Source organism: Pusillimonas minor (assembly GCF_014237865.1).
GTDB lineage: Bacteria > Pseudomonadota > Gammaproteobacteria > Burkholderiales > Burkholderiaceae_B > Neopusillimonas > Neopusillimonas minor.
Genome location: NZ_JACJUU010000001.1, coordinates 112,422 through 165,809, shown reverse-complemented (window position 1 = coordinate 165,809; position 53,388 = coordinate 112,422). Strand labels below are relative to the sequence as shown.

At 57.8% G+C, this 53,388-nt stretch carries 63 protein-coding genes and 1 other RNA gene (2 of these 64 running past the window's edge); 44 read left to right on the top strand and 20 right to left on the bottom strand.

The features are described 5' to 3' along the window. From GTU67_RS00875 to GTU67_RS00830, 10 genes are all read left to right on the top strand, one after another. Positions 1-131: the end of a type II and III secretion system protein family protein gene (locus GTU67_RS00875; protein WP_185778310.1), read on the top strand. The gene continues 1,282 nt to the left of window position 1, outside the view; only the last 131 of its 1,413 coding nucleotides appear in the window; its start codon lies beyond the left edge, outside the window; it ends in the stop codon at positions 129-131. A 76-nt stretch (positions 132-207) separates the two neighbouring features. Then, complete coding sequence (locus GTU67_RS00870; RefSeq protein ID WP_185778309.1) at positions 208-627, top strand: CpaD family pilus assembly lipoprotein; 420 nt, start codon at positions 208-210, stop codon at positions 625-627. 36 nt (positions 628-663) lie between these two features. Beyond that, entirely contained in the window at positions 664-1,881 is a 1,218-nt protein-coding gene (locus GTU67_RS00865) for a CpaE/TadZ family protein (RefSeq protein ID WP_185778308.1), read from the top strand. Next, entirely contained in the window at positions 1,881-3,413 is a 1,533-nt protein-coding gene (locus GTU67_RS00860) for a TadA family conjugal transfer-associated ATPase (protein ID WP_185778307.1), read from the top strand. The genes GTU67_RS00865 and GTU67_RS00860 overlap by 1 nt, the downstream gene beginning before the upstream one ends. Beyond that, complete coding sequence (locus tag GTU67_RS00855; protein WP_185778306.1) at positions 3,410-4,390, top strand: type II secretion system F family protein; 981 nt, start codon at positions 3,410-3,412, stop codon at positions 4,388-4,390. Before GTU67_RS00860 ends, GTU67_RS00855 begins: the two co-directional genes overlap by 4 nt. Positions 4,391-4,393: 3 nt before the next feature. Further along, a complete protein-coding gene (locus tag GTU67_RS00850) occupies positions 4,394-5,338 on the top strand; it encodes a type II secretion system F family protein (RefSeq protein ID WP_185778305.1) in 945 nt (314 codons plus the stop codon). Positions 5,339-5,348: 10 nt separating this feature from the next. After that, positions 5,349-6,119, top strand: a complete 771-nt coding sequence (locus GTU67_RS00845) for a tetratricopeptide repeat protein (RefSeq protein ID WP_185778304.1) — start codon at positions 5,349-5,351, stop codon at positions 6,117-6,119. After that, positions 6,116-6,604 carry a TadE/TadG family type IV pilus assembly protein gene (locus GTU67_RS00840; protein ID WP_185778303.1) on the top strand — a complete coding sequence of 163 codons (489 nt, stop codon included), beginning with the start codon at positions 6,116-6,118 and terminating at the stop codon, positions 6,602-6,604. The genes GTU67_RS00845 and GTU67_RS00840 overlap by 4 nt, the downstream gene beginning before the upstream one ends. Positions 6,605-6,606: 2 nt before the next feature. Next, positions 6,607-7,221, top strand: a complete 615-nt coding sequence (locus tag GTU67_RS00835; protein WP_185778302.1) for a TadE/TadG family type IV pilus assembly protein — start codon at positions 6,607-6,609, stop codon at positions 7,219-7,221. 44 nt (positions 7,222-7,265) lie between these two features. Beyond that, positions 7,266-9,164, top strand: a complete 1,899-nt coding sequence (locus GTU67_RS00830) for a TadE/TadG family type IV pilus assembly protein (RefSeq protein ID WP_185778301.1) — start codon at positions 7,266-7,268, stop codon at positions 9,162-9,164. A 189-nt stretch (positions 9,165-9,353) separates the two neighbouring features. Here GTU67_RS00830 and GTU67_RS00825 read toward each other — a convergent pair whose 3' ends face one another. Further along, complete coding sequence (locus GTU67_RS00825) at positions 9,354-9,500, bottom strand: DUF2256 domain-containing protein (RefSeq protein WP_185778627.1); 147 nt, start codon at positions 9,498-9,500, stop codon at positions 9,354-9,356. Between the two features lie 11 nt (positions 9,501-9,511). After that, positions 9,512-9,814 carry a hypothetical protein gene (locus tag GTU67_RS15655; RefSeq protein ID WP_185778300.1) on the bottom strand — a complete coding sequence of 101 codons (303 nt, stop codon included), beginning with the start codon at positions 9,812-9,814 and terminating at the stop codon, positions 9,512-9,514. A gap of 328 nt (positions 9,815-10,142) precedes the next feature. On the opposite strand from GTU67_RS15655, the gene chrA reads away from it, so the two are divergent. Then, on the top strand, positions 10,143-11,354 hold the full coding sequence (gene chrA, locus GTU67_RS00815) for a chromate efflux transporter (RefSeq protein WP_185778299.1): 1,212 nt from the start codon (positions 10,143-10,145) through the stop codon (positions 11,352-11,354). On the opposite strand, the gene GTU67_RS00810 is transcribed toward chrA, so the two are convergent. Continuing rightward, positions 11,351-12,550, bottom strand: coding sequence for a hypothetical protein (locus tag GTU67_RS00810; protein WP_185778298.1), 1,200 nt, complete (start codon positions 12,548-12,550; stop codon positions 11,351-11,353). The genes chrA and GTU67_RS00810 overlap by 4 nt on opposite strands. A gap of 142 nt (positions 12,551-12,692) precedes the next feature. Here GTU67_RS00810 and GTU67_RS00805 point away from each other — a divergent pair, with 142 nt between their 5' ends. Further along, a complete protein-coding gene (locus GTU67_RS00805; protein WP_185778297.1) occupies positions 12,693-12,968 on the top strand; it encodes a hypothetical protein in 276 nt (91 codons plus the stop codon). A gap of 161 nt (positions 12,969-13,129) precedes the next feature. Here the strand turns inward: GTU67_RS00805 and GTU67_RS00800 are convergent, their stop codons facing one another. The 5 genes from GTU67_RS00800 to GTU67_RS00780 form a co-directional block, all read right to left on the bottom strand. After that, a complete protein-coding gene (locus tag GTU67_RS00800; protein ID WP_185778296.1) occupies positions 13,130-14,536 on the bottom strand; it encodes a GntP family permease in 1,407 nt (468 codons plus the stop codon). Between the two features lie 195 nt (positions 14,537-14,731). Further along, positions 14,732-15,442, bottom strand: coding sequence for a UPF0149 family protein (locus GTU67_RS00795; RefSeq protein ID WP_185778626.1), 711 nt, complete (start codon positions 15,440-15,442; stop codon positions 14,732-14,734). 99 nt (positions 15,443-15,541) lie between these two features. Beyond that, entirely contained in the window at positions 15,542-15,793 is a 252-nt protein-coding gene (locus GTU67_RS00790) for a HipA domain-containing protein (protein WP_185778295.1), read from the bottom strand. Positions 15,794-15,857: 64 nt separating this feature from the next. Then, entirely contained in the window at positions 15,858-16,199 is a 342-nt protein-coding gene (locus tag GTU67_RS00785) for a type II toxin-antitoxin system RelE/ParE family toxin (protein WP_185778294.1), read from the bottom strand. Continuing rightward, positions 16,199-16,474, bottom strand: a complete 276-nt coding sequence (locus GTU67_RS00780) for a type II toxin-antitoxin system Phd/YefM family antitoxin (RefSeq protein WP_185778293.1) — start codon at positions 16,472-16,474, stop codon at positions 16,199-16,201. The genes GTU67_RS00785 and GTU67_RS00780 overlap by 1 nt, the downstream gene beginning before the upstream one ends. Before the next feature lie 189 nt (positions 16,475-16,663). Here GTU67_RS00780 and GTU67_RS15240 point away from each other — a divergent pair, with 189 nt between their 5' ends. Together GTU67_RS15240 and GTU67_RS00770 are read left to right on the top strand one after the other, a co-directional pair. After that, positions 16,664-17,002, top strand: coding sequence for a hypothetical protein (locus GTU67_RS15240; protein ID WP_249417472.1), 339 nt, complete (start codon positions 16,664-16,666; stop codon positions 17,000-17,002). After that, complete coding sequence (locus GTU67_RS00770) at positions 16,999-17,433, top strand: hypothetical protein (protein ID WP_185778292.1); 435 nt, start codon at positions 16,999-17,001, stop codon at positions 17,431-17,433. The genes GTU67_RS15240 and GTU67_RS00770 overlap by 4 nt, the downstream gene beginning before the upstream one ends. A gap of 62 nt (positions 17,434-17,495) precedes the next feature. Here GTU67_RS00770 and GTU67_RS00765 read toward each other — a convergent pair whose 3' ends face one another. Continuing rightward, positions 17,496-17,729 (bottom strand): hypothetical protein, encoded by a 234-nt coding sequence (locus GTU67_RS00765; RefSeq protein WP_185778291.1) that lies wholly within the window; start codon positions 17,727-17,729, stop codon positions 17,496-17,498. A gap of 667 nt (positions 17,730-18,396) precedes the next feature. Here GTU67_RS00765 and GTU67_RS00760 point away from each other — a divergent pair. Further along, a complete protein-coding gene (locus tag GTU67_RS00760; protein WP_185778290.1) occupies positions 18,397-18,726 on the top strand; it encodes a type II toxin-antitoxin system PrlF family antitoxin in 330 nt (109 codons plus the stop codon). Beyond that, on the top strand, positions 18,723-19,235 hold the full coding sequence (locus tag GTU67_RS00755; RefSeq protein WP_185778289.1) for a type II toxin-antitoxin system YhaV family toxin: 513 nt from the start codon (positions 18,723-18,725) through the stop codon (positions 19,233-19,235). Before GTU67_RS00760 ends, GTU67_RS00755 begins: the two co-directional genes overlap by 4 nt. A gap of 16 nt (positions 19,236-19,251) precedes the next feature. Here the strand turns inward: GTU67_RS00755 and GTU67_RS00750 are convergent, their stop codons facing one another. Both GTU67_RS00750 and GTU67_RS00745 read right to left on the bottom strand, forming a co-directional pair. Then, complete coding sequence (locus GTU67_RS00750) at positions 19,252-19,596, bottom strand: type II toxin-antitoxin system Y4mF family antitoxin (RefSeq protein WP_185778288.1); 345 nt, start codon at positions 19,594-19,596, stop codon at positions 19,252-19,254. A gap of 44 nt (positions 19,597-19,640) precedes the next feature. After that, positions 19,641-19,790, bottom strand: a complete 150-nt coding sequence (locus GTU67_RS00745; RefSeq protein WP_185778287.1) for a hypothetical protein — start codon at positions 19,788-19,790, stop codon at positions 19,641-19,643. 34 nt (positions 19,791-19,824) lie between these two features. Between GTU67_RS00745 and GTU67_RS00740 the strand changes: the two genes are divergently transcribed. The 3 genes from GTU67_RS00740 to GTU67_RS00730 all read left to right on the top strand — a co-directional run bounded on the left by GTU67_RS00740 (position 19,825) and on the right by GTU67_RS00730 (position 20,682). Beyond that, positions 19,825-20,022 (top strand): helix-turn-helix transcriptional regulator, encoded by a 198-nt coding sequence (locus GTU67_RS00740; RefSeq protein WP_185778286.1) that lies wholly within the window; start codon positions 19,825-19,827, stop codon positions 20,020-20,022. 121 nt (positions 20,023-20,143) lie between these two features. Further along, positions 20,144-20,335 carry a hypothetical protein gene (locus tag GTU67_RS00735; RefSeq protein ID WP_185778285.1) on the top strand — a complete coding sequence of 64 codons (192 nt, stop codon included), beginning with the start codon at positions 20,144-20,146 and terminating at the stop codon, positions 20,333-20,335. Next, on the top strand, positions 20,332-20,682 hold the full coding sequence (locus GTU67_RS00730; protein ID WP_221893214.1) for a LacI family transcriptional regulator: 351 nt from the start codon (positions 20,332-20,334) through the stop codon (positions 20,680-20,682). Before GTU67_RS00735 ends, GTU67_RS00730 begins: the two co-directional genes overlap by 4 nt. A gap of 83 nt (positions 20,683-20,765) precedes the next feature. Here GTU67_RS00730 and GTU67_RS00725 read toward each other — a convergent pair whose 3' ends face one another. From GTU67_RS00725 to ompA, 6 genes are all read right to left on the bottom strand, one after another. Beyond that, positions 20,766-21,779 (bottom strand): nucleotidyl transferase AbiEii/AbiGii toxin family protein, encoded by a 1,014-nt coding sequence (locus GTU67_RS00725; RefSeq protein ID WP_185778284.1) that lies wholly within the window; start codon positions 21,777-21,779, stop codon positions 20,766-20,768. Next, a complete protein-coding gene (locus tag GTU67_RS00720) occupies positions 21,772-22,392 on the bottom strand; it encodes a DUF6088 family protein (RefSeq protein WP_185778283.1) in 621 nt (206 codons plus the stop codon). The genes GTU67_RS00725 and GTU67_RS00720 overlap by 8 nt, the downstream gene beginning before the upstream one ends. 348 nt (positions 22,393-22,740) lie before the next feature. Next, positions 22,741-23,106: a transfer-messenger RNA gene (gene ssrA, locus GTU67_RS00715) on the bottom strand. Between the two features lie 187 nt (positions 23,107-23,293). Beyond that, entirely contained in the window at positions 23,294-23,950 is a 657-nt protein-coding gene (gene gph / locus GTU67_RS00710) for a phosphoglycolate phosphatase (protein WP_185778282.1), read from the bottom strand. Positions 23,951-23,953: 3 nt separating this feature from the next. Then, a complete protein-coding gene (gene ubiG, locus GTU67_RS00705; protein WP_185778281.1) occupies positions 23,954-24,685 on the bottom strand; it encodes a bifunctional 2-polyprenyl-6-hydroxyphenol methylase/3-demethylubiquinol 3-O-methyltransferase UbiG in 732 nt (243 codons plus the stop codon). 68 nt (positions 24,686-24,753) lie between these two features. Next, positions 24,754-25,335 carry an outer membrane protein OmpA gene (gene ompA, locus GTU67_RS00700; RefSeq protein WP_185778280.1) on the bottom strand — a complete coding sequence of 194 codons (582 nt, stop codon included), beginning with the start codon at positions 25,333-25,335 and terminating at the stop codon, positions 24,754-24,756. A gap of 329 nt (positions 25,336-25,664) precedes the next feature. Here ompA and gyrA point away from each other — a divergent pair, with 329 nt between their 5' ends. The 14 genes from gyrA to cysM all read left to right on the top strand — a co-directional run bounded on the left by gyrA (position 25,665) and on the right by cysM (position 40,931). After that, positions 25,665-28,382, top strand: a complete 2,718-nt coding sequence (gene gyrA, locus GTU67_RS00695; RefSeq protein ID WP_185778279.1) for a DNA gyrase subunit A — start codon at positions 25,665-25,667, stop codon at positions 28,380-28,382. Next, positions 28,379-29,509, top strand: coding sequence for a 3-phosphoserine/phosphohydroxythreonine transaminase (gene serC, locus GTU67_RS00690; protein WP_185778278.1), 1,131 nt, complete (start codon positions 28,379-28,381; stop codon positions 29,507-29,509). The genes gyrA and serC overlap by 4 nt, the downstream gene beginning before the upstream one ends. After that, entirely contained in the window at positions 29,502-30,590 is a 1,089-nt protein-coding gene (gene pheA / locus GTU67_RS00685; RefSeq protein ID WP_185778277.1) for a prephenate dehydratase, read from the top strand. Before serC ends, pheA begins: the two co-directional genes overlap by 8 nt. A gap of 12 nt (positions 30,591-30,602) precedes the next feature. Beyond that, complete coding sequence (locus GTU67_RS00680; protein WP_185778276.1) at positions 30,603-31,502, top strand: prephenate dehydrogenase; 900 nt, start codon at positions 30,603-30,605, stop codon at positions 31,500-31,502. Beyond that, on the top strand, positions 31,499-32,824 hold the full coding sequence (gene aroA, locus GTU67_RS00675; RefSeq protein ID WP_185778275.1) for a 3-phosphoshikimate 1-carboxyvinyltransferase: 1,326 nt from the start codon (positions 31,499-31,501) through the stop codon (positions 32,822-32,824). Before GTU67_RS00680 ends, aroA begins: the two co-directional genes overlap by 4 nt. Then, positions 32,821-33,510, top strand: coding sequence for a (d)CMP kinase (gene cmk, locus GTU67_RS00670; RefSeq protein ID WP_185778274.1), 690 nt, complete (start codon positions 32,821-32,823; stop codon positions 33,508-33,510). Before aroA ends, cmk begins: the two co-directional genes overlap by 4 nt. Positions 33,511-33,612: 102 nt before the next feature. Then, entirely contained in the window at positions 33,613-35,331 is a 1,719-nt protein-coding gene (gene rpsA, locus GTU67_RS00665) for a 30S ribosomal protein S1 (RefSeq protein ID WP_185778273.1), read from the top strand. 5 nt (positions 35,332-35,336) lie between these two features. Next, positions 35,337-35,696: an integration host factor subunit beta gene (locus tag GTU67_RS00660; RefSeq protein ID WP_185778272.1), complete on the top strand. Its 360-nt coding sequence runs from the start codon at positions 35,337-35,339 to the stop codon at positions 35,694-35,696. Between the two features lie 114 nt (positions 35,697-35,810). After that, on the top strand, positions 35,811-36,131 hold the full coding sequence (locus GTU67_RS00655) for a LapA family protein (RefSeq protein ID WP_185778271.1): 321 nt from the start codon (positions 35,811-35,813) through the stop codon (positions 36,129-36,131). A gap of 38 nt (positions 36,132-36,169) precedes the next feature. Continuing rightward, positions 36,170-37,393, top strand: coding sequence for a lipopolysaccharide assembly protein LapB (gene lapB / locus GTU67_RS00650; RefSeq protein ID WP_185778270.1), 1,224 nt, complete (start codon positions 36,170-36,172; stop codon positions 37,391-37,393). Next, on the top strand, positions 37,390-38,319 hold the full coding sequence (gene rfaE1 / locus GTU67_RS00645; protein ID WP_185778269.1) for a D-glycero-beta-D-manno-heptose-7-phosphate kinase: 930 nt from the start codon (positions 37,390-37,392) through the stop codon (positions 38,317-38,319). Before lapB ends, rfaE1 begins: the two co-directional genes overlap by 4 nt. After that, positions 38,316-39,311 carry an ADP-glyceromanno-heptose 6-epimerase gene (rfaD, locus tag GTU67_RS00640; RefSeq protein WP_185778268.1) on the top strand — a complete coding sequence of 332 codons (996 nt, stop codon included), beginning with the start codon at positions 38,316-38,318 and terminating at the stop codon, positions 39,309-39,311. Before rfaE1 ends, rfaD begins: the two co-directional genes overlap by 4 nt. A 173-nt stretch (positions 39,312-39,484) precedes the next feature. Next, positions 39,485-39,973, top strand: coding sequence for a ComEA family DNA-binding protein (locus GTU67_RS00635; RefSeq protein ID WP_185778267.1), 489 nt, complete (start codon positions 39,485-39,487; stop codon positions 39,971-39,973). Positions 39,974-40,016: 43 nt separating this feature from the next. Then, positions 40,017-40,931, top strand: coding sequence for a cysteine synthase CysM (cysM, locus tag GTU67_RS00630; protein ID WP_185778266.1), 915 nt, complete (start codon positions 40,017-40,019; stop codon positions 40,929-40,931). Positions 40,932-40,976: 45 nt separating this feature from the next. Here cysM and mltB read toward each other — a convergent pair whose 3' ends face one another. Beyond that, positions 40,977-42,179: a lytic murein transglycosylase B gene (gene mltB, locus GTU67_RS00625; RefSeq protein ID WP_185778265.1), complete on the bottom strand. Its 1,203-nt coding sequence runs from the start codon at positions 42,177-42,179 to the stop codon at positions 40,977-40,979. A gap of 10 nt (positions 42,180-42,189) precedes the next feature. Here mltB and GTU67_RS00620 point away from each other — a divergent pair, with 10 nt between their 5' ends. The 6 genes from GTU67_RS00620 (at position 42,190) to GTU67_RS00595 (ending at position 46,787) form a co-directional block, all read left to right on the top strand. Further along, entirely contained in the window at positions 42,190-43,113 is a 924-nt protein-coding gene (locus GTU67_RS00620) for a histone deacetylase family protein (RefSeq protein WP_185778264.1), read from the top strand. A 103-nt stretch (positions 43,114-43,216) separates the two neighbouring features. Continuing rightward, positions 43,217-43,966, top strand: a complete 750-nt coding sequence (locus GTU67_RS00615; protein ID WP_185778263.1) for an electron transfer flavoprotein subunit beta/FixA family protein — start codon at positions 43,217-43,219, stop codon at positions 43,964-43,966. A gap of 2 nt (positions 43,967-43,968) precedes the next feature. After that, a complete protein-coding gene (locus GTU67_RS00610; protein WP_185778262.1) occupies positions 43,969-44,898 on the top strand; it encodes an electron transfer flavoprotein subunit alpha/FixB family protein in 930 nt (309 codons plus the stop codon). Between the two features lie 317 nt (positions 44,899-45,215). Further along, positions 45,216-45,389: a hypothetical protein gene (locus GTU67_RS00605; protein WP_185778656.1), complete on the top strand. Its 174-nt coding sequence runs from the start codon at positions 45,216-45,218 to the stop codon at positions 45,387-45,389. A 198-nt stretch (positions 45,390-45,587) separates the two neighbouring features. After that, positions 45,588-45,971, top strand: a complete 384-nt coding sequence (rplS, locus tag GTU67_RS00600) for a 50S ribosomal protein L19 (protein WP_185778261.1) — start codon at positions 45,588-45,590, stop codon at positions 45,969-45,971. A 69-nt stretch (positions 45,972-46,040) separates the two neighbouring features. After that, on the top strand, positions 46,041-46,787 hold the full coding sequence (locus tag GTU67_RS00595) for a CoA pyrophosphatase (RefSeq protein WP_185778260.1): 747 nt from the start codon (positions 46,041-46,043) through the stop codon (positions 46,785-46,787). Between the two features lie 105 nt (positions 46,788-46,892). On the opposite strand, the gene rsgA is transcribed toward GTU67_RS00595, so the two are convergent. After that, positions 46,893-47,795, bottom strand: coding sequence for a ribosome small subunit-dependent GTPase A (gene rsgA / locus GTU67_RS00590; protein ID WP_185778259.1), 903 nt, complete (start codon positions 47,793-47,795; stop codon positions 46,893-46,895). After that, positions 47,785-49,032 (bottom strand): M48 family metallopeptidase, encoded by a 1,248-nt coding sequence (locus GTU67_RS00585; protein ID WP_185778258.1) that lies wholly within the window; start codon positions 49,030-49,032, stop codon positions 47,785-47,787. Before GTU67_RS00585 ends, rsgA begins: the two co-directional genes overlap by 11 nt. 47 nt (positions 49,033-49,079) lie before the next feature. Here GTU67_RS00585 and orn point away from each other — a divergent pair, with 47 nt between their 5' ends. The 5 genes in view from orn to uvrC are tightly spaced (at most 12 nt apart) and all read left to right on the top strand, a layout consistent with a single transcriptional unit that may run on beyond the window. Beyond that, complete coding sequence (gene orn, locus GTU67_RS00580; protein ID WP_185778257.1) at positions 49,080-49,628, top strand: oligoribonuclease; 549 nt, start codon at positions 49,080-49,082, stop codon at positions 49,626-49,628. A 12-nt stretch (positions 49,629-49,640) separates the two neighbouring features. After that, entirely contained in the window at positions 49,641-50,429 is a 789-nt protein-coding gene (paaG, locus tag GTU67_RS00575; protein ID WP_185778256.1) for a 2-(1,2-epoxy-1,2-dihydrophenyl)acetyl-CoA isomerase PaaG, read from the top strand. Between the two features lie 8 nt (positions 50,430-50,437). Beyond that, complete coding sequence (gene acpS, locus GTU67_RS00570; protein ID WP_346726941.1) at positions 50,438-50,881, top strand: holo-ACP synthase; 444 nt, start codon at positions 50,438-50,440, stop codon at positions 50,879-50,881. Continuing rightward, positions 50,881-51,924 (top strand): beta-N-acetylhexosaminidase, encoded by a 1,044-nt coding sequence (nagZ, locus tag GTU67_RS00565; protein WP_185778255.1) that lies wholly within the window; start codon positions 50,881-50,883, stop codon positions 51,922-51,924. The genes acpS and nagZ overlap by 1 nt, the downstream gene beginning before the upstream one ends. Further along, positions 51,887-53,388, top strand: partial view of an excinuclease ABC subunit UvrC gene (uvrC, locus tag GTU67_RS00560; protein ID WP_185778254.1) — the 5' portion only. Its footprint extends 322 nt past the window's final position; 1,502 of the gene's 1,824 nt are visible here — the first part of the coding sequence; the start codon lies at positions 51,887-51,889; the stop codon falls past the right edge of the window. The genes nagZ and uvrC overlap by 38 nt, the downstream gene beginning before the upstream one ends.

The following is a 53,388-nucleotide window of genomic DNA, read 5'->3' as shown; positions in this document are numbered from 1 at the left end:
AAATGGCCAGTCCGCTTGAAAGCATGCGGCCCAGTACCGACATTGAATATATTTTGTACGACAAAATTGGTCTGGACCCGATCGATGGCAAGGTGCCTCGTCTGACGGGCTCGGCCGGCTTTGTGTATTAAGACCATGAGTAGCAAGCCCGACCAACGCAATGGGGCGCTACCGGGTGTTGTTTTGCGCCACTCACCAGGTGAAATCATGAAATCCGCGTGTAACAAACAAGTCGTTTCTGCTACCCAGTTGGTGGCTTTACTGGGCGTGCTGCTGCTGGCGGGCTGCGCGTTCCCGCGCAAAGACTTTTCGGGCGTGCCCGGGCCAGACGTCATCAAGGTTGTTAACGAGGGTAACGGTTATCGTGCCCAGGGGCCTGATTGCAACAATCTGCTTCAGCCTTCGCAGCATAACAAGGCAGATAATCTGCGTATGTCGATTGCCTTTGGTTGTGCCACCTATAACAACCTGGCCAACCAACTGGCCCGCCCGGAAGATCTGGTGGCGCCCAAGCGATACCCTGGGCAATCGGCCGATACGGCGGGGGCGGCCGTCGAACGGTATCGCACTAACGAGGTCACCCCTTTGAGGGGTACCGATACCACCGATGCGGGCGTAAACAACTGATTTCTCGGTACGGTCGAGGCGACACAAGGAGTTTTGATGGGCGTACTGGACGCTTTCGATAAAGAACAAAAAGAGGCGGCGCTGAATGCGACGCTGGTGGTGTTTATGGCCGACGAGGCCGGGCGCCAGCAGGTTATCCAGGCGCTGCGACAACTGAATATCAGCGACGCGTATGTTGCTGTCGGCACCATCAATGACCTGATAGATCACCTGGGCAAAATGGAGCGTTCGCCCGAGCGCCTGATTGTCGACATTTCGGGGCTCGACAAGCCGCTCGATGCTCTTGATCAGTTGGCCGATGCGTGTGACCCTTCAGTCACCGTGTATACCGTGGGCGAGAAGAACGACGTTACCTTGTATCGGCTGTTGCTGCAGGCGGGTATTACCGATTACCGATACAAGCCGTTAACCGTCGACGCATTGCGCCTTTGGCTCGACGATCGCGACGGCTACAGCGTTCGTCAGGCCCGCAGCGGCAAAATTATTGCCGTGGCGGGCGCCCGCGGCGGCGTCGGTGCCACGTCGGTTGCCGGCCAGTTGGCACGCGAGCTGTCGGCGGGCGGTGCGTTGCGCAAGGTTGTGTTTATTGACATGGATGTTTTCGGTGGCGCCGGGACAACGCTTATGGGCATGCAAAGCAACCATGCCATGCCCGAGGTGCTCGACAGCGTAGCCAACCTCGATGCCCAGTTTTTGGCGCGCGTGCTCACAACGACCGACGATCGTATGTACACATTGGGCTTCAACAACGCGTTCGACCAACCCTTCCAACCCGAGCCGGGTGCAGTGGCGGCCATGCTGACAGCGTTATCGCAGCAATTTCACTATCTGGTTGTCGACTTGCCCCATGCCGGCGGTATGGTGGCCAACGAGGTTTATTCGCGAGCCAATTTTGCTTGTCTCGTGTCCGATACCTCTGTGCATGCTGGCCGGGTTTTAGCGTCGCTTATTGGACATGTCCGCGGCTATGGCCACGACACGGTGGTGCACGTTGTGCTTAATGCGGTTCGGCCGCCGGTCAAGGCGCAAGTCGATCCGCGCGAGTTCACGAAGGCGGTTGGGCATCCTGTCACGGTTGCTATTCCCTACGATGGCAAGTTTCCGGCGTTGGCAGAAGACCTGGGCGAGGGCATGGCTAAAGAAAGTCAGATGGCCAAGGCTGTGGCCCGACTGGCCCGCACGCTTACCGGTGAGGTGGTTGATGATGATGCGGGTAAGGGTTGGATTCGCCGCCTGTTCAAGAGGGCGGCCTGATGTTCGGACGCAAGCGTAACGAACCGGTGGCGTCGCCTGAGCGCGGCGTTCCAGCGCGGCAGGTTCCTGACGCGTCACCTGTACCTGGAGCATTAACGCCGCGCCAAAGTACCCATTCGTCTGCGCATTCGCAGGCGGCGCGAGCGGCGACCCCGCCTGTCGCGCCGCCGCCCCCGCCTGTCGCGCCGCCGCCCGACACCTACGATACGTCGCCTCGTCGGTCGGCCGCGCCGGGTAATTCGGGTTTAAGGGGGGTCGATGCTGCGCGCACTATTGTGCGTTCAGAGCACTATGCCACCGCCCGCCAATACGTGTTTTCGACGCTAAACGTGTCGGCTGCGCTGACCATGTCGCGCGACCGGGTACGCGAAGAAATCGAAAACCTCATTTCCGAACTGGCGCTGCGCGACCGCTTGCCCATTACGCAGCAAGAGCAATCGCAGATGACCGACGAGATACTGAACGACATGTTCGGTATTGGGCCGATTGAGCCGCTGCTTTCTGACGAAAGCGTTAACGACATTATGGTGAATGGCCCGGACCAGGTGTATGTAGAGCGCAAGGGCAAGCTGGAACTGACCAGTCTGAAGTTTCGTGACCACGCCCACCTGGTTAACGTCGCCCAGCGCATTGCTGCGGCGGTAGGGCGTCGCGTCGATGAAAGCAGCCCGATGGTCGATGCGCGCCTGGCGGATGGCAGCCGCGTTAACGTGGTGATGCCACCCCTGGCGCTCGACGGCGTTTCTATTTCTATCCGCAAGTTTTCGCGCAATAAGTTGTCGTTGCAGAAAATGGCGGCGGGCGGGAGTATGTCGGCCGCGATGGCCAAGCTGTTGCAGATTGCCTCGGCCTGTCGGTTGAACCTGATTATTTCGGGCGGGACGGGGTCAGGTAAAACAACATTGCTTAATGCCGTGTCGCAGTTTATTGACGCCACTGAACGTATTGTCACCATTGAAGACGCGGCTGAATTGCAATTGCAGCAGCCGCACGTGGTTCGCCTCGAGACCCGGCCGGCGAACCTTGAGGGCGGCAATGCGGTTAATCAGGGTGATCTGGTGCGAAACGCGCTGCGCATGCGGCCCGACCGCATTATTCTGGGCGAGACGCGGGGCGCTGAGGCGTTCGACGTTTTGCAGGCCATGAATACCGGGCATGACGGGTCGATGACGACCCTGCACGCCAACACGCCGCGTGACGCTCTGGTGCGTCTTGAAAGCATGGTCATGATGGCCAACGGCAACTTGCCGCTTTACGCCATTCGGCGCCAAATCGCCAGTGCTGTGCATATGGTGGTGCAGGTCGAACGTATGCGTGACGGGGCCCGGCGTATTACCAGCATTACCGAACTGATGGGTATGGAAGGCGATGTGATCGTGACCCAGGAGCTGTTCAAGTTCAATTTCGAGGCAGCCTCTTACGCGGGCGAGATACAAGGGTCGTACGACAGTGCCGGCGTTCGCCCGGCCTTTAGCGACCGGGCTCGTTATTACGGGCTCGAGTCGCAGTTATCGGAGGCCATGAAATCATGACGCAGGCCGACCGCGTCGCGATACTGGTGTTCTTTGTGCTGCTTTTTGGTGGCATGCTGATCTTGTTCGCCTTGCGTTTGTTGCGCAAGTCCGAAAAAGAAAACATCTACGACCGGCTCATGCATTTAACCCAAGGTACACCGCTCGAGGCAGAAACACGTTCTGCAGCCGAAATGGCGCGCTCGCAACGCGAGGCGCGCCGTCGTCGTTTGCGGGCATCCATGGGGGTTTTTGGGGTTTATGTCGCCCGCATGGAGGCCTTAGGCGGGCGTAAAGGGGTATACACCACCTTGGTGGCCGTGCCTGCGTTGTTTGTGTTTGCGCTGCTGGTCAACTGGCTGTTGTTGCCGTTCCCGTGGTGGTTCGAAACGATTCTGGCGGTTGCCATACCCGTCATTACTGCCTATCTCATTCATAGCATGCTTGTCGAGCGTTTCCGTGGTGCGTTCCTGACGCAAATGCCCGATATTCTTGACACCATCACACGGGCCAGCCAGGCCGGGGTGCCCGTTACCCAGGCAATTCGTAATGTAGGCGATATCTACGGCTGGCCGGCGGGGCCCGAGTTCAGGCGTATTGGCCAAAACTTGCAGTTGGGTAACGATATGGCGACCGTGCTGGAAGAGGCCGAGCTGCGCATTCGTATTGCCGACTTTTCTTTCTTGTGTGTGTGCTTGTTGTTGCAACGTGAGACGGGCGGTGGCTTAAGCGCTACGCTAAGCAACCTGGCCAATGTCATTCGCGAGCGCCGCGATTTGCGCCTGAAGGCCAGAGCCCTTACCGCTGAGGCCCGCATCATGTCCAAGGTGATCGCCGCCATCCCGTTTTGCATCCTGCTCATGCTGTGGTTTGTCAGCCCCGATTATCTCAGTATTCTTTTTACCACCACCCAGGGCAATTATGTGCTGGGCATGGCGGCCGTCATGCTTAGCCTGGGCTTGTTGCTGGTTAACCGCTTGGCCAAACTAAGGATATAAGCCATGCTGACACCCCAGGTATTGCTAAGCTTGATGGTGCTGTTTGTTGGGGCGCTGTTCCTGATGTGGTTCGCCATTGAGCAATTCGGAACGCGGGCGCGGGTATTGCGGCGGCTTGACCGCGCTGTTCGGGGTCGCGACGAGGACATGATCAGCGAACGGCGCATGTCGGTAAAAGAGCAACTGATTCGCTGGATGTCGGTATTGGGGCGTCGCGCGCCTATTTTCAATTCGGCGCAGCGCCGGGAAATGCGTTCACAATTAATGGCGGCCGGTTATAGGCAGGCCGGTGCCTTATCGGTACTTATGGGCAGTTCGGCGTTTTGCGGTCTGGCGCTAGTCTTGTTTGTTGCTGTTTTTTTATGGCCCCTTATGGGCCCGGGGCAAACCCTGCTAAAAGGCTTAAGCGTAATTGTGGCCATGTACCTGGGGTCTATGCTGCCCCGTATCGTGCTCGATAAACTGGTTAAAAGTCGTCAGTTGGCTATTTCCGACAGCTTCCCCGATGCCTTGGACTTGATGGTGATTTGCGCCAATGCTGGTCTGGGGCTTAATGCAACAATTTTACGGGTGGCGCAAGAAATTGAATTTTTGGCGCCCGAGCTAAGCGACGAGTTTTCGCTGACCGCCGCGCAGTTGCAGATTAGCGGGGATACCACCGCAGTATTGACCGAAATGGCTGATCGCATCGGGCTCGATTCGATGCGCAGCCTGGTGTCTACCTTAAGCCAGTCGCGCCAGTATGGCACGCCGATTAGCGAGGCACTGCGTATTCTGGCGGCCAGCGAACGCACTGCGCGCCGCATGCGGACCGAAGAGGCCGCAGCCAAACTTTCAACCAAAATGACATTACCCATGATGCTGTTTATTTTGCCGACCGTGATGCTGATTGTGGGCGGGCCGGCATTTATCAGTCTGATGAACTCCTTAAAATCGATGAGTAACTAAGGGGAAAGATATGAAACGACTGGCTCTAGCGGGGATTTGTCTGTTGCTCACGGCCTGTTCGCCGATGCGTACGGTCCAGGTCCAACCTGCTGAAACCGCGATTGATGAAACGGCCGTTCGGGCCGGCGACTTGCGTATTGCTGCCAGCGCTTTGGCCAGCGGCGACCTCGATGTCGCCATTTCGTTGTACGAGCGCATTACCGTCTCGCAACCAACCATGATCGACGGCTGGCTTGGTTTGGCGGCGGCGCGGTATTTGTCGGGCGATATCTCGCTGGCGCGCCAGGCCTACCAAAAAGCCATCGATATCGACCCCACCCAACTGGATGCGCACTTGGGGCTGGCCCGCATGGATATCCGTCAGCGTCGTCTGCCCGAAGCGATTGCACGATATCAGCGTATGCGCGAGCAATGGCCCGACAGCCCCATCGTTATGGCGGGTTTGGGCGCAGCATACGATTTGTCGGGCAAACACCAGGAAGCCCAGGCCGTGTACCGGCAAGGCCTGAAGACGCACCCCGACGACCCGGCGTTGCGTAGTAATTTTGGGTTGTCGTTGTCGCTTAGCGGCAAGCCCCGGGATGCAGTCAATGTGCTGCTGGACGTTATGGGTGTGCCTTCGTCGTTGCCGCAGGGGCGGCAAAATCTGGCGCTGGCCTATGGCCTAATGGGCCGGGACGATGCGGCCGAGAGTATTTTGCTGGGCGATTTGCCCCGCGAAACGGTGCAAGACAACCTGACGTTTTATCGTGAAGTGCGCCAGCGCATGGAGATGCAATGAGTGTGCTACGTGCGCGGCGCGCCCGCCACGGCCAACGCGGCGTTAGTGCGCTGGAGTTCGCTGTCATTGCGCCCACCGTCATTCTGGTGTTGTTTACCGCGATAGAAGCCGGTATTTTGATGATGGCCGACGCCACCCTGGGGCGCGTGGCCAACGACATTGCGCGTCAGGGGCAAATGTCGCAACTGACCAGCAGCGATTGTGCCGGCAGCATTCGCAGCAAGCTGGCTGCGGGCATGGGCGGCTGGGTATTTGACGAGGGCGATATAAACGTCGAGCTGGTCAACGTTTACAACCCGGGCGACTACGGCACACCGTTTCCTGAAGACGAGTCAAGCGCACCGCGTTGCAATGCCGGCGAGCCCGGTGCCCTGATGGTTTACAAAATGGGGTTTACCAGCCCGGGGTTTTCGGGGGTGCTGAACTGGTTGGGTATTAATGTGATGCGCTTTGAACGCAGCGTGGTTGTGCAAAATGGGCCCTGATCATGGCTAAGCGAAACCGTCATTCTTTGCTCAGGTCAGCACGCGGTGCGGCCGCGCTTGAGGCCGCGGTTATTTTGCCGTTTTTTATTTTTTTCATTATCGGTACGTTCGAGCTCTATCAGCAATACCGGGCGCAATCCCAGGTTGATCTGGTGGCGACCAATATCGCCCAAAGCGTGGCGTTGCAGCCCGCGCTATTCCAGGGTAACGATTGCCAGGCCGGTAATGTCGTATGTGTATACGAGTCAGTCGCAGCCGATTTGTATCGCCCGTTTGGCTTCGATGCCAATGGTCGAGTTGTCATATCGGTTTGGTACGCTGCTCCTGGTGGTGCCGGCGGGGCAGGTTGGGTGCGCGACAACGTTGCCGATGGCTGGTCGGTCAGTTATCCGTCATCGTCGTCGGTAAACCACACGAATCTAGGGTCAACGGCCGGATTCCCCCCCGCGCGTGCCGGGGACAGTATTATCGTAGTAGAGACTTTGTATCGCCATACGCCGTTTGTATTAAGTGGCGGCTTCTGGAAGCTGGTGACTGGCGAAAGTACGCTGTACAGCCGTGCTGTGGCGCGGCCGCTAAACGGCGATTTACGGGCTTTGCAGCCCACCGATGAGTAATAATCATGATGCGTTTCGCGATGCTTTCCGAATTAGGATCCAGAATGGCCGGTTTTGGCCGGCGTTTGCGTAAAAATCAGCGCGGCGCGGTAACGCCCATGTTTCTGGTCAGTGCGGGGCTGGTGTTTGGCGTGAGTTTGGGCGCTATCGATTTAATCCGCTACACCACGGCCAAGTCGCGTTTGCAGGCGGCACTCGACAACTCAGCCCTGGCAGCAGGGCAGCTGGCTTCGGTGCAAGGTACGGGCGACATGGCGGCATTAACCGCCGAAGCGCAAGCGTATTTCGATGCCAACTTTCCCGAAGGCTACCTCGGCAGCGGTTTACGGGGGGGCACCGTTTCGCTGCAGCTAGGCGAGGGCGGGGGGACCCTGGCGGCCACGGTAGACGCTGCCTTGCCCTTGATCAGCACCGGTTTCCTTGACGTATCCTCACTTAACATGGCCTCGGCGGCCGTGGTTGAGCTGCCGGGCGTCAGTGCCATTGAAGTCGTTTTCGCCATCGACAAAGGCGCGAATCCGACAGGGTCAAAGGGCAATAAAGGTAATGGCAACGGAAACAAGAAGTTTGATTCCTTGGCTGCCGTATCGACGGCCCAGTCATTGGCCGAGTTGCTTATGCAAGACGAAGATCTGGCCGTCCCCGGTGCCAGCATTGGGCTGGTGCCATTTTCAGAAGTGGTAAACGTCGGCGAGGTCGGCCGGCCGTGGGTAGCCAGATGGCTTGATTACGATTGGGACAACGCCGATCGATGGCGCGTAAGGGATACCAACCGGGATTACACCGAACAGGTGTGGCGTGGGTGCATTGCCGAGCCCGAGCCCTGGAATAAGCCTGATAGCTTCGGCGTGTTGTCGCCAAATGCCCGGTTTCAGCCGGTGTTTATGCGGGTGGTGACCGAGCTCTATGAGTCCAATAAGCCCAACAAATACGACTGGCCAAAGAAAAACGAGAGCGACGAAAAAGAGGATAGACAGTTGATTAGCTCTGGAGGTGCTCAGGTGGCATCGGATTACACAGCTGGCGCAATAATCGATCTGTTGCCCAACGGGTCGGGGCAGTACGATAGACGTTTATGGGCCGAATTTGGAGGGTATGGAGATCATCCGAATAAATCTGGTGCCAGCATTTTTATTTTCGGTGCATTCGAACCCGAAACATGTGTTGTGTCCAATCGGGTGCGCTTTCTGACGAACGACGCCGACAGTGTTGAGGCCTCGTTGTCGGATATTGCGTCGGAGCCGGCTCAGGGTGATACCTTGCATTCGGCCGGCTTGCTGTGGTCATGGCGAATGTTACACCCGAACTGGCGCGGTGGAAATGGCTGGGATGATAGCGCGCTTGAGGTGGTGGGTGACGGTACGCAAGCCAAAACAATAGTGTTGTTTGCCAATGGTCTAGATGCAAATTGGAATGATATAAATGTCGTTCCATCCCCCCCTATTCATAAAAGTGACAACCTCTGGGATTTGCATGACAATGACTTTTCGTTCGTGCTGAGCTACTTGGGCCAGGTTTGTGACGGCAAAAACAAGAAAGTCGAATGTGGTGATGCAGTAAATGTATCGCACGTACAACCGCCCTATGTACCTGGGGTCAAACCCGGCAACATACCTAAAAAAGATTGGTATTACTGGCAGTACCCGGCCACGTCTTTACTTATGCCCAACCCCTACAAGTACGACCAGAACCGGGCTGAAGACGACTTGAACCCCAACACGTCGGGTTGGCCCGCCATGTCTACGTATACCGCCGAGGTCTGTAATGCCATCAAGCAAGACGGCATCAAGATTTTGGTGGTCGATTTGAACGGTGCCGGCGACCCGGCCCTTAAAGCCTGTTCCAGCGACAATCGTTTGTACTCGCCAGACGAACTCGAGGCGGTGCGCAATGCCATCGCGCAAAACATTTCGTCGGGCGGGAAATTACGTTTGATTCGTTAACCAAATTTGGCGCTCGGCCCGCAAGCCGGTACGCTTTACTTTTTGGCGATCTTGCCGCCAATGATGATTTTTGGGCGTATTAATCTAGCTTGACTGGCTTGGCTTGGCGTGGCGTGGCGTGGCGTGGCGTGGCGTGGCGTGGCGTGGCTTGGCTTGGCGTGGCTTGGCTTGGCGTGGCTGGTCGTGTCGCTACTTCGGCGGTTTGGCACCGGCCCGTCGACACCGCTCCGAACAATACTTGACCTGTGCCCAATCGCGTTCCCATTTCTTTCGCCATGTAAACGGCAGGCCGCAACACAGGCATTGCCTGGTGGGCAGCGCCGACTTTTTTCGCATCTTCATGGCCGTTAAAAGTCCAGGCTCAGTTGATTGCGCATTGACGCAGAGGCCGTGTTCTTGGCCGTCGCCTTTCGTGCCATGGTGTCGTTACGTTTGCGCGAGGCATGTTTCTCGACGACTTGGCTTTTAGCCGCCTGCACAGCGGGCAGGGCATTAATACGGGCCCGCGTGGCCTGTACCACTTCCCGCAAACTTAACGTACCGTACGCCAGGTGTGCAGAAAGACGCGAACACGCAGTAGGCGCCGACAATGGCGATGATATGCCGCCCCGGTACTGCGCACTGCGTGTGCTCAGGAACTGATCAAGCATGGCCAGCCCACGCTCACGTCCGCCGTGTTGGCGGCGTGCCGGCGGCGGCTCGATCAGACCCAGCGTCTTTGAGCCGCTTCAACCAGGGGCGCATGGTCATGAAGGCGCAAGTCGCGCTTGAACCAAACGACGTGATAAGACATGGCAGGCTCGGAAAACTCAACAGTGAAAATTAAGACGCGGTGTGATCTGGTCAGGCATCGTATCGGCGTGCAGCAGAGGTCACAAGCCTGTGCACCGGTATTTCTTGCTGGTGCACGTGTAGGGGGCAAGTGTCCTCAATGTAGGGTTATCTTTTCAATATCCGGTTATTTTTATTAAATAAACCATGACGCCTGAAACTGCCCGTAGTTCCGATCAAAGCCCTTGGGCCGTATTTTTGATCTTTTTGCGTTTGGGGCTGACCTCGTTTGGCGGGCCAATCGCCCACCTCGGTTATTTCCGGGATGAATTTGTGACGAGACGGCAATGGATGACCGAACGTACCTATGCTGATCTGGTCGCGTTGTGTCAGTTCTTGCCCGGTCCGGCCAGCAGCCAGGTTGGTATTGCCTTGGGGTTGTCGCGCGCGGGATACCGGGGCGCCTTCGCCGCCTGGCTTGGCTTTACCCTGCCGTCTGCCATCGCCTTGATTCTGTTCGCAAACGGCCTTGTTGCTTATGGTGAATCTGTTCCGGCGGGCTTGCTTGCCGGGCTGAAAATTGCTGCGGTGGCCGTGGTTGCCCAAGCCGTCTGGGGCATGGCGCGCAACCTTTGCCCAGATGCCACGCGCGTAACCATGATGGTGACGTCGGCCTGCGTTGCCTTGCTGGCCGCTTATGTATGGACGCAAATGGTCATTATTGTGATCGCGGCGCTGTTGGGCTTATGGCTGGCCAAACTACCGCCACAGGCCCCCCACGACGTCTTGCCGATGACGGTTAGCCGACGTGCCGGCGTTGTCATGCTTGGCCTGTTCTTTGTATTGCTTTTTGCCTTGCCCGCGCTGGCGAGCGCAATGCCAAGTCAGATGTTGGCTTTGTTTGATGCCTTTTATCGAGCCGGCGCGCTTGTTTTCGGCGGTGGCCATGTTGTGCTGCCCTTGTTGCAAGCCGAAGTCGTGCCCGCGGGATGGGTAGACGAAAATATGTTTTTGGCTGGGTACGGGGCCGCTCAGGCTGTGCCTGGCCCTTTATTTACCTTTGCCGCGTTTTTGGGCGCCGCCATGACCCAGGCACCTGCCGGCTGGGCCGGCGGCCTGATTTGCCTGGTCGCCATCTTCGTACCCTCGTTTTTGTTGGTCATGGGGGCGCTGCCGTTTTGGGAGCAACTGCGACGTAATTTGCGCATGCAGGCGGCGCTGGCCGGGGTAAATGCCGCCGTTGTCGGGCTGTTGCTTGCCGCGTTGTATCAACCCGTCTGGACAAGCGCCATCCACGCGCCCAAGGACATTGCGTTGGCATTGGTTGCCTGGGTGGCATTAATGTTTTGGAAGCTGCCGCCCTGGCTGGTTGTGATGGGGTGCGGTGCAGTCGGCGGGTTGACTCACGTGGTGTTTTAGTTCGACCTCGTGTTTTTCTTTTGCGGTTTTACCGTGGCTGCGTCTGCGACTGGCAAAGTGTCAATCGCGTATGTTGTTAAAGGCATGCCTGTCATATCGGTTACAAACATTTTGTCTACCCGGGCAAACAACACGCCGTTGCTCGCGCTTAGCGCGAGCCCGTTCTGGTTCTTCAGGCGTTCGGCCCCGATGACGGTCATGACCACATTGACGACCAATAAATTTGTTTTATTTAGCAGTTTTTCGGCCTGCTCTTGCGGCACACGGATGGCACGTGCCAGCAATGTCCGGTCGGTCACCAAGCCCGGATGACGCCCGGCGGCAACAATGCTTCGAAACCCGACAATTGTAAGCGGCGTGTCGTCGGTGTGCTTCGATATGCCGTCATTTGGGCCGTTGACGGCATAAACGGGCTTGCCGTTGAATTTTATATTCATGGGGGGCTTGAAGACGATGAGGCTGTCGGCAGTTTTACCATTGCCAAAAAGAAGCACGCCGCTGGCCAGGTCGTACTTGACGTTGCCAACCACACTGCGCATGACAAAGGTTGCCCGAGCCTCTTTGGCTCGTGCCAAAGCTTCCGCTTTGAAGCGCGGCAGCAGTTCTTGAGCAGCAATGTCTGGGTTTCGGTCTCGCAGGCTTTCAGGTGGAAACACCCAGTTGGCGACTATTTTTTTCCCCACGGTCGCGCCGTAAGTGTTGGCATATTGAGCCCGGGTAATTTCTTCTCTTGTCGTGGCCAGCCATGCCTGCTCATTGAAAGGGTCGGGGGCGTATTTCAGCAAATTCATCAGCATGGCATCGGTGCTGAAGTTGGGGATGCCCCCATCCATTGCCGACCTCGCAGCTTTGGCGCTGGCGATTTCGTCGGCATTAAATGCTTCAATAGCTGCAGCGATATGGGCTTTGGACGCAACAATATTTTCTTGATTGCAGTTGATAATCCGGTGTGCACCTGACAAAGCAACAATGCGCACGGCATGGCTTGGTGTGGCAGGCTTGTCATTGCCAGACCCAGATACGCACGCTCCGCGTTGGTCTGTAGGCGTCCACGCCGCATCCGCCGTTGCTTGATTCTGGTAAGAAAAATAGAGCGAAGGTGCATGGAAGTCACCGGTCTGGGCAACCACAGGAAGAGTGAAGGCGACAACCAGCGTCGATACTACGCGGACCAGGGCTGCGATTTTGGGTTGCATAGGCATAACTTACCTCGCGCATGGCAACTGAAGTTCTTTCAGCTTGCGTGTCTAACAGTGGGTGCGCAATCCGTTAGATGGCGAGTACCCCCTACGGCGATGGCCTGCTATAGAATAGGCAGGTTAACTTCGGGGGCAGGGCATGTTGATTCGTAAATTTAGTCGTTGTGGTGCGCTGGTACTTTTGGGGCTCGCCCTTGCCGGCTGTTCGTCCAGCGGGCCAGGCCTGTTCAGCCCACGGGCGTCCGGCATCGGTGCTTCTGGTCCGGTTGCCGGCTCTGACCAATGCCGCGTTAACCCCCGCAGTTGCATTCACAAAGGCCAATACGAATCGGGCGAACGCGCCTATGCAGAATACGAAGCAGCCCGGCTAAACCAGGCCGAACTAGAAAGACTGCGCCGCAACGCGGTGCGCTGAATGCGGCCTTGATCGCGTTATGCCGCCTTGCAGGCGGGGCTTTCGATGTTCAGAGGCCGCCGGTGCCTGGCGTCACTGACGACACTACAGGATTGGTGCCGGTCTTTGTCGTCAGGATCGGGATCAATCTGTCAGACTAGTTTTTATTTGTAGGGTTTGTCTTAAAAGCTGCCAAACACGGTGCCCAATGCAATAACGGCAATCAGCGCAATCATGGGCGCGCCCATGGTCACGGCGGCAATATTCAAATACGACTGGCGGTGTGTCAGTTTGCAGATAGCCAGCAGGGTGATAATGGCGCCGCAATGGGGCAGGGTGTCGAACCCGCCGGCCGCCAGTACGGCCACCCGGTGCATCAGTTCGGGGCTAATGCCCGCTTCTTGTGCCATGCGCAAATAGTCTGGCCCCAGGGTTTGCAGCGCAATGCTCAAGCCACCCGACGACGAGCCGGTGATCCCCGACAGCACGTTCATGGCAATGGCTTCCGAAATCAGCGGGTTTCCGGGGGTGACATTAAGCACCGCATCGCGGATCACCACGAAGCCGGCCAGGCCGGCAATGACCGCACCGTAGCCCACTTCTGACGCCGTATTGAACAATGGCAGCATGAACCCAAACACGCCTTTATTGATCGTGTCGCGCAGGTTGCGCCAGTGACCCAGGCGTGAAACGACCAGCGTAGCGCAGGCCGTGGCCAGTGCAATAATCAGGGCCCAAAGACCCGTCACCTTGGCAGGCGTAATGTGCGGAAAGCGTTCGGTAACGAAGCTCATGTCGGCGCGCGGAAAAACGACATAGGTGAAGAGGGCGTTGACCGAAATAACCAGGACCAGCGGCAAAAGCGCCAGGAAGAGCGGCATATGCGATAACGCACCGCTATCCACCCCCTGAAGCGCATCTTTTTCGGTGTCGTCTTCGTGGTGGCCATAGCCCTCGCCGGCGCGCTGCGCGCTGGCCGCCCGGCCACGCAGCCACCACATGCCCCCAATAAACATGATGGCCGCCGCAATAATGCCCAGCCCCGGCGCGGCAAACACATTGGTGCCGTAGTAGGGGATGGGGATGGCATTCTGGATGGCCGGTGTCCCCGGTAGCGCCGTCATGGTGAACGTGAACGAGCCCAATGCGATTGTTGCGGGTATCAGCCGCTTGGGAATGTTAGCCGCGCGGAACAGGTCTTTGGCAATGGGGTAAATGGCAAACGCCACCACAAACAGCGACACACCGCCATACGTCAGTACCGCACAAGCCAGCACCACCGTGACAATGGCGTGCTTGTCGCCAAGTTTGTCGACGATCCAGCGGGAAATCGTATGCGCCGCACCCGAGTCAGCCATCAGTTGGCCAAACAAAGCGCCCAGCAAAAAGATAGGCAAAAACTGAATGACATAGTTGCCCAGCGCTTTCATGAAGGTGTCGGTATAGATGGGCAGGTAAACGCCAATTTCGCCCGACAGCAGCACCGCCAGCGCTGCCATGAGCGGCGCCAGAAGCAGCACAGTAATGCCCCGGTAGGCCAGGTACATCAGAAGTAAAAGCGAAACAACAATGGCTAGGGTGCTGGTCATGCCGGGAATGCTTTCTTTAAAGTGGAAGGGGATCTTGACTGCCGGCGCAGTGTAGCAGCTGTCGTAGTACCCGGATATGACAGCCCGTTTGGAGCAGGCCAAGTGCGAAAGGCTGTGCTGCAGTGTTCTACGCGGCAAACCGCGGCCGGGGCCCTTTATGGGTGTTTAAATCACGCCTGAAGGGCATTACTGGCTTTAATGCAAGGCATCACCTGCACCGCAGCATTTTTTGAATTTTTTTCCACTGCCGCACGGGCAGGGTTCGTTTCGGCCAACTTTGGGCTTTGACGCCTTGGCTATTTCCCGCTCATAAATAGCCTCGCGATAGGGAAGCCAATACAAGTACATGTTGAGTACGGCAGGCGGGATCTGCTGCGTGATTTTCGCCCGCTGCGCAGGGGTTTTCGTCAGATCGTCCTGATCGGGTGAAAAGTCGTCTGCGCCCAGCAGCCCAATAGGGCGAAACCAGGCCGCGCCTTTTTCTGTATCCAGCATGGGCTGCCAGTCGTCCTGACACATGTTCATGCCCTCGACAAACCCATAAGCCCAGCCTTCCGCCGTGTCGTACATTTTCCCTCGATATTCTTGCGCAGCCCAAGTGGGCGTCATTTCAGGATGTGGGGATTGCAGGCCGCTAATAATGCCGTTGTAGTGCCGCATCACTAAATCCATGACACGGTTAAGTTCTGCCATTGACGCCTTTGGTGGCATAGGGCCGCCCAACCCCAGTGCAAAGGGTAGCCATTTGGCCGGATGAATAGTCGTGGGGCCGATGGCAATAGCGTGCAAAAAACCATCCAGCATATCCAGCGTCATCGCATCATCGGTGTCAATGTCGTACAGCAGCAGCTTGTCGAGCTCGGCAAGTTCAGCTTCGGACAGAGGCTCTAGCGTATTTGTCTTCATAAGGGTATTTTTTAAAAATTTAATGTTGAGATACGAGGGCACCCGCCTAATCGCGGCTTGATTCTATATTAACGATCAAAGGCCGTTTGGCACACAGGGTTAGTCGGTGAGCCTGCGAATCGTCAGGGCGCAGCGTTGTTCAATCAAGGTATTGATTTGCTCAACCAAGGCATTGTCAGCAAAACTGTGTCTGGGGTCAGACTGGAGCTTGCGCGCCGTCGTTGGTAGTAACTTTGCCAATTCCAGAATTCGTCGTTTGGCCTGAGCCTTGGTAAAGTCTGCGCCTGCGGCGAACTGCGCCCAGTGTCGTGCTTGAACTTCGCTGAACTTGTACGTGCTGCCGATTTTCATCGCCATCCTCTGCGTCAGCGTTCGATACATCGCTGTCGAGAGCGCTGATGAGCATTGGCGCGGGTCACGCGCCTAACAGGCGACGAGCGAGTAAGGATTGCATGTCACGGCGTCCGTCTGCAATCAGGTAAATAAGAACTTGGCTGCCTGTGACACGGTAGATCACGCGGTAGGGTTTAAAGAATGTCTGGCGGTATTCTTTGATCCCAAGGCCGACCAGTTCCGTCGGATAGCTGCCGCGTTCCGGGAATTTCGACAGACGCTCTACAACGGACATCAATTCATCCAACACATAGTTGGCGTTGGTCACGCAGTCGAATTCGCCGATGTAGTCGTGGATAGCCTCGAGGTCTTGCTCGGCACCTTCGGTGAGCAGGACCTCGAACTTGGCAGATGGGTCTGCCATCAGACTGAGGCTCGCTTGCCCCGCAAGCGGGCAACGACGTCAGCGACAGGCTTGACCTTTCCAGCGGCGACATCCTGATTGCCCAACGCGAGGATCTTCAGCAAGGCCAGTGTTTCTTGCGTCTCTTCGTACGATGCGACGTCCTGCAGGACGGCCTTCGCTTCGCCGTTTTGGGTGATGACCATCGGTTCACGCTGCTCCGCGAGCTGCGTCAGAACCTCGGCTGCGTTGGCTTTGAGATAGCTGATCGGCTTGACTTGTGATGAGTAGCGCATGGCTGTGCTCCAATTTAACAAGACTTAATATAGTTCTTTTTTGGTCTTCCGGCAAGGCGAATGAATGATGTTGGCGGAGCCTCACGCATTGACTCATCATATTTGCTACCCATGATGATCTGTTGCCCCATGTAATGTGTTACCCGTCGGATGGGCCGACGGGAGCCCATCATGACGAGGCAATTGAGCATGGCTACGCGTAAAGAATTGATCAACGCCGCCGGGGGCCACGATGCCCTGGGCATGCCACGCCCGGTGGAGAACAAGAATGGCATCGGTCAATTCGAAGCTAATCTCGACCAGATCATCGCCAACGCAAAAGGCGCGCCAGTCGCCATGACGCGCATCGATACGATCTGGGATCAACTGTTCCCCGCTGAGCAAACCCGGATCTTCAAATTGCTGATCGAGAAGGTGATCGTCTCGCCCACCGATCTCGAGGTCCGGCTGCGACCGAACGGCATCGAGCGGCTGGTGCTCGAGTTGCGGCCCGAGCCGGCCAAGGAAGCAGCGGAGGTGACAACATGAATGAGGTGCGTATTGAAAAGACTGGCCAGCCGGATGTGGTCAGTACCAGCGATGGTCGGCTGACCCTGTCCGTGCCGATCCTAGTCAAGCGGCGCGGTGGTCGCAAGGTGGTGAGGCTTCCCGACGGCAATACCTTGAAGCCCAGGCCCATCAACGACAAACCGACGCCCATTCAAATGGCGCTGGCGCGTGGTCACCGCTGGTTGGCGATGCTGGAATCCGGGGAGGCAGAAAGCCTGACGGAGGTTGCCGAGCGCGAGGGTATGGATCGGGCTTACGTGAGCCGGATGGTTAACCTCACCACGCTTGCGCCGGACATCGTGGCCGCCATTCTCGATGAAACGCTGCCGTCAGAAGTGACGTTGTTTGATCTGGCATCGGGGACGCCGCTGTTATGGAGTGAGCAGCGGGCAATCTTGAACACCAAGTAATCCTGAGTCGCCACCCGCATTGTTACGGTTACCGGGCCAAAGCAGCTTTCAAAATTTCCTCGTCAGCTGATGGCAACCTGGGCCTTGGACTGGCAACTCTTACAAGTCGCGATGGACAGCTTGGGCTCAACAGGCCCGCCTTCGCCATCCCAGGTTGTTTGGAAGTGCGTGAAGCTCGCACCGCTTTGCCACCATGAACCGCTCCAGTTGGAGCCTTTGTCGAGGACTTTCTGAGATTCACTGGCACCACATTTGGGGCAAGTGAGCGTGTAGGTCGTTTGATCGATGATTCCCATGACCTCTCCTGATGGATTCATAAGTGCTCATCCTACCAATTCCAAAAAACAACCGCTTGATCAATCAACGCGCAAGGCATTGATTTACATAGGTCGCAGGCCTGACGGCTGCGGACTTCGGGCAATTTTGAACCGGGCAGAAAGGAGAGAGGAATGGCCCGGAGAGAGCACCATGTGGCCAGGGGTAAGCAGGCAGCCGGACTGTCGAAGTCCGCAAACCTACTCAGCGTTCCGCGCGTGTTCGCGGGGTCTGGCGGGAGCACATAAGAAAAAACCCCAACCGAGAGAGGTTGGGGTTTAAATATTGGTGGTGGGGTGGTACCCCGCACCAAACGACTATTGAAAGTACGGAATCGAAGCGCTGCGGGCTGCTGCGAACCCGTGCGAACTCGATCGAAAAGCCTGCCTGTACGCATCTCTGCCGTGGACGATCAAACAGGCTTTTCGCTCTGATTGGTGCCCGGAAAGGCCGCTCAACCTCGTCTGCTTTCCGGCGCCAGTTCAATTCCCTGTTTGGGAATCGAACCCGCGTCCGACGCCCCGACCAAATGCATACCCATTTACACCCATTCGAGCCGGGTGTCCTTGGAGGCAATGCAACTGCATTGACAAGACAATGCGACTGCATTACCATTCAAGCATCAACCCAGATCCGCAGGAGACCGCCATGGTCGCGACCCTCGAAGTCGAATCCACACTCACCGATCGCTACCAGACCACGGTGCCAGAAACCGTGCGTCGTGCCCTCAAGCTGGGCAAGCGCGACAAGATCCATTACACCATTCGCCCCAGCGGAGAGGTGGTGCTGACGCGCGTCGAAGCATCCGAAGGTGATGACCCGGTGCTTAGTCAGTTCCTCGGCTTCCTGGCCGCCGACATCACTCGCCATCCCGAGCGGCTGCAAGCTGTGGATGCCGGTCTCGTCCAACGCCTCCAGGCGCTGGTCGGCGGCGTCGATGTCGATCTCGATGCCGCCCTGTCGGAAGACGATGAATGAGCGCAGGGAAGCCTGAGCCCTTGGTCATTCATGGCTGGACTGTCTTCGCCCATCCACTGTTCCTGGCGCAGATCGAAGCACTGGCGCGGCAGGTCGAGACCCTGAAGCAGAAGGACCCGGCCGGGTACGTAAAAAAGAACGCCAGCAAACGGCTGGCCGCGATCACCAAACTGGCGTTCGATGTCATTCCGCAAGATCCGACGCGACCGGAGTACCGCCAAGGTGGGACGCTCGGTGACGATCACAAGCACTGGTTTCGGGCGAAGTTCTTCCAGCAATACCGACTATTCTTCCGCTACCACGCCCAAAGCAAGGTGATCGTCTACGCCTGGGTGAACGACGAAGACACCAAACGCGCCTACGAGAGCAGCGACGACGCCTACCGGGTATTCCGCAAGATGCTCGAAAGCGGGCATCCGCCTGATGACTGGGATCAGCTCCTGGCTGAGGCGCGGAAAGAATCGCAGCGGATGCAGGAATCATTGGCCAGGGCGGCAGCAACCCAGTGATTGGCGCCGCGTGTGTCTACTCGTACCCCATCTTGAGCGCTTGGGCCTGGGCAACCAGTTCGTCCAAGGCCTGATGCCGTTCAAAGTGGCTGGCCGGTTGGTCAGCGACCGACAATGGCCTTGAGGCAACGGGATCACTCGGGGCCGAGGGCAGTCCGCCAAGGCTGAGTTCGCCACCCAGCGTGTTGATGACGCGCAGCACGTGTTCGAGCCGGAGAGTTGGTTTGCCGGCCTCCAGCTCGACGATGAAACGCAGGCCGACATCGGCTGCCAAAGACAGTTGGGCCTGCGTCAGGCCGAGTTGCCTGCGTGCCGCACGCAGAGATCGTCCGAGAGTGTGAATGCTGTCGATCTGAATCATCGGTGCCGCCTGCTCATTGAAAATTCCCGTTCGGGAATGTTTGCTCAATCCAACGAGACAGACAACAGAATAATCCCGATCGGGAATTTGCAAACCGTGTTGCGGCGAATGGGCCGGCCAATCTCCGCAGAAAATGCGGTGAATAGATCGGCGCAGCGATACCGCTTGGCTCGTCGGCCGAACAGCGCCTTCATGGACTCCTGCCAACTCATTCGGAAGGAGACCAAGATGGAAGTCGTTCACCTCAATCAAAAACAACTGGCTGCCCGCTGGAGCATCAGCGAGGCTACCCTGGAACGCTGGCGCAGCGAGGGACTCGGGCCCAAGTTCCTGAAGCTCTGCGGCCGGGTGCTCTACCGGCAGATGGACATCGAGGCCTACGAGGAGTCGTGCCTGGCAACCCGAGTTCGACAGTTAAAAGCGTAAGTCGTTGATTTATATAGTGCCCGCTTAAAAACGCTCCACTACAAATTGAGGTATTGGATGTCGGCTGCCGCGCGCAGCGAAGCTGGACCCGTCACTGGACGAGGCCAAGGTGACGGTCGCCATGACGCGCATCGATAACATCTGGGATCAACTGTTCCCCGCTGAGCAAACCCGGATCTTCAAATTGTTGATCGAGAAGGTGATCGTCTCGCCGACCGATCTCGAGGTCCGTCTGCGACCGAACGGCATCGAGCGGCTGGTGCTCGAGTTGCGGCCTGAGCCGGCCAAGGAAGCAGCGGAGGTGACAGCATGAACGAGGTGCGCATCGAAAAGACTGGCCAGCAGGATGTGGTCAGCACCAGCGATGGTCGGCTGACCCTGTCCGTGCCGATCCAGATCAAGCGGCGTGGCGGTCGCAAGGTGGTGAGACTTCCCGACGGCAATACCTTGAAGCCCAGGCCCATCAACGACAAACCGACGCCCATTCAAATGGCGCTGGCGCGTGGCCACCGCTGGTTGGCGATGCTGGAGTCCGGGGAAGCAGAAAACCTGACGGAGGTTGCCGAGCGTGAGGGTATGGATCGGGCGTACGTGAGCCGGATGGTCAACCTCACGACGCTGGCACCGGACATCGTGGCCGCCATCCTGTCTGAATATTAGTCTCCAACAAGGCCAGAAAACCTTGAATAGCAGGGTCGTCGACCTGCAAACCGCCGACATCGACACCTGTGGGATTGATCAAATCAGCGCTCATTAATGGCTGCTTCCAAGGCGCGAAGACGATCGACGATGGCATCAAAAGTTGGCGGCTCACCGATGAACATGCCGGCGCTAATCATGCGCTGAAAGTCATCACGCAGGGCGGCAAGCACAGCATCTTCCGGGATAAGCCTAAGCTGACCGGTCAAGCAGGCATCGTAGTTGGCGTAGCTCGCGTTGTAGAAGACCTTCTTGTGTTTCACCACGTCTGCCAGCAGGGCGCGATCCTCTATGGCGACCTGGCCATGATCATGTTCGACCAACATGGCCAAGTCATACCAGTGGCGTGACAGGCGCTCGGCACTGGCGCGGAACTCGTTGCGCTGACATTCGACGTGCATCAACGTCGCTTTTTCCCAGAATGTGCGGGCCGGGGACAAGACGCTCACTGTTGAGCGCGGAAATGCCAGGCTGGTTACGTGCGGCGTGATATCCGGTTCGACGATGTGTTCGACATTCGGCTCGGTGATGTTGCGGCCACCAAACTCGATCAAGACGCTGTTGCCCACATAGTCCCCCGGCGTTTCCAGCACACTGGGGTAATGCAGGCGCATCTGCTCGCCGTTCTCGCTGAGTTCGAGCCGGAACGCAGCGGCGTTGCTATCAAACTCAGCGGCGAGAATCTTCTGGATGTGCGGCGTCACAACATTGAAGGCATGGTCGCGCACGAAAGACTTGAGGTCCTCGCTGAATTTCTTCAGCCTCGTCTTTGACACACCCTCAGCAAATGGGTCGAAAGAGCCGTCAAGACCCCGATAGTCGAGCGTGATATCGACATCCTCGGAAAAACGGGCAATGGCGCCGAATACCTTGGACAGGGAGGTGCCGCCTTTGAATGCCATGGGCAGCCGACCGGGCATGGTGAACAGGGCCTGCAGCACCCAGCAGACCCACACATCCTTTTCCAGCACGACTGGCGAGCGCGCAAGTTGCGGTGCGAGCGCCCGATAGATCTGGGACTGCTCTTGAGCGTCGAGGTGCAGGAAGGGTTCAGGCATGAGCTGCCATCCGTTCGTTTCGGAAAATGGCATCGCTCATCCACGCCGGCATTGAGGAAGTCGCCGACTTCAGAACCTCGAATTCGCTCGAGCCCAGCTTGCGCCGAATCTTTTCGATAAGGGCAGGTGTCACTTCCGTTTTGCCGAGGTACCACATGGCTGAAAGGGCAAGGCCTGCCGGCCGGCCAGCCAGGGCTAGCTTGCGTTGGCAAACGTGCTGCAGACGAATCTCCATATTACCCACGCGGATTCGCTTCGACGGACCAGAGGTCACGAAGACTGACTGCGTTGGAACTTGTGTGGTCAGTTCAAGCCGACGGGCGGCTTCAGCGCCGTGAACCTGAACGACCGCGCCAGTTGTTCTAGCAACGGTCTCGGCCACCTTCAGTGGTTCGGGCATCACCTTGCCGACAAAACGACTGACCTCGGGGCGCACGAAGACACCGCGCGTCACACGTTCGATCACCCCTGCTTTTACTAGGCGAGACAGGTTCTGATCAACGGACGCACGGGTACCGCACTCCAGAAGTACCGTCGGGGTAAAAGGCTCCCCGACCGGCATCTCCTCGATGCGCTGGCGAATCAGCTCGGCAGTCTTGCGGGTCGTTTTCATGTATGAAAATATAGTCGAGTTTCTGACAAACCGCAAGTGCCGATACTGGCCAAGGATGATTGATATAGCCTTTGCTTACCAATGCCGACAAACAACCGTTTGATCAATCAACGCGCAAGCTGTTGATTTACATAGGTTGCTGGCGTGTCGCCTGCGGACTTCGGGCAGTTTTGAGCCGGACAGAAAGGAGAGAGGAATGGCCCGGAGAGAGCGCCAGGTGGCCAGAGGTTGGCAGCAGGCCTGACTGTCGAAGTCCGCAAACCTACTCAGCGTTACGCGCATGTTCGCGGGGTCTGGCGGGAGCACATAAGAAAAAACCCCAACCGAGAGAGGTTGGGGTTTGAATATTGGTGGAGTCGGGGGGAATTGAACCCCCGTCCGCAAGCCCTCTGCAGGCAGTTCTACATGCTTAGTCAACCAACTTTAAGGTTTTAACCTCGGGCCATGCCGGTTAACAGGCCATCCCTTGGCGATTCACATTAATTTAAGCGTTGACTGAGTGACCCAGCCAAAACCGATTCTTTGTAAATGACGCTGCTGTAGGTTTTACCCTACCTGACCCAAAGACAAATCAGTGCAGCGGCTTACCGCTTAAGCGGCTAAAGCGAAACGCTCGTCGTTGGCGTTTGTAGTTTTCCAGTGGATTAACGAGCTTACTGGTGCTCGGCATGCCCTACTCTGTTTCGCGACCCACGTCGAAGCCAAGTCGACCCCAGAACGTAGATTGTAACGTACTACACAGGGTTAGAGGGAAGGGCTGGCAGAAAGTTCCGCCGAAACGAGGCTATTTATGCAAAAAGGCCAACCCAATACAACGCGCTAGCCCTTACACCGCTTTATTGACGGCACTGGCAATTTAGTTGAGGGCAGAGCCGGATACAGTTCATCAAATCAGCCCCCGTTACAGCAACCGGTTGATATGCCCCAGCAAGTCGGTAACCTGATGCGCAACGGCATCGGCCTGCCAGTTGGCGACCTGTGCCGGGTTGCAATACCCGTACGCGGCTGCAATGGTGGGCATACCCGCGGCCTTGCCCGCCACAATATCGCGTTCGTCGTCACCAATGTATACACACTGCTGCGGGGCAAACCCCGCACGCTCGGCGGCCAGCAGCAACGGCGCCGGGTGCGGCTTGGCGTGCCCGGCAGTGTCGCCGCCAATAGTGACTGCACATTCGGTATGAAGTTCAAGGTGCCTGACGATAGGCAACGCCAGGTATTCCACCTTATTGGTGACGATGCCCCAGCGGTAGCCTTGCATCTTCAGGGACTGAAGTAATTCGGGTACACCCGGAAACAATCGGGTCAGCACCGTCATGTGCTGCTCGTAGTCTGACAAGAACTGTTGCCGATGCGACTCGTAGTCGGGGTGATCCGGGTCGATATCGAGGCTGACTTTAAGCAAGCCGCGTGCACCGGCCGACGCCATGGGCCGCAGAACGTCGTAGGGCAGGGGGGGGAGCCCCTGACGTTCGCGCTGGCGGTTGGCTGCCGCCGCCAGATCGGGGGCTGTATCGGCCAGGGTGCCGTCAAAATCAAATAAAACCAGCTTGCTCATGCCTTACAGTACCTTTTTTTGCGTGGCCATCAGGTAATTGACGGAGGTATCGTTGGACAACGAGTACAGGTCGGTGATGGGGTTGTATTCCATGCCCGCCATTTGCATAACGGTAAGGCCCGACTGACGCACCGCCCGCGATAGTTCGCTGGGCTTGATGAATTTTTCGTAGCTGTGCGTGCCCTTGGGAAGCAAACGCAGCACGTACTCGGCGCCGACAATGGCAAACAAGAACGATTTTGTGTTGCGGTTGAGCGTTGAGAAAAACACCCAGCCCCCGGGTTTGACCATTTGGCTGCAGGCCTGCACGATAGACGCCGGGTCGGGCACGTGTTCGAGCATTTCCATGCAGGTGACCACATCGAACTGGCCGGCATGCTGTGCGGCGAAGTCTTCGGCGCTAACAGACTGGTAGTCAACTTTTACGCCCGATTCGAGGCTGTGCAGCCGGGCTACCGTTAACGATTTTTCGGCCAGGTCGATACCGGTAACCTGCGCGCCGGCCACCGCCATGCTTTCGGCCAAGATGCCGCCGCCGCAGCCAACATCGACTATTTTCTTGCCGTTCAGCGAACCAGCAATGTCTTGTACCCAACCCAAACGCAGTGGGTTGATGGCGTGCAGTGGCTTGAATTCGCTTTCGGGGTCCCACCATCGCGAGGCCAGTGCGCTGAATTTGTCGATTTCGGCCTGGCTGACGTTTTGGGTGGTAGAAGAAGACGTGTTCTGTTGCATGGACGTTTCCCGAATAAAAAAAGGGTGCCCGAAGGCACCCCTTATTGTAGCGTTTATTGCTGCAAGAATTACTTGCGAACGCCTACGATCTCGATCTCTACGCGACGGTTTTGTGCGCGGCCTTCACGAGTTTTGTTGCTGGCAACAGGCTGGGACTCGCCCTTGCCTTCGGCGTAGATGCGGTTGGCATCGATGCCTTTGCTGACCAGGTAGTTTTTAACAGTGTTGGCGCGACGCTGCGACAGACCCATGTTGTACTGTTCAGTACCGATGGAGTCAGTGTGGCCAACAGCAATAACGGTTTCGAGGTTCAGCGACTGAGCCTGAGCAGCAACCTGGTCGAGGACCTGGCGGCCGGCGGGCTTGAGTGTTGCCTTGTCGAAGTCGAAGAACGTGTCAGCGTTCAGGACAACTTTGGAAGCGGTAGGAGCAACAACAGGCGTTTGCTGAGCAACAGGTACACCGTCACAGCCGGGCAGGCCTGTAGCAGGTGTCCAGAAGTTGTTGCGCCAGCACAGTTCGTTCGTGCCGTTCATTACGGCGCCGCCGTAAGGTGTTTGCCAGTTGTCTACAGTTTGCGCAGATGCTGCACCGGAAGCCGAAAAGGCGGCAATAGCAAGGGCTAATGCGAATTTAGAGGGTTTATTCATGTTTCTCCTCGTTGAGCTTAATGCTGGTAAGTGACCGCAGCGAACCTCCGCCGCATTATTGAAAAACGTAACCAGTATAGCAATGCAATGGTTTCAAACAAAGAATTGCTCTGGAAATCATGCGTGTTAGGCCGAATCTTACGGTATTTTTGTGAGCTTCGTGACGCCTGATTCGCATGCGGTGTCCAGATATGAGTAATTCTACCGTAAGTTTTGCAATATTGTTGGTTTTGGGCAACGTCTTCAGGGCTAAGGTGGAAGTGCTAGAATTTCCTATTCGCCCGTAGTCGGCCACTTCACGATCATACCTTTCAAGAATATAGAACCCTATGGATTCCTTCGCCAAGGAGACTCTTCCCATATCGCTGGAAGAGGAGATGCGCCGCAGTTATCTTGACTACGCCATGAGCGTTATTGTGGGCCGGGCGCTGCCCGATGTCCGCGATGGTCTGAAACCCGTGCATCGGCGTGTGCTGTTTGCCATGCACGAACTGAATAACGACTGGAATCGTGCCTACAAGAAGTCGGCACGTATTGTGGGTGACGTTATCGGTAAGTATCACCCGCACGGTGATTCGGCGGTGTACGACACTATTGTTCGTATGGCGCAAGATTTTTCGCTGCGTTACACGCTGGTCGACGGGCAGGGTAACTTTGGCTCGGTCGATGGCGACAGCGCGGCGGCTATGCGTTATACCGAAATCCGCCTGTCGAAAATTGCACACGAATTGCTGGCCGACATCGACCAGGAAACGGTCGACTTCGGGCCCAACTACGACGGCTCCGAACAAGAGCCCCTGCTGTTGCCGTCGCGCCTGCCCAACCTGCTGGTCAACGGCAGTTCGGGTATTGCCGTGGGCATGGCTACCAATATCCCGCCGCATAATTTGTCGGAAGTGGTCGAGGGCTGCCTGTACTGTTTGCGCAACCCCGAGTGCACGGTCGATGAACTCATCGAGATCATCCCGGCGCCCGACTTCCCCACCGGCGGCATTATTTACGGGCTGTCGGGTGTGCGCGAAGGCTACCGCACCGGGCGCGGTCGCGTGGTCATGCGTGCCAAAACCCACTTCGAAGACCTCGAGCGTGGCAACCGGCAAGCCATCATCGTCGACGCCATTCCTTACCAGGTCAATAAAAAAACGCTCCAAGAGCGTATTGCCGAGCTGGTCAACGAAAAGAAAATCGAAGGCATTTCCGATATTCGCGACGAGTCCGACAAAGACGGCATGCGTCTGGTTATCGAGCTTAAACGCGGCGAAGTGCCCGAGGTCGTGCTTAATAACTTGTACAAGCATACGCAACTGCAAGACACCTTTGGCATGAACTTTGTGGCGCTGGTCGATGGCCAGCCCCGTTTGCTGAACCTGAAGCAGCTGGTCGAGTACTTCCTGTTCCACCGCCGCGAAGTGGTCACACGACGAACTGTGTTTCAGCTGCGCAAAGCGCGCGAACGCGGTCACGTCCTCGAGGGCCTGGCCGTTGCCCTGGCAAACATCGACGATTTCATCGCCATTATCAAGGCCGCGCCTACACCGCCCGTGGCGCGCCAAGAGCTCATGTCCCGCTCGTGGGATTCCTCTTTAGTACGCGAAATGCTTGCCCGTGCCGACCAGGGCGACACACCCGGCGGCCGCGCCGCCTATCGTCCCGATGGCCTGTCTGAAGTCTTTGGCCTTCAAGACGACGGCATGTATCGTTTAAGCGAAACGCAGGCGCAAGAAATTTTGAACATGCGTCTGCAACGCCTGACCGGGCTTGAACAAGACAAGATCGTCAACGAGTACAAAGACGTGATGGACACCATCGCCGATCTGCTCGACATTCTGGCGCGCCCCGAACGTATCACCAGCATCATTTCCGACGAACTGATCGCCATCCGTAACGAATTCGGCATTGGCGCAAAAGACACCCGTCTGTCCGAAATCGAACACAATGCAACCGAGCTCGACACCGAAGACCTGATCACGCCCATGGACATGGTCGTGACGTTGTCCCAGACGGGCTACATCAAGAGCCAGCCCTTGTCCGAATACCGCTCGCAAAAGCGTGGCGGGCGCGGCAAGCAGGCAACGGCCATGAAAGAAAACGACTGGGTCGACCAGCTCTTCATTGCCAACACGCACGATTACCTGTTGTGTTTCTCCGACCATGGCCGTGTTTACTGGCTCAAGGTCTGGGAAGTCCCGCAAGGGTCGCGCAATTCGCGTGGCCGCCCCATTGTCAACATGTTCCCGTTGGTTGACGGCGAAAAAATCACGGTGGTGCTCGCGGTTAAAGAGTTCAGCGAAGATCACTACGTGTTCATGGCAACGTCGCGCGGTACCGTCAAGAAGACACCGCTGTCAGACTTCTCCAACCCGCGCAAGGCCGGCATTATTGCGGTTGCCCTCGACGAAGGCGACTTTCTCATCGGCGCCGACCTTACCGATGGCAAGCACGACATCATGCTGTTCTCCGATGCCGGCAAAGCCGTTCGTTTCGACGAAAACGACGTTCGCCCCATGGGCCGCACGGCCCGTGGCGTGCGCGGCATGATGCTCGAAGATGGGCAATCGGTTATTTCGCTGCTGGTCGCCGGCGACGAATCGCAAAGCGTGCTGACGGCCACCGAAAACGGCTACGGCAAGCGTACGTCGATTGTCGAATACACCCGCCACGGTCGGGGTACCAAAGGCATGATCGCCATCCAGACCAGTGCCCGAAACGGCAAGGTCGTCGGTGCCGTGCTGGTCAACCCCGCCGACGAAATCATGCTCATTACCTCTGCGGGCGTTCTGGTGCGTACCCGGGTCGCCGAAATCCGGGAAATGGGTCGTGCCACACAGGGCGTAACGCTCATCAATATCGACGAAGACAGCTACCTGTCTGGTGTTCGCCGCGTTGTCGAGAGCGATGCCGACGACGATGCTGGCCTTGACGAAGGCGACATTGACGGCCAAGGGGCCGACGATGCGGCCAACTTGTCGGCCAATGAAGGGCAGCAGGGCGACGATACCGGCAACGGCGAAGACCCTTCCGGTAACGACGGTGGTGAGCAGGCATGACACGCCCCTGGAACTTTTCGGCCGGGCCCTCGGTAATGCCGCTTCAGGTGCTGCAGCAAGCGGCTGCCGAAATGACCGATTGGCAAGGCAGTGGCATGTCGGTCATGGAAATGAGCCACCGCGGCAAGCAGTTCATGCATATTCGCGACCAGGCCGAGGCCGATCTGCGCACCTTGCTGGGTGTGCCCGACGACTACGCCGTTTTGTTTTTGCAGGGCGGCGCGACCGGTGAAAACGCCATATTGCCCTTGAACCTTATCGGCCGTAACGGCGCCAACAAAGCCGACTACATCGTGTCGGGTGCCTGGTCCGAGAAATCTGCCAAAGAAGCTCGCAAGTACGGTGATGCGGCTGTCGTGGCCACCAGCGCGAGCGAAGCCGTCATCGACGGACGTCACCAGGCGCCGTATACCTGGTTTCCTGACGCTGGCCAGTGGCAAGTCAGGCCCGACACGGCGTATGTACATTTTTGCAGCAACGAAACCATTGGCGGTGTCGAGTTCACGCAATGGCCCGACCTGGCCGCAGTAGGTGCACCCGGGGTGCCGCTGGTTGTCGATGCCTCGTCGCACATATTGTCCCGTCCCATCGATTTTTCCAAGGCTGCCGTCGTGTACGCCGGCGCCCAGAAAAACGCAGGGCCGGCCGGCGTTACGCTACTTATTATTCGTCGCGACCTGATCGGTCATGCGCTGCCGACGTGTCCTTCGGCATTCGATTATGCCAACGTCGAAAAGAACGACTCCATGTACAACACGCCGCCCACCTATGCCATTTATATGGCGGGGCTGGTGTTTAAGTGGCTGTTGGCTCAGGGTGGCGTTGAGGCTATCGAACAAGAAAACATTCGCAAAGCGCAGGCGCTGTACCAATACATTGATGGCTCCGGCTTTTATCAAAACCGCGTCCACCCCGACGTCCGGTCGCGCATGAACGTACCGTTCTTTTTGGTCGACGAGTCGCTTAACGCCGAGTTTTTGGCGCAGGCCGATGCTGCCGGGTTATTGCAGTTAAAAGGGCATAAAAGCGTGGGCGGCATGCGGGCTTCTATCTATAACGCGATGCCTTTCGAAGGCGTCCAGGCCCTGATTACATTTATGAAGGAATTCGAACGCCGTCATGGATAACACTTTGCAAAGCCAGCTTCAGCCTTTGCGCGAAGACATTGACCGTATCGATCAAGACATTTTGGACTTGTTGAACCGGCGGGCTCAAACCGCTCAGGCGGTGGGGCAGGTCAAGGCGGCGTTTGATACCGACGGCCCTGTACTCAAGCCCGAGCGCGAGGCCAGCCTTATTCGCCACTTGCAACAGCTTAATGCCGGCCCCTTTACCGAGGCTGGCATTGAATCGGTCTGGCGAGAGATCATTTCTGTCTGCCGGGGGCTCGAAAGCCCCCTGACGGTGGCTTATCTGGGTCCTCAGGGTTCGTTTTCAGAACAGGCAGCGCTGGAACAGTTTGGCCATGCCATTACCAAATTGCCCTGTGCCTCGTTCGACGAAGTTTTCCGTGCTGTCGAGGCAGGGCAGGCCAATGTGGGCATGGTGCCAGTCGAGAACTCTACCGAAGGTGCAGTCAACCGCACGCTCGATCTTTTGCTGAACTCGCCGCTCAAGTTGTTGGGCGAGCGCTCGCTGAGTATCCACCATTGCATCATGACGCGTTCGGGTACGCTCGATGGCGTGACGCGCGTCATGGCGCATCCGCAGGCGCTAGCCCAGTGTCAGGGCTGGCTGACGCAGCATTATCCCGCCTTGTCGCGCGACGCGGCCTCCAGTAACGCCGAGGCGGCACGCCTTGCCTCAGAAGACCCTACCGTTGCCGCTATTGCCGGTGCGGTTGCAGCCGAGGCATGGGGGCTTAAGGTAGTGGCTGCCGGCATTCAAGACGACCCGCAAAACCGCACGCGCTTCCTGGCAGTGGGCGCACAAGATACACTTCCTTCGGGTCAAGACAAAACCAGTCTTATCCTTGCGGTGCCCAATCGGGCCGGTGCTGTCTACGAGATGCTGGGGCCTATTGCCGAGAATGGCGTGTCTATGTCTCGCCTCGAATCTCGACCGGCGCGTACAGGCCAATGGGAATACTATTTTTATCTTGATCTGCTTGGCCACCATACCGAGCCGGCGGTTCAGGCAACGTTGGCAGCGCTCAAGAAACGAGCCGCGTTCTTCAAGGTGCTGGGTTCCTACCCGGTACATATTTAAGGGCGCAGCTTGATGACTGACCCAGAGGTGCAGCGCACGCCCAGGGTGGGTGTGCTGGCGATTGTTGGCGTCGGCCTCATTGGGGGGTCTTTTGCGGCGGCCTTACGCCAGGCAGGCGTGGTCGACAAAGTGTTGGGGGTAGGGCGTAGTCCCGGCCCGCTGGCTTTGGCCAAACGCCTGGGGCTCATTGACGAGGTCGCCACGTTGGCACAGGCTGCAGCGCAGGCCGATCTTGTTTTTTTGGCGGCGCCGGTGGGCGCGTTTCCAGCCTTGTTGGCGGGGTTGTTACCCACGTTAAGGCCGCAGGCCATTATTACCGATGCAGGCAGTACCAAGGCCGATGTGGTTCAGGCGGCCTATCAGGCACTGGGCGATCGCGTCTCGCAGTTTATTCCGGGTCACCCTATCGCCGGCGCCGAGCGCACAGGCCCGGAGGCGGCCGATGCGCAATTGTATCGGGGGCGAAATGTCATTCTTACACCGCTACCCGAAAACACGCCGCAAGATCGTCAGTGGCTGACCCAGCTTTGGGAGCATTGCGGTGCGCGTGTTTTAAGCATGGGGGCGGCCGAGCATGACACCGTGCTGGCCTCGGTCAGTCATGTGCCGCATTTTCTGGCGTCGGTATTTATGGCACAGGTGGCTGCTGCCGACGATGCCGATTTGCGGCTGAACCTGGCAGGCACCGGTTTCCGCGATTTCACCCGTATTGCAGCGGGTTCGCCTGAAATGTGGCGCGATATTTTCCTTGCGAACCGGCAAGCGGTGTTGGCCGAGGTCGCTCAAGTGCGCGATGTCCTGGCCCAGGCCGAAGAGGCGCTGGCAGCAGGCGATGGCGTGAAACTTTTTGATTTGCTCGAGCGTGCTGCTTTGGCGCGTCGTTTTTGGGGTAGCAGGAGCGGTTTGTCATGACGGCCAGTCCCGATTTGTTGTTGTCTCCGGTTAACCACGCCTCTGGCGATGTGGTTTTGCCGGGGTCCAAAAGTATTTCGAACCGTGTATTGCTGCTTGCCGCCCTGGCGCGCGGCACGACACTTATTCGCGGTGTGCTCGACTCGGATGACACCCGGGTCATGCTGGCCGGCCTGATGAAGCTGGGCGTGTCGCTCGACAGGGTGGCCACGACAGAAGTTGAGATTACCGGCGGCATACCCTTCGAGCGTGACGACATTGATATTTTTCTGGGCAATGCAGGTACGGCTTTTCGTCCCTTAACGGCGGCGCTGGCCCTGATGGGCGGGCAGTATCGCCTGTCGGGTGTGGCCCGTATGCACGAACGCCCCATTGGCGACCTGGTCGAGGCGCTGCGGCAGCTGGGCGCCGCCATCGACTATCTGGGGAACCCGGGCTACCCGCCGCTGGCCATTTCCAGCGCCAAGATCAATGCGGCGCAGCCCGTGCGAATCAAAGGCAATGTCTCCAGCCAGTTTCTGACGGCCTTGCTGCTGGCGGCGCCTATTTATACCAGCCGGGCAGGTCAGCCGCTAGTCATCGAAGTCGAGGGCGAGCTCATTTCCAAGCCCTATATTCTGATTACGCTGAATCTGATGGCGCGTTTTGGCGTTGTCGTTGAGCGCGATGGCTGGCAGCGGTTCACGATTCCGGCGGGCGCGGCCTATATTGCGCCTGGCCTCATCGACGTCGAAGGCGATGCCTCTTCGGCGTCGTATTTTCTGGCTATGGGCGCTATTGGTGCTGGCCCGGTTCGGGTGCATGGCGTGGGTGTCAACAGCATCCAGGGCGACGTCGCTTTTGCCGATACGCTCGAGGCCATGGGGGCGACTATCGTGCGCCACGACAATTTCATCGAGGCCCGAGGCATTAATGTTGCCGGCGGCCAGAAACTGCGCGCCTTCGATTTCGATTTCAACCTGATCCCGGATGCGGCGATGACGGCGGCTGCGTTGGCGCTGTTTGCTGACGGCACGTGTACCTTGCGCAATATCGGCAGCTGGCGCGTTAAAGAAACCGACCGCATACATGCCATGCACACCGAGCTTGAAAAGCTTGGCGCCAGTGTCGAGTCGGGCGCCGACTGGCTGCGTATTACGCCGCCGGCATCGTTGGCTCAGTGGCATTCGGCCAGTATTGCCACCTACGACGACCACCGTATGGCCATGTGTTTTTCCTTGGCGTCGTTTGGTCCAGTGCCGGTCACGATACAAGACCCGGACTGTGTCAGCAAAACCTTTCCAGACTACTTCAAAGTGTTCAGTCAATTGGTGCAGAAATGAGTGAAGTGTGTGCGGTTCCGGTCATTGCTATCGACGGGCCGACGGCGTCGGGTAAAGGTACTGTCGCCCAGCGCGTGGCCAATGCGTTGGGCTGGGCAGTGCTCGACAGCGGCGCGTTGTATCGGTTGACGGCTTTGGCGTGTATTGACCAGGGCGTTGCGCCCGACGACGAGTCAGGCGCTGCGAAAATTGCTGCCGGACTCGACGTGCGCTTTGTCGACGGTTGTATTTTTATGGCCGGTCAAGACGTCACCGAGGCCATCCGCGCCGAGAACGTCGGGCTCTTTGCCTCGCAAATTGCTGCTTTGGGGCGTGTGCGCGAGGCGCTTTTAGGGCGTCAGCGTGCTTTTCGTCAGTTGCCGGGGTTGGTCGCCGATGGTCGCGATATGGGTACTGTGGTCTTCCCCGATGCCCCGTTAAAGGTATTTTTGGTGGCCGATGTGCACGCCAGGGCACAAAGACGGTGTAAGCAGTTGATCGAAAAGGGGTTTCCTGCTAACCTAGCGGACTTAACAAGGGATCTTGAAGCACGCGATGCCCGAGACCAGTCGAGGGCCAATGCGCCGCTTGCGGCCGCACCCGATGCGGTTACCCTCGACTCATCGCAATTAAGTATTGAAGAAACCGTTAATGCAGTACTCGACCTTTGGTCGAACAGAGGTGCTTCCGGCACGCATACCGGGTAGTTTTCCGGTAGGTTCCGGGGGTGTTTTTTGTCAACTCCGCTGGGGTAAATGGTTTGCCCCGGTGTGTATTTACCGGCCATTTTGGCCTATGGATTTAATTTAATGTCCTCAACGCTAACCCCTGCTGCCGCTCTTGGCGGTGAAAGCTTTGCCGATCTGTTTGCTGAAAGCGTAAAAAGCCAAGACATGAAGTCTGGCGAAGTTATTTCGGCAGAAGTCGTTCGTATCGACCACAACTTTGTCGTTGTCAACGCCGGTCTTAAATCCGAAGCGCTGATCCCCCTTGAAGAGTTCCTGAATGATCAGGGCGAGCTCGAAGTCCAGGCAGGCGATTTCGTCTCCGTGGCCATTGACTCCCTCGAAAACGGGTATGGCGACACAATCCTGTCGCGCGATCGCGCCAAGCGTCTTTCGGCATGGCTCTCCCTCGAGCAGGCGCTCGAGTCCGGCGAGCTGGTTAACGGTACGATTACAGGCAAGGTCAAAGGCGGTCTTACAGTCATGACCAACGGTATCCGTGCCTTCTTGCCCGGTTCTTTGGTCGACCTGCGCCCGGTCAAAGACACCACGCCCTACGAGGGCAAGACCATGGAATTCAAGGTCATCAAGCTCGATCGCAAGCGCAACAACGTTGTGCTGTCGCGCCGCGCTGTCCTCGAAGCCAGCATGGGTGAAGAGCGTCAAAAACTGCTCGAAACACTCAGCGAAGGTGCTATTGTCAAGGGTGTTGTCAAGAACATCACCGACTACGGCGCATTCGTCGATCTGGGCGGCATCGATGGTCTGTTGCACATCACCGACATGGCATGGCGCCGTGTCCGTCACCCCTCCGAAGTCCTGACCGTCGGCCAGGAAGTCGAAGCCAAAGTGCTCAAGTTCGATCAAGAAAAGAGCCGTGTTTCGCTGGGCGTCAAACAGTTGGGCGAAGATCCCTGGATCGGTCTGGCACGTCGCTACCCGCAAAATACCCGCCTGTTCGGTAAAGTCACCAACCTGACCGACTACGGTGCATTCGTCGAAGTCGAAGCCGGCATCGAAGGTCTGGTGCACGTCTCCGAAATGGACTGGACCAACAAAAACGTCGATCCTCGCAAAGTGGTTACGCTGGGCGAAGAAGTCGAAGTTATGGTTCTGGAAATCGACGAAGACCGTCGCCGTATTTCGCTGGGCATGAAGCAGTGCCGCGCCAACCCATGGGAAGAGTTCTCCATGAACTTCAAACGTGGCGACAAGGTCAGCGGTGCCATCAAGTCCATCACCGACTTCGGCGTGTTTGTTGGTCTGCCTGGCGGTATCGACGGCCTGGTTCACCTGTCCGATCTGTCCTGGTCCGAAACCGGCGAAGAAGCCGTACGCAACTTCAAGAAGGGCGACGAAATCGAAGCCGTTGTTCTGGGTATCGATACCGACAAAGAGCGTATCTCGTTGGGTATCAAGCAACTTGAAGGCGACCCCTTCAACAACTTCGTTGCCACCTACGACAAAGGCGCGGTTGTTCCTGGTACCGTCAAGTCGGTTGAAGCCAAGGGTGCAGTCGTTACGCTGTCCCTCGACGTCGAAGGCTACCTGCGTGCTTCCGAAATCTCGGCTGGCCGCGTCGAAGACGCTACCACTGCCCTGAATGTTGGTGACAACGTCGAAGCCATGATCATCAACATTGATCGCAAAGCGCGCTCGATCCAGTTGTCGATCAAGGCCCGTGACAACGCCGAAACCGCCGATACGCTCCAGCGTATGTCCGAAGCCAGCGCCTCGTCGGGTACAACCAACCTGGGCGCCTTGCTCAAGGCCAAGCTCGACCAAGCTCGCGACGACGGTTAATTGGTGTGACTAAGTCAGAGCTGATCGCCATTCTGGCGAGCCGGTACCCGCAGCTTGCGCTGCGGGACACCGATCTCGCCGTCAAAACGGTGCTCGATGCCATGGCCCAGGCTTTGTCCAACGGCCAGCGCATCGAAATCCGTGGCTTTGGCAGTTTTTCGTTATCGACCCGTTCACCGCGCGTGGGGCGTAACCCCAAGTCTGGCGAAAAAGTCATGGTGCCCGGAAAACAGGTGCCTCACTTCAAAGCCGGTAAAGAACTGCGCGAGCGTGTCGATGCGGCATTCGAGCAAGAAGGCCGTAGAAATGACGAATCTGCCGAGTTCACCTTAGACCATCAATTCGATCGCATCATGCACGGCTGACGCCGCGTTTGTGTCGTATCAAACAAAACCCCTGGCCAAAAAGCCGGGGGTTTTGTTTTTTCGGGGTCATTATTCCCATTACAATTGGGCATTCCTGATTTTCGGAGTTCAGTCATGCGATACCTCGTATGGGCGTTACGCTTGGTTGTGTTTATTGTCGTATTGTTGTTTGCGCTTAAAAACACAGGCCCGGTCGATGTTAATTTTTATGCCGATCATGTTGTTACCGGCGTGCCGCTTATTGTGGTGATGCTGGTGGCCTTTGTGGTGGGTGTGTTGTTTGCCCTGCTGGCCATTGTGCCGGCCATGTTGCGTCGTCGCCGCGAAATCAAGCGCCTCGAGCGCGAGGTGTCTCGTCTTCAGGCGGCCGCCGCACCCGAAGTGGCTCATGCGCCCGTTTCCCCCGACGCCGTTGCGCCGCTGTCTCCCCTTTAAACCCGGGCCGAAAGCCTGTTGTTCCCGAGGCCTGATTCATGGACTTTGAACCGTGGTGGCTTATTTCGCTGCCGGTACTTTTCGGTTTGGGGTGGGTCGCTGCGCGCGTCGACATCCGCCAGATGCTGTCCGAAACCCGTAGCTTGCCCGACTCTTATTTCAAGGGTCTGAACTTCATTCTCAACGAAGAGCCCGATCGCGCTATCGATGCTTTTGTCGAAGTCGCCAAGCTCGACCCCGAAACCACCGAGCTGCATTTTGCGCTGGGTAGCTTGTTTCGCCGGCGCGGCGAAATGGAACGTGCTATTCGTGTGCATCAAAGCCTGCTTGCCCGGGCCGACTTGCCCCAGGCCGAACGCGAACATGCCCAGCACGAACTGGCGCAAGACTTCCTGAAGGCCGGTATGCTCGATCGCGCCGAGCAGGCATTTTTGCAGGTGCAAAATACGGCGCGTTATTCAGTGCCGGCGGTGCGTGCACTGATTCGCATCTACGAATCTGAACACGACTGGCCCAAAGCGATCGAAGCGGTCAAGCGGCTCAGGGCCCTGGTCGACGAGCCGGTCCCGCAATTGGTGCATTACCAGTGCGAACAAGCCCAAACGGCGTTGGCTTCAAGGCCACCCGCAATCGACGCGGCCATTGCGGCGCTCGATGCTGCCGATAACGCGGCCAACGCGCTGGCCGAAAAACATTTCAGTCAAGCATCGCAGGCTCGTATTGCCATGTTGCGCGCCGCTGTGGCGCGTGCGTCTGGGCAACCCGCCCAAGAGCGTGCCTGGCTAGAAGCCGTGCTGGTGCAGGCGCCCGAGTATGCAGGACTGGTGGCCAACGACCTGCTTAACGTGTGTCGCGCCACGGGTCAGGCGGCTCAGGCGCTGGCGTTGCTCAAGGCGCATTACATGCGTCATCCTACGCTCGACATGTTCAATGTTGTGTTTCGCGAATTACGTTTTCAAGAAGGGTACGTGCCCGCCTGGGCATTTGCACGCGAGGCGCTTCGCGCTCACCCGTCGTTGCTGGGGCTAGACCGGCTGCTCGAGGCCGAGCTTGCCAGCGACGACACCCCAAAAACAGGTGCCGCCATCGCGCCCGATGCCGACCTGAGCCTGTTGCGCAGTCTCATTCACAAACATACACAGCGCCTTGATCGTTATGCCTGCAGCCATTGCGGGTTCGAGGCGCGTCATTATTATTGGCAATGTCCGGGGTGTAATGCCTGGGAGACCTACCCCCCCCGACGTCTGGAAGAAATTCGATGACTACATTTCCCGCTGCCGATGTCCAGCGCGCACGCGTACTGGTTGTCGGTGACATCATGCTCGATCGCTACTGGTTTGGCGAGGTCGAGCGCATTTCGCCTGAAGCGCCGGTGCCCGTTGTGCGTGTCGCCCGCCGTGAAGACCGGCTGGGTGGTGCGGCGAACGTCGCCCGCAACATTGTTGCCCTGGGCGCTCAGGCGACCTTGCTGGGCGTGGTGGGCGACGACGAGGCCGGGCTGAAGGTTGAAGCCCTGTCGACCGAAGACCGCATTACTGCGCGATTGGTGGTCGATCCTTTGCTGCACACCACGCTTAAAATGCGCGTGCTGGGTCGTCAGCAGCAATTGTTGCGCATCGATTTCGAAGAGCAGCCTTCGGTCAACAGCCTGGCCCAAATTCATGCCTTGTTTTCGGCGCAGCTGGCGCATCACGACGTCGTCGTCTTGTCCGATTACGCCAAGGGCGTGCTGGCGCAGGTCGAACCCCTCATTCAGGCGGCGCGTGCGCAAGGCAAACCGGTATTCGTCGACCCGAAAGGGCACGCTTATCAGCGCTACCAGGGGGCGACCATCATCACGCCCAACCGGGCCGAAATGCAAGATGCCGTAGGGCGGTGGACGTCGGAGCATGAGCTTGAAACCCGGGCGCAAAAACTGCGTCAAGAGCTCGGGCTCGAGGCGCTTCTGGTTACGCGCTCCGAACAAGGCATGACCTTGTTTCAGGACAGCCATCGTTTTCACGTTGATGCCATGGCACACGAAGTGTTCGACGTCTCTGGGGCCGGAGACACCGTCCTGGCGACGTTGGCCGTTATGCGGGCAGCCGGCTTGGGGTGGGACGATGCCGTGCGGTGGGCAAATCGGGCCGGCGGCGTCGCCGTGGGCAAACTAGGGACATCGGTAGTTACCGCAGGAGAACTCGAATGATTATTGTGACAGGCGGCGCCGGCTTTATCGGCAGCAATATTGTCAAAGGCCTTAATGCGCGCGGCATTACCAATATTTTGGTGGTCGACGACCTGACCGAAGGCGATAAATTCCGCAATCTGGTCGACCTGGATATTGCCGATTATTTGCATAAAGACGATTTCCGGCAGCAGTTGCAAGCCGGGCGTCTTTCCGGCATCGAGGCCGTTTTCCATCAGGGGGCCTGCTCCGATACCACCGAGCGTAACGGCCATTACATGATGGACAACAACTACAAGGTAACGCTCGAACTTTTTGGCTGGTGCCAACAGCACAAGGTACCTTTTATCTATGCGTCTTCGGCGGCGGTGTACGGTGCCGGGCCGGTCTATGTCGAGAATCCTTTGTACGAGTCGCCGCTGAACGTTTACGGCTACTCAAAGTTTCTGTTCGACCAGGTATTGCGCCGTCACCTCGAGCGCCTTAAGGCGCCTGTGGTGGGGTTGCGTTATTTCAATGTGTACGGCCCGCAAGAGCAACACAAAGGGCGCATGGCGTCGGTGGCCTTTCATAACATGAACCAGTTCCGCACCGAAGGCCATGTGCGACTGTTTGGCGGCTGGGACGGCTACCCCGATGGTGGGCAGCAGCGTGACTTTATCTTTATTGACGATGTCGTTTCTGTAAACCTGCACTTTCTCGATCACCCCGAGGTGTCGGGCATTTTCAATTGCGGCACCGGGCGTGCGCAGCCATTTAATGATGTTGCGACGGCAGTGGTCAATACCATGCGTGCCGAAAAGGGTGAGGCCGAGCTTTCGTTGCGCGACCTGGTCGACCAGCAATACATCCATTACATTCCGTTCCCCGAAGACCTTAAAGGGCGATATCAAAGTCACACGCAGGCCGACTTATCGCAATTGCGCGCTGCGGGTTACGACAAGCCGTTTACCGACGTGCAAACCGGTGTGGCGGCATATGTACGCGCTATGCTCAAAAATGGGCGCCTGTAGGTAAATTAATTGCCTGGCAGGCTTGCCCGTGTTCGTTTGTTTCGCGTGAACCAACGGCAATGCCGTAGTTTTACGCACTGACATTTTCGTTCAGTACGTCTGCCGGTTTTTCCCCATTTGCCCCACGATAGACACTGAAGTTTTTCTTCAGTGTCTTTTTTCTTGGGGGTGTCATGAATCCGTTTACAGAATCTACCGTTGCAGTGCCGGTAGCCGCAGATCAGCGCGGCGCCTGGCCTGAACCAGACGCCGAATTGCAGCCGTCGTCAGGTCCAGAAGTCGAATCGACAGTGTCATCTGGTACGACGTTAAGAAAGGCGGTCATGCAGGCCGGCGTGTGTCTTGTGTTGCTAGGCTCGGCCTTTGCCAATACGGTCTACGCAGTTGATGTGAACGCAGCCGATGTCTCGCAGCTCGAAGGCATTAAGGGGATAGGTCCCAAGACGGCGCGTACGATCATTGATGAGCGAACCCGTGGTGGTCGTTACGAATCGTTTGACGACCTGTCTGATCGCGTGAAAGGTATCGGCCCGGCCAAAGTGGCGTCGCTGCGGTCGGCGGGCTTGACGGTGCAGGGTGGCTTGAGTGCGGCTGAGCCTGCCGGCCGGGAAAAAAGCCCGGTGAATACAGCCGCCCCGAAAGGGGGGCATAAAATCCGTTAAGGCGCTTGCGGCAGGGGCTGGGCGCCGGTGTATGATTTCGGCTATGAAAACATACATGACCATCGAAGACACCATCGGTAGCACCCCCCTGGTTCGTCTGCAGCGTATTCCGGGTGCATTGGGCGACAGCCGTGGCAACGTCATTCTGGCCAAACTCGAAGGCAATAATCCGGCGGGTTCGGTCAAAGACCGTGCGGCCAGCTCCATGATCCGCCGCGCCGAAGAGCGGGGTGAAATCAAGCCGGGCGACACGCTGATTGAAGCCACCAGCGGCAACACCGGCATTGCGTTGGCCATGACGGCCGCTATTCGCGGGTACAAGATGATTCTCATCATGCCCGACAACCTGTCGCTCGAACGCCGCGCCTCCATGACGGCGTACGGTGCACAGCTTATTCTGACCAAGGCCAGCGAAGGCGGTATGGAATATGCCCGCGACCTTGCCATGCAGATGCAGGCCGAAGGCAAGGGCAAAGTGCTCGATCAGTTTGCCAACCCCGACAATTTCCGTGCACACATCGAGTCCACAGGCCCCGAGCTCTGGGAGCAAACGGGCGGTGAAATCACGCATTTTGTCAGCGCCATGGGGACCACGGGCACCATTATGGGGGTGGGCACCTATTTACGTACCCAAAACCCGGCTATCCAGGTGGTGGGCGCACAGCCTGCCCCTGGCTCGCAAATTCCGGGCATTCGCAAGTGGCCCGAGGCTTATCAGCCCAAAATATACGACCCGGCCAAGGTCGATGCCTTCGAGCTGATCGAACAAGCCGAAGCCGAAACCATGGCACGGCGCATGGCTGCCGAAGAGGGCATTTTTGGCGGTATTTCTGCGGCGGGTGCGTTGGTCGCGGCTTTGCGGGTAGCGGCCCGTGTCGAAAACGCCACCATTGTGTTCATAGTGTGCGACCGGGGCGACCGCTATTTATCGACGGGTGTATTCAACCCGGCGCCTTAGCTTTAACCCAACACTTTCACGTTAACCCCCGCGCTTGTTTTTTGTTTATTGCGCGGGGGTGCCGTCGGGCGCACCATAGCCCATCTGGTCGGCCAGCGCTTGGGCAAGCTCTGCCACCGAGGTCGCATAAAAATAACTGCGGTTGTATTCGGTCAGTGCAAAAAAGTTTGGGGTGGCCACGCGGTATTCGGCCAGGCCGCGCGGTTCGTCGAGCAAGTCGATAACCCCTACCGGGTGCTGGGCCCAGGCCATGGTTGTGCGAGGGCTTCGGGCAACGTAGGCGCCGGCCTGTTCTAGTTGCTGCCAGCGCAGCGTGGGTTTAAGCCCGCCGTCAACCCATTGTGCGGCATTTTGCGGTAGCTGCACGGGTGCAAATACCGGTAGCCCGGGTTCCCAGCCGTGCAGGCGTAAAAATTTGCCCACCGAAGCCAGTGCATCGGGGACGCTGTCGTAAAGGTCGATGCGCCGGTCGTTGTCGCCATCGGCGGCAAACCGGCGCAAACTGCCCGGCATAAATTGTGGCAGCCCGACGGCGCCGGCAAACGAGCCTGTGGCCGTGGTGGCGTTCAGTTCGCCACGGTAATCGAGCTCGATCAGGTCGGCCAGTTGGTCGCGAAACAGCTGGCTGCGCTCGGGGCGATTGACGTCGGGGTGGCGAAACCCCAGCGTCGCCAGCGCGTCGAGCACCGAAAAGCTCCCGGTGTAGCGCCCGTACAGGGTTTCGACACCAATAATTGAAACGAGTATGGACGGTGGTACGCCGTACTGCGCTGCGGCGCGGTCTACTTCTGTTTTGTAACTTTGCCAGAACGCCACACCTTGCTTGATGCGGACGGGCTCGACGTAGCGCTGCCGGTACGTTACCCAGCTGCGTTTGATGCGTTTGCCCGAAGGTGTCATGAGGCGGGCAACCTGCGGATCGAAGCGCGCCAGAAGCAGCAGTTTTTCGACGTGTGCCAGAGGGACATGGCGGGTAGCGGCGACTTCACGCGCATACGCTTGAATATCGGGCTGCAAATGGCCTTCGGGTGTGGTGAAGGCGCCCACGCCCGGGACGGACTGACCGGTTTTTATGGATGACGCCTGCGGCGCCCTGGGTTGCACGACGGATGGCGCGGGGGCGAACGTTTCGGGGCGTGGCGTGACTGCGTCGGCCTGGGCGGTATTGACAGCGGGGGGTACAGAAGCGCAGCCGGTAAAAAATGCGAAAATGGGGGCGGCTTGCAAAAGTCTTGCGGCTTTGAACATAATCATCCTTATGCAGACCCTATATATTACTCATCCTGCTTGCCACCTGCACGAAATGGGAGACTGGCATCCGGAGTGTCCTCAACGGCTGGACGCCATCAATGATCAGTTGCTTTCCAGCGGTATAGATGGTCTGCTGTTGCACGAACAGTCTACCGACGCTACCGATGCCGACATTTTGCGTGTACACGCGACGGATTACTGGTCTTTTTTAAAGCGAAGCGTTCCCGAGTCGGGGTATTTCGAGATTGATCCCGATACGCTAATGAACCCGCATACGCTTGATGCCGCGCGCAAGGCGGCTGGTGCGGGCATTTTGGCGGTCGACAGCATTATGGCGGGCCATGCACAAAACGCGTTTTGTGCCGTTCGGCCGCCGGGGCATCACGCACGCCCAAGCTTGGCGATGGGGTTTTGTTTTGTCAATAATATTGCTGTAGCTGCAGCGTATGCACTCGAAAAATACGGTTTTGAACGTATTTCAATTATCGATTTCGATGTGCACCATGGCAACGGAACCGCAGAAATGTTCGCTGGCGACGAGCGGGTTTTGATGTGTGGTTTTTTCCAGGAATCAATTTTTCCTAACGTACACACTCAAAATCAGCCCAAAAATATGTTAAACATACCTGTTGAGGCTTATGCGTCGGGTGAGCAGGTCAGGAAACTGGTCGAAGATCGCTGGATGACTGATTTGTTTGAATTTGAGCCGCAGTTTGTTTTTGTCTCGGCGGGTTTCGATGCCCATCGCGAAGACGAGCTGGCTCAGTTGGGTTTGGTCGAAGCCGACTATGCCTGGATTACCCAGCAAATCGTGTCGGTTGCCGAACACTCCGCCCAGGGCCGTATTGTCAGCTTTCTTGAAGGGGGCTACAGCCTGTCGGCCTTGGGCCGAAGCGTGGTTGCCCACTTGAAGGTGCTGGCAAAGTTGTAGAATAGTCAGGTTTTTCTTAATTTTCAGTAGTGCTGCGGTGTCACTGTGCCAAATAGCGCATAGCAACAGGGCGGTCTATGTTCAATTCCCCGGAGGAAGCTCGATGAAGGTATTAGTGCCTGTCAAGCGTGTGGTTGATTACAACGTCAAAGTACGCGTCAAGTCCGATCAAACCGGCGTTGATATCGCCAACGTCAAGATGTCGATGAACCCCTTCGACGAAATTGCCGTCGAAGAGGCCACCCGGCTTAAAGAAAGCGGTGCGGCGACAGAAGTCGTGGCCGTATCCTGCGGCGCTCAACAAGCCCAGGAAACCTTACGTACTGCAATGGCGATCGGCGCCGACCGCTCTGTGTTGGTACAAACCGACGTCGAACTTCAGCCCTTGGCCGTGGCCAAGTTGCTTAAGGCCCTGGTCGACAAAGAACAGCCGCAACTGGTTATTCTGGGCAAGCAGGCGATCGACGACGACGCCAACCAAACTGGCCAGATGCTGGCCGCGCTGCTCGATTGGCCCCAGGCTACGTTCGCCAGCAAGGTCGAAATTGCAGGCGACAAGGCCAAGGTAACCCGCGAAATCGACGGCGGCCTCGAAACCATCGAGCTGAAATTGCCTGCCATCGTGACCACCGACCTGCGCCTGAACGAGCCCCGTTATGTCACGCTCCCCAATATCATGAAGGCCAAGAAAAAGCCGCTCGACACCGTCACGCCCGACGAACTGGGTGTCGATGTTGCCCCGCGCCTGAAGACCCTTAAAGTCACCGAGCCGCCTGTGCGTTCCGCCGGTGTCGTGGTGGCCGATGTGGCTGCGTTGGTCGATAAACTCAAGAACGAAGCGAAGGTGGTTTGATCATGTCTGTACTTGTTATTGCTGAACACGATAATGCCCAACTCAAGGGCGCAACCCTCAACGTGATTGCTGCCGCCCAGAAAATCGGCACAGACGTCCATGTGCTGGTGGCCGGCGCCGGCATTCAGGCCGTTGCCGAGCAGGCCGCCAAAGCGGCCGGCGTCAGCAAGGTCATTGCCGCCGACGGTGCGTCGCTGGCCGAAGCCCTTGCCGAGAACGTAGCCGCGCAGGTCCTGGCATTGGCGTCGTCTTATTCGCACATCTTGTTCCCCGCAACTGCCAACGGTAAAAACGTTGCGCCTCGCGTTGCGGCCAAACTCGACGTCGCGCAAATTTCCGACATCATCTCGGTCGAGTCCGCCGACACCTTCACACGCCCCATTTACGCCGGCAACGCCATTGCCACTGTGCAATCACAAGATGCCGTCAAAATCATCACCGTGCGTACGACGGCCTTCGACCCCGTCGCTGCCGAAGGCGGCCAGGCCACTGTCGAATCGGCCGCTGCTGTCGCCGATTCCGGGTTGTCGTCGTTTGTGGGTCGCGAGCTGGCTAAAAGCGATCGTCCCGAACTGGCCGGTGCCGCTGCTGTGGTGTCGGGTGGTCGTGGTATGGGCAGCGCCGAAAACTTCAAAATTCTCGAGCCGCTGGCCGACAAGCTTGGTGCGGCATTGGGCGCATCCCGCGCCGCCGTTGATGCCGGCTATGCGCCCAACGACTGGCAAGTGGGTCAAACCGGCAAAATTGTTGCGCCGCAGTTGTACGTGGCTGTCGGTATTTCGGGGGCCATCCAGCATTTGGCCGGCATGAAAGACTCCAAAGTCATTGTGGCCATCAACAAAGACGCCGAAGCACCGATTTTCGGCGTGGCCGATTACGGCCTGGTGGCCGACCTGTTCCAGGCCGTCCCCGAACTGGCCAACGCGCTGTAACTCGTTTTGCCCGGCAGCTGGCAGGCTTGTCCTGCCGCTGCCAAGCCTTGAGCCCCGCCCGGCATTTGTGCCCGGCGGGGTTTTTCTTGTGTGTCTGGTTCGGTCGGGCCTGGCCTGGGTTGGGTTGGGTTGGGTTGGTGCAGATACGACAGTGGCTTGCGGGGGAGTCGTCGGGTTTCAAGACCCGTTGCTGCACAGGGTTGTAAAACTGCTTGCGCACATAGCTGTTTTTTTGTACAGTAAATTTAGCTGTACGAAAAAACAGTATTTGGTGCGCGCCAATGTGTTGCGCCATGTGTCTATATCAGGGGGTTAGCATGAACAACGTATCAAAAGCGTCCGGGTCCAGGTTCAGTCAGGGTGGTGCGGCGCGGTTTAAGCGCGGGGCCAGGCTTAGCCGTGGTGCCATATTGGCCGACATTTTTCTGGTGGCCCTGTGGGGTGCCACCATTCCGGGCTTAATGTGGTTGGGCGCCGCCGGCGGCTTCTAGGCATAGCCATGCAACTTGCTGTTTATTTTGCAAATTTTTGGCTAAGGCTATATAATCGTGGGCTTTGCAACTTGCATCCTCTGGCGGCGTTAGCAGCACCTTGGGTAAGTTGGCCGGCAACCCCTGTTTTACAGGCTGTTGGCCTTTTGCCCACACCAAACAACAATGCGCCTTTCATGATGTTTATCGGAGCCTACCGTGGATCTCATCCAACAAATTGAACAAGAAGAAATCGCCCGTCTTACCAACGGCGAAGCCAAGCCCGTATTTGCTCCTGGCGATACCGTCGTCGTCAACGTTAACGTTGTCGAAGGTAACCGCAAGCGCGTACAGGCCTACGAAGGTGTTGTTATCGCCCGTCGTAACCGCGGCCTTAACTCTTCTTTCATCGTACGCAAAATCTCGTCCGGCGAAGCCGTCGAGCGTACTTTCCAGCTGTATTCGCCCCAAATCGCTTCCATCGAAGTCAAGCGTCGTGGCGATGTCCGTCGTGCTAAACTGTACTATCTGCGTAGCCGTTCGGGTAAGTCTGCTCGCATCAAAGAAAAGCTGGTTCGCAAAGCCGACAAAGTAGCTTCGTAAGCAGGCAAGTCAGTTTTGGCGTAAAGCCAGTCAAGCAAAGGCACCCGAGCGGTGCCTTTGTTTTTTGTCATGTCAGAAAATCCTCCGCCATTACCGGCGCGCAAGCGCAAAATTATTACGCCAGGGTTTGATCCTCAAATCCAGCCGGTGTTGCCGCCGCTTTCGGCGCTTGGCCCGTTGCCCGAACAGGCCCTTCATCTCGACTTCATCAAGGCAGCTTTTTCCCAGCCTGTTCAGTGGGATGTCGAGCCGGTGTTCTCTGACGCTTTCCGTATCGATGCCGATGCGCTCAGCCAGGTGGTGCAGGCAGCGGTGCTGATGCCGCTGGTACAACGAGACAGCGGGCTGAATGTAATATTTACTCGCCGCGCTGCCCATTTGTACGACCACGCCGGGCAAGTCAGCTTTCCTGGCGGGCGCATCGAAGTCACCGATGCCAATGCCCTGGCGGCTGCCCTGCGCGAGACCCACGAAGAAATTGGCGTTGAGCCGCATTTTGTTCAAACCATAGGCACGCACCCGTGTTTTCTGACGGCTACGGGGTTTTCGATGGAGCCGGTTATTGGTTTGGTGCAGCCTGGCTTTGTCTTCAAACCCGACGCCACCGAAGTGGCCGAAGTGTTCGAGGTGCCGTTGGCCTTTCTGATGGACCCGGCCAATCACCGCCTGCATCGGGCCGAACTGCCCGGCGGTGGCCAACGGTTGTATTACTCAATGCCCTGGGGGCAGTATTTTATTTGGGGTGCAACCGCAGCCCTGGTGCGTAATTTGTACCACCATCTGGCCGCCGCCCATAAATTGATGTCGGGCCGGTAAGCTTTTGGCGCGGGCCAATAGCTACCGGGCGGTTTTCATGCTGCGGTGTTGGGGTCGATATCGGTGTATTTAAAAGCCTGCCAGCGGCAGCCGGCTTTACCAAAGCTAATACCGCTGCTGCGCCTCGTTCTCGGCCAAAATGCGCTCGTAAAGCGCGTGGCGTTCGGGCTTGATGTTGCCGGCAGCTTTGGCCGCCAAAATAGCGCAACCCGGTTCGTGACGATGCGTGCAGTTATAAAAACGGCAGTCCCCTAAAAAGGGCTCAAATTCGGCAAACCCACCCTCGATGGCGGTGGGGTCAAGGTGAAACAAGCCAAAATTCTGGAAACCGGGCGAATCGATCAGGTCGCCGCTTTGCGGCAGATGATAAAGCCGTGTGGCGGTGGTTGTGTGTTTCCCGGCATCAAGCGCTACCGAGTGCGCTTGGGTGTGGGCTGCGGCGTCGGGGACCAGGGCATTAAGCAGGGTAGATTTGCCCATGCCGCTTTGCCCCAGCAGCAGCGCGGTTTTCCCGCCTATATGTTCGAGCAGTTTTGCTTTGGTCTGTGCGGTATCAAGGGCGCTAAGCTCGACAATGGGTACGCCTGCATCGCGAAACGGTGCCAGGCGGGCACGCGCCTCGGCCAGGCTTTCGGTTAAATCGGCTTTGTTTAAAACGATGATCGTGTCGATGTCGGCAGCACGTGCTGCCACCAGCGCACGCCCGATCAGGTCATCGGAAAATGCCGGCGTTGTGGCCACAACCAGCAGCAGCAAGTCGACGTTGGCGGCGAACTGCTTGGTGCGCATTTCGTCAGACCGGTACAGCAGGTTTTTACGATCCAGCCGCTTTTCGATTACACCTTCTTCGTTACCCTGAAAGCGCACCTGCACATAGTCGCCTACAGCGGCATCGGCCTTTTTACCGCGGGGAAAGCACTTGTGCACCTGGCCGTCGGACAGTTCGACGCCGTAGTGGCGGCCATGTACGGCGACGACGCGCCCCTGGACAGTCGGTTCAGTGGGCATGCTTCAGCTTTTTGATGCGCAGGGCGGCGGGTGGGTGGCTGTCGTAGAACGCCGAATGAACAGGGTCGGGCGTTAGTGTGGCGGCGTTGTCGTCGTACAGCTTGACCAAGGCCGAAATCAGGGCCGGCGCCGACGATTGCTGCGCCGCGAACTGGTCGGCCTGGAATTCGTCGCGACGCGACATCAGGCTGACCAGCGGGGTGATCCAGAATGTAAACACCGGCATGACCAGGAAGAACAGAATCAGGGCCAGGGCATCGTTAGGGCGGCCCAGCTGTGGAATTACCCCCAGGTCGGTATAAAACCAGACTTGCTGCGACAGCCAGCCCAGCACCTGAAAAAACACCAGGGCCAGGATAAAACTGATTACCAGGCGCTTGGCAATGTGCCGGTACTTGAAATGACCCAGTTCGTGGGCCAGCACGGCTTCGACCTCATCGCCTGTAAGTTTTGACAGCAGCGTGTCGAAGAAAACGATGCGCCGCGACCGGCCAAAGCCGGTGAAGTAGGCGTTGCCGTGGGCAGAACGCTTTGAGCCGTCCATGACGAACAGGCCGCTGATTGAAAAGCCGCAGCGCTGCGCCAGCGCGTTAATGCGCCGGGCCAGTTCGGGGTCGTTGAGCGGGGTAAATTTATTGAACAGCGGGGCAATAACGGTGGGAAACAGCCAGATGACCAGGATATTGAACACCACCCAGGCCCCCCAGGCCCACCAATGCCAGTAGGCGCCGGTATTGCCCATAAACCACAACACCCCGGCAGCCAGCGGCAGCCCCAGCACAACGGCCACCAGCAGCCCTTTTAAGGTGTCGCTTACAAATAGCCCGAATGACATGCGATTGAAGCCAAAACGGGCTTCGAGGCCGAACTTGCGCCACAAGGTAAAGGGCAGGCCCACAACGCCCATAATGAGTACGATGCTGCCGACAAGCGCCAGCTGACGCCACATTTCGTGGTCGATCAGTTGCCCGAGTTTGATATCGATGAACTGCAGCCCGCCCAGCAGGGTCAGGCCAATTAACACCGCAGCCTCGGTGATGGTTTCGACCAGGCTGATTTGAACCTTGCCATGGGTATAGTCGGCGGCGCGCTGATGGCTGCGCAGACTGATACGATCGGAGAATTCGGGCGGGACTTCGCCGCGATGGCGCGCGACGTGCCGGATTTGACGCACACCCAACCAAAGGCGCAGGGCGATGTCGGCAAACAGAAAGACCAGAAACAGCAGTGTAAACATAGGCTCCGCGCAGGTATGCGAAAATCAGCGTTTTAAGGATTGATTATATGGCGGTTAATAAAGATCAGCGATTGGTATGGCTTGACCTGGAAATGACAGGTCTGGACCCTGAAAAAGAACGCATTATTGAAGCGGCTGTGGTAGTGACCGAAGCCGACCTGACCCTGGTGGCCGAAGGCCCGGTCATGGTGATTCACCAGAAGACCGAAATTTTGGACGCCATGGACAAATGGAATACGTCCACCCACGGCAAAAGCGGCCTGACCGATAAGGTTAAAGCGTCGACCATTAACGAAGAAGAGGCTGAAACCGAGCTTCTGGCTTTTTTGACCAAGCATGTCAGCCCGGGCAAGTCGCCCCTATGCGGCAACACGGTGGGCCAGGACCGCCGTTTTCTGGTCAAGTATATGCCACGCCTTGAAGCGTTCTTTCATTACCGGAACCTCGACGTTTCGACCCTGAAAGAGCTCGCGCAACGCTGGAAACCCGAAGTGTATAAAAGCTTTGTCAAGAAAAGCCGCCACGAGGCGCTGGCCGACATCTACGAGTCTATCGACGAACTCAAACACTATCGCGAACACTTTATCAAGATCTGACGGATACCGCTCATGAGTGACTCCAGCATTCTTTTTACCTTGCAAGACGGCATTGCCCGTATCACATTAAACCGCCCCGACAAGCTCAACAGCTTTACGGCCGAGATGCACGAAGCCTTGCGTCAGGCGCTGACCCAGGTCGAAAGCCAGGGCGCCCGTGTGCTTTTGCTGACAGGCGCCGGCCGCGGGTTTTGTGCCGGACAAGACCTTTCTGCGCGTGTGGCAACGCCGGGGCAGGCCAGGGTCGACCTGGGCGAAAGCATTGAAAAGAATTATGCGCCGCTGGTCAGGCGTCTGCGCGCCTTGCCCATGCCGGTGGTTGTGGGGGTGAACGGGGTGGCGGCCGGTGCCGGCGCCAATTTGGCGTTGGCCGGCGACATCATCATTGCCCGCGAGTCGGTCAGCTTCATCGAGCCTTTTTGCCGGTTGGGCCTGTTGCCCGATACCGGCGGCACCTATATTTTGCCGCGTCTGGTCGGGCGCGCGCGCGCCATGGGCATGGCATTGCTGGGCGACAAAATCTCCGCCCGTCAGGCCGAGCAGTGGGGGCTCATTTGGGAGTGCGTGGCCGACGACGCGTTCGACGCGCGGCTTGATGCGCTGGCTGCCCATTTTGCCGCCGCACCCACCAAAGGCTTGGCCGCCGCCAAGCAGGCCATCAACCAAAGCCTTAACAACACACTCGACCAGCAGCTCGACCTTGAACGCGACCTGATGCGCGAGCTGGGTTACACCGATGATTACGCCGAAGGCGTGGCCGCGTTCATGGCCAAGCGCCCCCCGGTTTTCAAGGGGCAATAGGCTTGAACGTGTCTAGAACCGTTGCTCCGGCGGCGCTTGCCGGCATTGGCACCGACATTGCCCGGGTCGATCGTATTGTTGCGGCGTATGGGCGCCATGGCGACCGTTTCGCCCGGCGCATTCTGGGCGAGCACGAGTGGCCGGTGTTTGAGCGAAGAAAGTCTCGCGACCTGCAGCGTGGCATGCGCTATTTGGCCACGCGCTTTGCGGCCAAAGAGGCGTTTTCCAAGGCCATTGGGCTGGGTATGCACAGCCCCATGAGCTGGCGGCGCATGGAAGTGATCAACGCGCCGGGCGGCAAGCCCCAGGTGTGGCTGAACGAACCCCTGGCATCGTGGTACGCGGCGCGTTTTGGCGCCGCTCACGTGTCGGTCAGCGACGAAAAAGATATGGTCACCGCGTTTGTGGTGGTCGAAACACAATCTGCCCCCGGGCAGCAGGAGTCTTCATAATGGCAGCAATTTTGCCTCCCGGGCCGCTAATGGTCGATGTTCAGGGGTGTACCCTGACGGCCCACGAAATTGAGCGTTTGCAGCATCCGCTGGTGGGCGGCGTTATCTTGTTCTCGCGTAATTTCGAAAGTCGCGAACAATTGACGGCGTTATGCCAGGCCATTCATGCCGCACGCACCGAGCCGCTGCTAATTACCGTCGATCACGAAGGCGGTCGTGTCCAGCGTTTCAAGTCCGACGGGTTCACGACCTTGCCGTCCATGCGCCGCCTGGGCGAAATCTGGATGGACGATTCGTTGGCCGCCATGCGTCTGGCCACCGAAACGGGTTATGTGCTGGGTGCCGAGTTGCGCGCCTGTGGGGTTGACCTGAGCTTTACGCCAGTACTTGACCTTGATTACGGCGGCAGCCAGGTCATTGGCGACCGCGCGTTTCATCGCGAACCGCAAATCGTGGCCATGCTGGCGCGCGCGCTTATTCAGGGCCTGATGTTGTCGGGTATGGCCGCATGCGGCAAGCACTTTCCGGGTCATGGCTATGTGCAAGCCGATTCGCACCACGAAATCCCCGTCGACGACCGGCCATTGGAAGACATCATGCGTGAAGACGCCGCCCCGTATGGCTGGCTGGGCGATATGGTGCTGCCGTCTGTTATGCCTGCGCACGTCATTTATTCGCAGGTTGACCCCAACCCGGCCGGGTTTTCTTCGTTCTGGATCAACACGATCTTGCGCGAACACCTGAACTATAACGGCGTGGTGTTTTCAGACGACCTGACCATGGAAGGGGCCACCGTGGCCGGCGATATTCTGGCGCGGGCCAAGGCGGCATTGACGGCTGGTTGCGATATGGTGCTGGTATGCAATCGCCCGGACCTGGCCGACGACCTGTTGGGCCGGCTTGAGCATACGCCGTCAGAATCATCTATTGCACGCATTCGCGCGCTCATGCCCCGCGTTGTGTCGCCCGACTGGGCCACGTTGCAAAGTCAGGCCCGTTATCAGTATGCCCGAGACCTTCAATCTGAAATCATTTCTGGCTGACCTGCCTAACTTGCCCGGCGTTTATCGTCATATCGACGAAAACGACGAGGTCTTGTACGTAGGTAAGGCGCGCGACCTCAAAAAACGGGTGTCGTCGTATTTCCAGAAAAATCTGGCAAGCCCGCGCATTGCCCACATGGTGGCGCGGGTCAGCCGTATCGAGGTCACGGTGACACGCACCGAGGCCGAAGCGCTGCTGCTTGAAAACAACCTTATCAAGCGTCTGCACCCCCGCTACAACATTTTGTTCCGCGACGACAAGTCGTATCCGTACCTGCACATCAGTGGCCACGAGGCCCCGCGTATTGCCTATTACCGGGGCAGCACGGCCGGAAAAGGGCGGTATTTCGGGCCGTATCCCAACAGCTGGGCCGTACGCGAAACCATCCAGATTCTGCAAAAGGTGTTTCGTTTGCGCACGTGCGAAGACGGTGTTTATGCCCATCGGTCGCGCCCCTGCCTCTTAAACCAAATAGGCCGCTGTTCGGCCCCCTGCGTAGGGGCCATCAGCATCGACGCCTATCAGGCCGATGTCGAGCGCGCCGTACGTTTTCTGGATGGCAAGGCATCCGAAGTCATGGCCGACATCGAGCGCCGCATGCAGGCGGCCTCAGAGCAACTGGCGTTTGAAGAGGCGGCGGTGCTGCGCGACCAGATGGGGGCCCTGGCCAGGGTATTGCAGCAACAAACCATGGAAGAAATCGGTAATGACGATGTGGATGTGATTGCCGTGGTGGTGGCCGGGGGGCGCGTGTGTGTCAATCTGGCGATGATTCGTGGCGGCCGTCATTTGGGCGACAAGGCCTTTTTCCCCACACACACCGACGGCGATGCACCCGGCGAAGTCCTGTCGGCGTTTGTCGCGCAACATTATCTCGATCGTCCGATGCCCGCAGTCATTGTCTGCTCGCACGTGTTGTCAGACCCCGACCTCATGCCTTTGCTGCACGCGCAAACCGGAACGAAATCCAGGATACTGACCCGCCCTCAGGGCGTGCGCAAATCGTGGTTGGAGCAAGCTACTAAAAATGCCGAAATGGCACTGGCCCGCATGCTCACCGAGTCTGGCGCACGGGCGGCGCGCACTCTGGCGCTTGCCGAGGCGCTGGGTCTGGACACAGACGAGCCCGCACTGGATGCCTTGCATATCGAATGCTTCGACATCAGTCATACGGCAGGCGAGGCCACGCAAGCTTCTTGCGTTGTGTTTCGTCACCACGAAATGCAGCCATCGCTGTACCGACGCTACAACATTGCCGGCATTACGCCTGGCGACGATTACGCCGCCATGCGCCAGGTGTTGACCCGGCGTTTTACCCGTGTGGCCGACGGGCAGGCCGAGATGCCGGGTATTGTGTTGATTGATGGCGGTAAAGGGCAAGTCGAGGTAGCGCGCCAGGTGTTTGCCGAGCTGGGGCTTGATACCCAGGCGCTGGTTGGCGTGGCCAAAGGCGAGGGGCGCAA

What these genes read in the sequence shown, in the direction of transcription:
- GTU67_RS15240 (WP_249417472.1), top strand. Translation starts at nt 16,664, where the DNA reads ATGGCTACGCGTAAAGAATTGATCAACGCCGCCGGGGGCCACGATGCC.
- GTU67_RS00780 (WP_185778293.1), bottom strand. Translation starts at nt 16,474, where the DNA reads ATGCGCTACTCATCACAAGTCAAGCCGATCAGCTATCTCAAAGCCAAC.
- GTU67_RS00585 (WP_185778258.1), bottom strand. Translation starts at nt 49,032, where the DNA reads ATGTTTACACTGCTGTTTCTGGTCTTTCTGTTTGCCGACATCGCCCTG.
- GTU67_RS00610 (WP_185778262.1), top strand. Translation starts at nt 43,969, where the DNA reads ATGTCTGTACTTGTTATTGCTGAACACGATAATGCCCAACTCAAGGGC.
- serC (WP_185778278.1), top strand. Translation starts at nt 28,379, where the DNA reads ATGACACGCCCCTGGAACTTTTCGGCCGGGCCCTCGGTAATGCCGCTT.
- rfaD (WP_185778268.1), top strand. Translation starts at nt 38,316, where the DNA reads ATGATTATTGTGACAGGCGGCGCCGGCTTTATCGGCAGCAATATTGTC.
- GTU67_RS00615 (WP_185778263.1), top strand. Translation starts at nt 43,217, where the DNA reads ATGAAGGTATTAGTGCCTGTCAAGCGTGTGGTTGATTACAACGTCAAA.
- GTU67_RS00840 (WP_185778303.1), top strand. Translation starts at nt 6,116, where the DNA reads ATGAGTGTGCTACGTGCGCGGCGCGCCCGCCACGGCCAACGCGGCGTT.
- orn (WP_185778257.1), top strand. Translation starts at nt 49,080, where the DNA reads ATGGCGGTTAATAAAGATCAGCGATTGGTATGGCTTGACCTGGAAATG.
- aroA (WP_185778275.1), top strand. Translation starts at nt 31,499, where the DNA reads ATGACGGCCAGTCCCGATTTGTTGTTGTCTCCGGTTAACCACGCCTCT.
- GTU67_RS00855 (WP_185778306.1), top strand. Translation starts at nt 3,410, where the DNA reads ATGACGCAGGCCGACCGCGTCGCGATACTGGTGTTCTTTGTGCTGCTT.
- ubiG (WP_185778281.1), bottom strand. Translation starts at nt 24,685, where the DNA reads ATGCAACAGAACACGTCTTCTTCTACCACCCAAAACGTCAGCCAGGCC.
- GTU67_RS00720 (WP_185778283.1), bottom strand. Translation starts at nt 22,392, where the DNA reads ATGAAAACGACCCGCAAGACTGCCGAGCTGATTCGCCAGCGCATCGAG.
- GTU67_RS00680 (WP_185778276.1), top strand. Translation starts at nt 30,603, where the DNA reads ATGACTGACCCAGAGGTGCAGCGCACGCCCAGGGTGGGTGTGCTGGCG.
- GTU67_RS00760 (WP_185778290.1), top strand. Translation starts at nt 18,397, where the DNA reads ATGGTCGCGACCCTCGAAGTCGAATCCACACTCACCGATCGCTACCAG.
- GTU67_RS00765 (WP_185778291.1), bottom strand. Translation starts at nt 17,729, where the DNA reads ATGGGAATCATCGATCAAACGACCTACACGCTCACTTGCCCCAAATGT.
- GTU67_RS00735 (WP_185778285.1), top strand. Translation starts at nt 20,144, where the DNA reads ATGACGCGCATCGATAACATCTGGGATCAACTGTTCCCCGCTGAGCAA.
- lapB (WP_185778270.1), top strand. Translation starts at nt 36,170, where the DNA reads ATGGACTTTGAACCGTGGTGGCTTATTTCGCTGCCGGTACTTTTCGGT.
- rfaE1 (WP_185778269.1), top strand. Translation starts at nt 37,390, where the DNA reads ATGACTACATTTCCCGCTGCCGATGTCCAGCGCGCACGCGTACTGGTT.
- GTU67_RS00770 (WP_185778292.1), top strand. Translation starts at nt 16,999, where the DNA reads ATGAATGAGGTGCGTATTGAAAAGACTGGCCAGCCGGATGTGGTCAGT.
- GTU67_RS00595 (WP_185778260.1), top strand. Translation starts at nt 46,041, where the DNA reads ATGTCAGAAAATCCTCCGCCATTACCGGCGCGCAAGCGCAAAATTATT.
- GTU67_RS00830 (WP_185778301.1), top strand. Translation starts at nt 7,266, where the DNA reads ATGGCCGGTTTTGGCCGGCGTTTGCGTAAAAATCAGCGCGGCGCGGTA.
- cysM (WP_185778266.1), top strand. Translation starts at nt 40,017, where the DNA reads ATGAAAACATACATGACCATCGAAGACACCATCGGTAGCACCCCCCTG.
- cmk (WP_185778274.1), top strand. Translation starts at nt 32,821, where the DNA reads ATGAGTGAAGTGTGTGCGGTTCCGGTCATTGCTATCGACGGGCCGACG.
- GTU67_RS00750 (WP_185778288.1), bottom strand. Translation starts at nt 19,596, where the DNA reads ATGATTCAGATCGACAGCATTCACACTCTCGGACGATCTCTGCGTGCG.
- GTU67_RS00850 (WP_185778305.1), top strand. Translation starts at nt 4,394, where the DNA reads ATGCTGACACCCCAGGTATTGCTAAGCTTGATGGTGCTGTTTGTTGGG.
- ompA (WP_185778280.1), bottom strand. Translation starts at nt 25,335, where the DNA reads ATGAATAAACCCTCTAAATTCGCATTAGCCCTTGCTATTGCCGCCTTT.
- mltB (WP_185778265.1), bottom strand. Translation starts at nt 42,179, where the DNA reads ATGTTCAAAGCCGCAAGACTTTTGCAAGCCGCCCCCATTTTCGCATTT.
- GTU67_RS00835 (WP_185778302.1), top strand. Translation starts at nt 6,607, where the DNA reads ATGGCTAAGCGAAACCGTCATTCTTTGCTCAGGTCAGCACGCGGTGCG.
- gyrA (WP_185778279.1), top strand. Translation starts at nt 25,665, where the DNA reads ATGGATTCCTTCGCCAAGGAGACTCTTCCCATATCGCTGGAAGAGGAG.
- GTU67_RS00810 (WP_185778298.1), bottom strand. Translation starts at nt 12,550, where the DNA reads ATGCAACCCAAAATCGCAGCCCTGGTCCGCGTAGTATCGACGCTGGTT.
- paaG (WP_185778256.1), top strand. Translation starts at nt 49,641, where the DNA reads ATGAGTGACTCCAGCATTCTTTTTACCTTGCAAGACGGCATTGCCCGT.
- GTU67_RS00655 (WP_185778271.1), top strand. Translation starts at nt 35,811, where the DNA reads ATGCGATACCTCGTATGGGCGTTACGCTTGGTTGTGTTTATTGTCGTA.
- GTU67_RS15655 (WP_185778300.1), bottom strand. Translation starts at nt 9,814, where the DNA reads ATGCTTGATCAGTTCCTGAGCACACGCAGTGCGCAGTACCGGGGCGGC.
- GTU67_RS00740 (WP_185778286.1), top strand. Translation starts at nt 19,825, where the DNA reads ATGGAAGTCGTTCACCTCAATCAAAAACAACTGGCTGCCCGCTGGAGC.
- GTU67_RS00790 (WP_185778295.1), bottom strand. Translation starts at nt 15,793, where the DNA reads ATGAAAATCGGCAGCACGTACAAGTTCAGCGAAGTTCAAGCACGACAC.
- GTU67_RS00870 (WP_185778309.1), top strand. Translation starts at nt 208, where the DNA reads ATGAAATCCGCGTGTAACAAACAAGTCGTTTCTGCTACCCAGTTGGTG.
- GTU67_RS00730 (WP_221893214.1), top strand. Translation starts at nt 20,332, where the DNA reads ATGAACGAGGTGCGCATCGAAAAGACTGGCCAGCAGGATGTGGTCAGC.
- GTU67_RS00745 (WP_185778287.1), bottom strand. Translation starts at nt 19,790, where the DNA reads ATGAAGGCGCTGTTCGGCCGACGAGCCAAGCGGTATCGCTGCGCCGAT.
- GTU67_RS00725 (WP_185778284.1), bottom strand. Translation starts at nt 21,779, where the DNA reads ATGCCTGAACCCTTCCTGCACCTCGACGCTCAAGAGCAGTCCCAGATC.
- nagZ (WP_185778255.1), top strand. Translation starts at nt 50,881, where the DNA reads ATGGCAGCAATTTTGCCTCCCGGGCCGCTAATGGTCGATGTTCAGGGG.
- GTU67_RS00800 (WP_185778296.1), bottom strand. Translation starts at nt 14,536, where the DNA reads ATGACCAGCACCCTAGCCATTGTTGTTTCGCTTTTACTTCTGATGTAC.
- GTU67_RS00605 (WP_185778656.1), top strand. Translation starts at nt 45,216, where the DNA reads ATGAACAACGTATCAAAAGCGTCCGGGTCCAGGTTCAGTCAGGGTGGT.
- GTU67_RS00785 (WP_185778294.1), bottom strand. Translation starts at nt 16,199, where the DNA reads ATGGCAGACCCATCTGCCAAGTTCGAGGTCCTGCTCACCGAAGGTGCC.
- GTU67_RS00755 (WP_185778289.1), top strand. Translation starts at nt 18,723, where the DNA reads ATGAGCGCAGGGAAGCCTGAGCCCTTGGTCATTCATGGCTGGACTGTC.
- GTU67_RS00795 (WP_185778626.1), bottom strand. Translation starts at nt 15,442, where the DNA reads ATGAAGACAAATACGCTAGAGCCTCTGTCCGAAGCTGAACTTGCCGAG.
- GTU67_RS00620 (WP_185778264.1), top strand. Translation starts at nt 42,190, where the DNA reads ATGCAGACCCTATATATTACTCATCCTGCTTGCCACCTGCACGAAATG.
- rsgA (WP_185778259.1), bottom strand. Translation starts at nt 47,795, where the DNA reads ATGCCCACTGAACCGACTGTCCAGGGGCGCGTCGTCGCCGTACATGGC.
- GTU67_RS00860 (WP_185778307.1), top strand. Translation starts at nt 1,881, where the DNA reads ATGTTCGGACGCAAGCGTAACGAACCGGTGGCGTCGCCTGAGCGCGGC.
- pheA (WP_185778277.1), top strand. Translation starts at nt 29,502, where the DNA reads ATGGATAACACTTTGCAAAGCCAGCTTCAGCCTTTGCGCGAAGACATT.
- gph (WP_185778282.1), bottom strand. Translation starts at nt 23,950, where the DNA reads ATGAGCAAGCTGGTTTTATTTGATTTTGACGGCACCCTGGCCGATACA.
- GTU67_RS00865 (WP_185778308.1), top strand. Translation starts at nt 664, where the DNA reads ATGGGCGTACTGGACGCTTTCGATAAAGAACAAAAAGAGGCGGCGCTG.
- GTU67_RS00805 (WP_185778297.1), top strand. Translation starts at nt 12,693, where the DNA reads ATGTTGATTCGTAAATTTAGTCGTTGTGGTGCGCTGGTACTTTTGGGG.
- GTU67_RS00845 (WP_185778304.1), top strand. Translation starts at nt 5,349, where the DNA reads ATGAAACGACTGGCTCTAGCGGGGATTTGTCTGTTGCTCACGGCCTGT.
- rpsA (WP_185778273.1), top strand. Translation starts at nt 33,613, where the DNA reads ATGTCCTCAACGCTAACCCCTGCTGCCGCTCTTGGCGGTGAAAGCTTT.
- chrA (WP_185778299.1), top strand. Translation starts at nt 10,143, where the DNA reads ATGACGCCTGAAACTGCCCGTAGTTCCGATCAAAGCCCTTGGGCCGTA.
- GTU67_RS00825 (WP_185778627.1), bottom strand. Translation starts at nt 9,500, where the DNA reads ATGCGAAAAAAGTCGGCGCTGCCCACCAGGCAATGCCTGTGTTGCGGC.
- GTU67_RS00635 (WP_185778267.1), top strand. Translation starts at nt 39,485, where the DNA reads ATGAATCCGTTTACAGAATCTACCGTTGCAGTGCCGGTAGCCGCAGAT.